The organism is Acidithiobacillus sp. (assembly GCF_049965315.1).
Classification (GTDB): domain Bacteria; phylum Pseudomonadota; class Gammaproteobacteria; order Acidithiobacillales; family Acidithiobacillaceae; genus Acidithiobacillus_B.
The window spans coordinates 1-56670 of record NZ_JBMFWL010000002.1 but is presented as its reverse complement, the minus strand read 5'-3'; the positions used below and the strand labels follow the sequence as shown (position 1 = coordinate 56670).

Here is a 56670-nt window from a genome sequence, read left to right as displayed (position 1 = left end):
AGTTCAACCTGGTCTATGATCGCGGCACCCTCTTCGGCCTGCAGTCGGGGGGGCGCACCGAAAGCATCCTCATGTCGCTGCCGCCCTTGGCCGAGTGGCTGTATGACTGGCAGGGCGAGCCCGGCAGCCCGGAGGCCGAGCTGCGCGAGCGCTTCCTGACCCCCAGGGATTGGCTATGATCTACAAGATGCTGCGCCGTGGACTTTTTTTGCTGGACCCGGAGACGGCCCACCATTGGACCATTGCCGGCCTCGGAGCCCTGGGGCACATGCCGGCCACCCGCGCCCGTTTGGCGGCGCGCTATACCCTGGAAGATCCGCGCCTGGCGCAGGAGATCTGGGGGCTGCGTTTCGCCAACCCCCTGGGCCTCGCCGCGGGTTTCGACAAAAATGCCGAGGCGCTGCCGGCCTTGCCGGCCTTGGGCTTTGGTTTTGTGGAGATCGGCACGGTGACGCCGCGCCCCCAGCCCGGCAATCCGCGCCCGCGGATCTTTCGCTTTCCCGAGCGGGAGGCGGTCATCAACCGCATGGGCTTCCCGGGGCAGGGGATGGCGGCGGTGGCCGCCCGCCTCGCCGCCCTCGGCGCGCACCCCGTACCCATCGGCATCAACCTGGGCAAGAACAAGGATACGCCGGCGGGGCAGGCCGCCGCCGATTATGTGGCCGTGGTGGAGGGCCTGCAGCCCTGGGCCGATTATTTCGCCATCAACGTGAGTTCCCCCAATACGCCGGGCCTGCGGGACTTGCAGGCGCTGGACGCCCTGCAACCCCTGCTGGCTGCCGTACAGGCGGCCAATCTGCGGGTGGCTAGGGAGGCGGGACGGCGCTGTCCGCCGGTACTTCTCAAGATTGCTCCGGATCTCGCCGATGCCGACCTCATGGCCATCGCCGGCCTGGCGAACGGAGAACAGCCGCTGGTGGACGGTTTCATCGCCACCAATACCACCATTTCCCGGGAGGATTTCCTGGAGGGGGCGGGGATCAGCGGCGGCCTCTCGGGCCCGCCCTTGCGCGGGCGGGCTACCGCCGTGATTCGCCTCCTCCATCAGGCGACGGCGGGGAAGGTGCCCATCATCGGGGTGGGCGGCGTTTTTTCCGCCGCTGATGCCTGGGAGAAGATCAGCGCCGGCGCGAGCCTCCTGGAGCTGTATACGGCGTTGATTTTTCGCGGTCCGGGCGTAGTCGACGCCATCCTCAAGGGCCTCCTGGCGCGCATGGAAGAGGCCGGCATCGCCAACCTGGCCGCTTTGCGCGGCAAAAATTCCTGATGCCTTTCCCGGGTCCAGGCGGCCTTGCGGCGCTTATGGATGGGGCTTGATCAGATCGCCCCGTCAGGGGGGAATGGCTTGGGCAGCCGCCCCGGGGTGCCGGGCCCTTAAGGTTATGTTAATATTTTCATTGCAATATAAACTGCCGCGTGGCGCCGATGCGAGGAAAGAAGGGGAGATGACGCATCCACAGCACAAGGCACGGCAGGATACGGCGGCAGGGAAGAGGACGTGGCGCTGTCTGCGTGTCTGTTTGCTGGGCGGTGCCCTGTTGTTGCCATCTCCTCCCGTCCTGGCGGCGGATCTCACCCTTGGGGATGCCCTGCAGCGGGCCTTGGCCAACCAGGCCCTGGTGCAGCAGGCGGAGCGCGTGGTGGCGGAGAAGGCGGCCCTGCACCGGGCCGCCCATGCCGACCTGCTGCCCAGCCTGTCTCTGGCCGCAGGCAGCATCTGGACGCAGAGCCGTAACGGCCAGCCCCTCTTCGTGGCCGCCAACAGCCCCCGAGAGGTCATCGGTCAGATTCAGCTCAACATTCCCCTCTATGCGCCCCAGGCCTATGCCTTGCAGGCCCTGGCCCACAATCAACTGGCCGTGGCCCGCTACCAGGCGCGTCAGGCGCGCCTGCTGGTGGCGGCGCAGGTCACGGCGGCCTACTATCGACTGGCCTTGTGGGAAAACGAGAGATCCGTCTGGCGCGAGGCCCTGGGTGCGGCCCGGGAACTCCTCAGCGCCACCCAAAAAAGTTATCAGGCCGGAACCCGCTCCCGTCTGGACCTGACCCAGGCCCGCCTGACCCTGGCCGGCGTCCAGGCCGGACTGGACCAGGCTACCCCGGAGGCCGCGGCAGCCCGCCGCGTTCTGGCCCTGCAGACGGATTACCCCCCTAGCGAACTGCCGGCGTTGCTGCCCATCAGCCCGCCGGCGGAAGGCTTGCCCGAGGAAACCGCGTTGACCACTCAGGCGGCCCAGGCGCAGCCCCTCCTGCAGGTGGCGGAAGGGGAGATTCAAGCCGCCCGCACCCTGCTGCGCTATCATCAGGCCGCCCGGTTGCCTGTCGTCGGGGTGATGGGCGCCTATGGCGTGGATACGGCGACGGTACCGCAGTCCCGCGACTTGGGCTGGCAAGGGGCCTTGACCCTGCAGATGCCCATCTTCGGCTTTGGCCGCAATCGGGACCGCATCGCCGCCGCCCAGGAGCACCTGGCGGCCATGGAGGCGGGTAAGCGGGCGTTGCTCCTGCAGGTCCAAAGCCGCATTGCCGCCGATTACGGGGCGGCCCAGGCCGCCGACAACGCCCTGCGCAATGACCGGACCATGGCGCAAGAGGCCCAGGCGGTATATGAAATGACCCGCAAGGGGTATCTCGCCGGGGCGCTCAGTGCCCTGGCCTTGCAGCAGGCCGAAAACAACTGGGTGCAGGCACGGCTCAAGCTGGCGGGTGCGGCTATCCGGGCCCGCCTGGCGCGGGCGCAACTGGCCCTGGACAGCGGGGTTTTGCCGAAATCCGAGGAGCAGTCATGAACAAGGCGTTTCCCAGGCCCGCGCTGGTGCCGGTCCTTCTCTTCCTGTGCGCCTGCCTGTGCAGCGCGGCCCCTGCCTTTGCCCTGCCGGTACAGGTGGTGGCGGTGCAATCGACCCCTTGGACTCGGGAGGTCCGCGTGCTGGGAACGGTGGAGAGCATCGGCGACGTGACCCTGGCTGCTCCGGTGACGGGCCGGGTCCTGGGGCCTTTCCTTCCGTCCGGCAATGTGGCGGCGGGCGCCGTAGTGGCGCGTATCGCCCCTCCTGGCCTCCAGGCCGGCATCCTCGCCGCCCAGGCCCGGGTGGCCTATGCCCGTACCCAATGGGAGCGGACCCAAAAGCTCTTTCGGGATGGGGTGATGGCACAGCAGGACGTGGACCGGGCCGGTCTGGCGCTGGCCGAGGCGCGGTCAGCCCTGCGGGCGCTGGAGGCCCAGTCCGGCGACCAAGTGCTGACGGCGCCCTTCGCGGGCACCTTGCGCTACCTGGTGCCCCCCGGCGCGGTGGTCAATGTCGGCAGTCCCGTCGCCCGCCTGGCCGGACGCGGCGAGCCCTGGGCGCGGGCCTATGTGACGCCTGCCCAGACCCAGGGGTTGCGGGTGGGGGCAAGGGTGGTGATCACGGCGCAAGGCTGGCATGGACAAGGAAAGCTTCGCTCCATCGGGCAAAGTGCCCGTCACCTCGGTCTGGTTTCCATCTACATCACCCTGCCCCCTGACAGTCCCCTCCTGCCCGGGGAATGGCTGCAACTCCTGCTGCCAGCGGCGGGGGGTACTGCCTTCCAGGTGCCCACTGCGGCGGTGGTCATGCGCGGTGCCCGCAGCGAAGTCTTTGTGATCCGCGGAGGGCAGGCGGTGGCGGTGCCGATAGCGGTGGTGGCGAGCCGGGGTGGCGATACCTGGGTGCAGGGGGCGCTCCGGGCTGGTGAAATGGTGGTGGTCACCGGCAGCAGCCGGATGGCCTCGGGTACGCCCGTGGAAACGACGTCCATGGAAACGCGCCCATGAACCGAAAAACGGCCCTTGGCGGAGGAGTTTGTTGCTCCGGCGGCCCTTGCCCGTTGTTCTACGGCTCATCCCGCTGGCGCTTGGAAACTCGCCCTGCGGGCTCAAACAGTTGGCCTGCGGGGCGCGAGTTTTCGCCAAGAACAGCGACGGCGCGGGCCGAAGTCGCGGCAAAACTCCTCCGCCAAGGGCCGAATCCAAGGAGGAAGGACCTGCAATGAAACGCTATCTCACCTTTCTCTGGGAGAATCGTTTCTCCGTGATCCTGACCGGCCTGCTCGTCCTGGGGGCCGGGTGGTTCGCGTTGCGGGCCATGCCCGAGAGCGTCTTTCCCAACGTGGATTTCCCCAAGGTCGCGGTTTTGGTCAATGCCGGCAACCTGCCGGTCAAGTTCATGGAGATCGAGGTGACGCGGCCCCTGGAGGAGGCCGCCAAGGGAGAGCCAGGGGTGCGCCTGGTGCGCTCCCAGACCGGCAATGGTCTGACCAAGCTGCACGTCTACTTCGACCCCAATGTGAACCCGGAAACGGCCTACCTCATGCTCCAGGCCCGTCTCGCCCACATCCCCCTGCCGCCGGGCGCCCGGATGAGCGTTCGCCTCATGGCGCCCAACATCTATCCCTTTGCCGAATACGCCCTGGTCTCCGACCGGATGGACAGCTCGGCCATGATGCCCACCTTCGCCTTCCAGATCCGCCCGGCCCTTCTTTCCCTGCCCGGCGTCTATCAGGTGAATGAAACCGGCCGGGGCTGGCCGGAGGTGCACATCGCCCTGGACCCCCTGCGTCTGGCGCAGTACCACCTGGATGCCCAACAGGTGGTGGGTGCCCTGCGCGCCGCCCAGGGACCATTTTTCTCCGGGGTGCTGGACGTCTTTCATCAGCAATTCATCGTCGCCACCACCCCGCGGCCCGTCGATACGGCCCGCTTGGCCGAGCTGACCCTGCCCCTGGGGCCGGCCAACGCCCAGGGCGAGCGCACGCCCCTGCCGCTGGGGGCCTTGGGGGAGGTGAGCATCGGCCCGCCTCCCTTGCTGCGGGATGCGGCGGTGTCTGGCTACCAACACGCCATGGTGATCGACGTGATGGCCCAGGCCGGCGCCAACGAGGTGGCGGTGGCCGGTGCCGTGCATAGCCGCATCGCGGAATTGCAGGCCCATCTGCCGGCCGGCGTCAAACTGGTCCCCATCTATGACCTGAGCCATCTCATCAGCACCAGCCTCAGGGATGTCTGGATCGCCCTGGGACTGGGCAGCCTCATCGCCTGGCTGGTGGTGCTCGCCTTTCTCGGCCGTCTGGACGGCGCCCTGGCTGTCCTGGTGGTGGTGCCCTTGTCCATAGCCGCCACCTTTCTCATCCTGCACACCCTGGGCTATAGCCTCAACATCATGACCCTGGGCGGCCTGACGGCGGCCATCGGCGCCCTGGTTGACCATGCCATCGTGGTGGTGGAGCGCGGGCTCCATGGCCTGCACGGCGACATCGAAGCCCGACGGCGGATGGCCCTGCGCCGGGCCGGCGAGATCCTGCCCCTCATGACGCTGGCCACACTGACCTCCTGCCTCATCTTCCTGCCGCTGGTCTTCCTCTCGGGCACGCTGGGCCTGTTGTTCCGCCACATGGCCCTGGCCATCGTCATCGCCCTGGTCACCTCTCAAGTAATGGCGCTCTTCGTCACGCCGGTGCTGGCAATCTGGCTGGCCGGACGGCAACGCCGGACCCGCCGCATCCGCGGAGAGAAATGGCTCCGCGATCATTACAGCCGGTCCTTGCTCTACGGCATGCGCCGACCGTGGCTGGCCCTGCCCGTCATCGTGGTGCTGGGCGCCGTGGGGTGGTTCGCCGTGAGCATCCTGCCTACCGCCTTTCTGCCGCGTTGGGACGAAGGCATCATCTCCGTGCCCTTCCGCACCCCCGTCGGCAGCAGCGTGACGGAAACCACCCGCGTCGGCCGCGACCTCATGCGCGTGGCCCTGGCCAACCCCAACGTCGAGCGGGTATCCCTGATGGTGGGCCGGGGCCTGCTCAATCCCTACTCCACCCCCAATAAGGGGGCCATCTCCGTCGTCCTCAAAGAAAACCGCAAGGAAAGCACCGAGGCCGTCATGGGCGTCCTGCTCCGGGAATTCCGGCAGACGGCGCCCAATCTGCTGGCCGTGCAGACCACCCAGGTGATGGTCAACCGCCTGGGCGATCTTTCCGGCGCCCATGCCCCCCTGGAGGTCTTCCTCTTTGGCTCCGACTCCACCATGCTCCGCGAGGAGGGGGGACGGCTGGCCGCCGCCCTGCGCCAGAGCCATGCCTTCCGGGCCGTAGTCTTCAAATCGCCTTCCGCCGGTCCCGAGGTCGAAGTCACCCCCTCGCCCCTGGCGGCGATCTACGGCATCACCCCGCCGGTGCTCGCCGATCAGATCAAGGCGCGCTTCTGGGGCCGGCAGGCCGGCTTTCTGCTCCATGGCGAGCAGATCCTGCCCATCCGCGTCAGCCTTGCCGGGCAAGCCGTTACCCCTGCCGGCATGGAAACGCTGCCCATCCGCCTGCCCGACGGAACCTATAGTCCCTTGTCGAGCATCGCCCATGTCCACGTGCAAGGGGCGGTGCCCTACGTGACCCACCAGAATCTCGTCCCCTATGCCTATGTCTGGCTGCAGCCGAAGGCGGATGAAGGCCTCGCCGCCGCCGCCCAGCAGGCCCGCAGCGTAGTCGCGGCCATGCACTTCCCGCCCAATGTCACCACCGTGCTGGGCGGCTATTATCGGCAGCAGGCGCAGAGCTTCCAGCAGATGGCCCTGATCCTCGCCGGCGCCCTGGCCCTGCTGCTGGTGCTCCTCGGCTTCCAGTTCACCAGCCAGCGGGCGGCTGCGTCCGCCCTGATCGCCATCGCCCTGGCCGCGCCGGGGGCCCTCCTGGCCCTGCTGCTCCTGGGCATCGACCTGGACAGCACCGCCTTCCTGGGGGTCTTGCTGGTCTTCGCCATCGCCGTCAACAACGTCATCCTCATCTTCGCCCGGGCCCGCCAGCTCGGCGGCGCCCGCCCGCGCCCGGCCATGGTCGCCCTGGCCGCCCGCAGCCGTCTGCGCCCCATCCTCATGACCATGCTCGCCGACGTTTTGGGTTTCCTGCCCCTGATCGTCGGGGTAGGGCGGGGCACGGACCTCCTCAAGCCCCTGGCCGTGGCCGTCATGGGCGGTCTGCTGCTCTCGGTGTTCATGTCCCTGTGGCTGGCGCCGGTGATCTATAGTGCGTGGGCGGGAAAGAAGGCGGTAGAGGGAGAGGCCGTCCCGGTCCCCGACGCCTGATCGCTTGCTGGGGGGGCTTCCCGCCAGGGCGGAGCTTGGCGCAATATATAACAGTGCCAGCGAGAGGTTCTGGTGCCAAGGAGGGGGCGTGAACAGGATAAAAACTTTATGGGTCATAGGATTGCTGCTCGTGCAAAGCGTCTGGCTTTCGCCCGCCGGGGCGAACGAGCTTCCGGCGGGGGTGCTGCGGGCGGGCACTTTGGCCAATCAGAAGCTCGTTCGTGACACCATGGTGGGCGTCGTCGTGCAAGTTTCCCTCCGGGGTTGCGACAAGCCCACGGCGTTTCGTCCCTATGTGCTGGCAATGCCGACGGGGCCGGTCGGCTCCCGGCATTGGGTGGAAGAGTGGGTCGTTTCCGGTTGCAACCGGGAGTACCCGTTGACCATCGATTTCAGCGAGGACGGCTTGGATGCGGCCAATTGGGCCATACGGCCGGGCCGCTGAACAGGCGCAGGCGACGGCCACGAACCCCATAGCCCGGCCGCCCATGGCCGGCTCTCGAGGTATTTCCACTCACATGGTGCACTTTCTGGTGGAGGGATGCGGAGTGCCAGCAAATGCCATTGAGGTGGTGATTGGCAGATTTGCTGGCAACAAGCAACTGCGCGTCAAATCGCCCCTAAGACGCCGGTTATCGTCAAGCAATATGTATCGCGGGAACGGCTTTCCCCCTAAGCACGGGGAATCCCGGCGGTGAGCCGGGACGGCATGGATCAAGAAACGATAATGGATGCAACAATACGAATTACTCCGGCAAACGCTGCGGACATCCCCGCGCTTTGTGCCTTGCTCGACCTCTTGTTTTCCCAGGAAGCAGATTTCAGGAGTGATCGCGAAGCGCAAAGTCGGGGCTTGGCGCGCATCATCGGCAGCCCGGAAGTGGGGCTTATCATGGTGGCCCGTCAAGGCCGCCACCTTGTGGGTATGGTGAATCTTCTCTACACCGTATCCACCGCGCTTGGCGCCCGCGTAGCATTGCTGGAAGATATGGTGGTCGCCCCCGGTGCGCGTGGCTCCGGCGTGGGGTCGCGGCTCCTTGAGCAAGCCATTCAATGCGCGCGGTTGAAGGGGTGCAGGCGCATTACTTTGCTCACCGACCGCGCCAATGAGCCGGCGCAACGCTTTTATCAAAGACACGGCTTTGGTTTTTCCGCCATGATTCCTCTCCGCCTTTCACTGGGTGAATAGCGCGCCATGAAGCAGAGCCCCCAACCCCGGTGGCGGTGTTGGCCGAAACGGGCCAGCGGGGATGGCGTTTTTGGGCACCCCGGGGCCATCCGGGGCGGGAGGGCCTTTCCCTAGCGCGGGAATGAATCTTGCCTATATTTTCTTTGGGCTTGCACTCTTTGGTGATCACGCTATGACTAAAGAATGCCCCAGGAAACGGCAGGCATAAAAGCATCGTCCACATCAGGTCAGGAGGAGTCTTCCATGAAGCGTATCATCACCACCATCACCACCGTCGTCGGCCTCTTGCTGGCCGGCTCCGCTTTTGCGGCCACGGCTGGCGAAGCCGGGCAGGCCATTGCCGCCGCCAAGGCGGCCATGGCCAAAACGGCCGCGGTCCATTATCAGTGGACGGCTACGCCCAAGTTTTTGAAGGAGGCCGAGGCGGCAGAGCAGGCCGGCAAATATGACGAGGCCGTCGCCAAGGCCAAGCATGCGGAGGAGTTGGCCCAATTGGCCTATGCCCAGGGCGAGGAGCAGGCCAAAAAAGTGGGGGTGAAGCTCACCGATCAGGGCGTGCAATTGAACTGAGGCGCGGCTGGTCAGGATCCGGCCGCGCCGGATGGACGGGCAGGATCGCAACCTCGCTGCGGGCCAGGAGGTCCGTGGCGAGTCGCGTCTTGCTCGCATTGTCGCTGGTGAAATGGAAGTGGACGCGGGCACCGGGGGGCAGCGCCGGGGCCTCCGTCGGCAGCGGTCCCAACTGCAGACGCCGCCATAATTGCCGGGCGACGCCGTCATTGCCGTCCACAATGGCCACGCCAGCGCCCAAGGCTGCTTGAATATGGGCGTCGATCCAGCAGTAGTGGGTGCAGCCCAGGACCACCGCCCGGGGTGTTTCCCGCAGTTGGGGGAGGAGATATCGTTCCAGGTACGCCCGGACGCTGCTGTCCAGTGGCGATCCTTGGGATTCGACGATTTCCATGAGCCCCGGGCAGGCGATGGCCTGCACCCGCTCGCTGGCTCCCGGCAGGCGGGAGAGCAGGGCGCGCAATTTCCCTCCGCTCACCGTCAGTTGGGTGGCGAGGAGGAGGATGCCGCCCTCCGGGTGGGCATCCAAGGCCTTTTTCACCGCCGGTTCGATGCCGATGATGGGGACCTGGGCGCGCTCCCGCAAAGGTGCTACGGCGGCGCTGGTGGCGCTGTTGCAGGCCAGAACCACCGCATCGGCACCGGCGGCGATGAACCAGTCATAGGCATAGCGGGTAAGGCGCAGGACCGCGTCGGGGTCCTTGTCTCCATAGGGGGCGTTGGCGGTATCGCCGTAAAAGAGATATTCGGCATCGGGCAGGCGGCGCAGGCAGGCCAGGAGGGTGCTGAGGCCGCCAATACCGGAGTCGAAGATGCCGATGCGCATCAGCCTCCTCCTTGCCTGGCCGCCGCCAGCAGGGCCGCGCCGCGCATGCCGGCCTGGTCGTCGCCGTTGCCGCGCCGGAGGTCCACCGTGCCGCGCAGGACCGGGATGAGGTCGGCTTCCAGCCGCTCCTGGAGGACCGGGGCAAAGCAATCCCAGGCGGCGCTCATGCCGCCGCCGAGGCGGAGCACGGAGACGTCCAGCACCTTGAGCAGGTGCGCCAGGGCCTGGCCCAGGGTATTCCCGGCCAGAGCGAAGGCCGCCCGGGCATCGGCGTTGCCTTCCCGGGCCAGTTGGGCGATGACCGGCAGGGCCGGTGCATGGCCGGTGCGCTCGGTATAGCTGAGTCTGACCCCGGTGGCCGAGGCGTACTGCTCCAGGCAGCCCTGGTTGCCGCAGCCGCAACGCCGCCCCCCCGGCACGACAATGAGGTGCCCCACTTCCATGGCGGCGCCATGGGCGCCCCGCCAGGGCTGGCCGTGGAGGATGAAGCCCCCGCCGACCCCGGTGCCCAGCCCCACATAGAGGAGGTGTTCCAGACCCGGCTGACGGCCGCGTTCCCGCACGAATTCGCCGAAGGCCGCGGCATTGGCATCGTTCTCCACCAGGACGGGCAGGCCGCAGCGCTCCTGCAGGGCCGCGCCCAGGGCCAGATGGTGCAAGCCCGGCAGATTCGGTGATTGCAGGAGGGTGCCGTCACCCTGGATAAAACCGGGAAAGGCGATTCCCACGCCCCAGAGTTGCGGGTGCCGCTGCCTTATCTGGGCAATGGCGGCGGTCAGGATGTCGAGTACGGCGCTCTCGGCGGCGGCGCTGCTTTCGGCGCGCAGGCAGCGCTCGCGCAGGTGGGCCTCCACGCGCAGGGTGTCCACGCAGTCCCCTCCACGGAATATCCCGAGGCGCAGATTGGTGCCGCCTACATCCATTCCCAGGATCAGTCCGCCTTCAGGCATGGACTTTGGCCTCCATGCGGATGCGCAGGGGATAGGATTTGCCCGCAGGCACGCGCCAGCGCAGTTCCAAGGCCAGGGCCTGCATGATCTTTTCAAAGCCCGCTTCGGACTGGGACACCGTCAGATGGGGTGCGGCCTGCCACTGGACGGGCGGGTCGAAATGAAAATGCAGCTCGCCACCCAGGACTTCGTCCTGCAGGGTGATCTCCCGGGCTTCCCCCTGGTGGGCGCTGCCGAAACCGCCGAGGAGCCTGCCGTCGGCGAAGATCCGTCCGGCCGGCCCGTCACAGCAGGGCATGGCGAGGTGGAGGCGGGTGGTGAAGGTCTGCTGCCCCTCGCCCTGGGCAGCGCTGAGGCCATAGTCGACGATGAGTCGCTGTCCCTCCAGGGTGTAGGTCTTGGTGACCGTGCAGCCTGCCGCGGCGCCGGTGAAGCGGGGCCACTCGCTGGCTGCCGCCTCCGCGTATTCCACGGCGGTCGTGTCCACCCAGTCGAGAAAGCTCTGGCAGGGGCTGGTATCGGGGACGAGGTCCGCCAGGCTGATGGTGCTCTTATAGCTGACGCGGTCATGGGCCGAGGCGATGCCGCTGCCGTTGTGCTCGCTGCCGGTGGCGCCATTGCGGATCTTGTCGTAGTAGGACTCGTCGCGCCGCGCCAGGGTATCGCCCAGGTTGTGGTGCAAGGCATACAGATCCCATTCCACCACGGCTGCCGTGGGGGCGGGGCGGATGATGAGCTGCATGAAGCCATTGTGATAAAAGAGCTCCGGGGCGCCATCGAGATCGACATCCAACTCCTGCACGGCAGGCCGCGGCTGCACTTCGTCGAGCATGGCCTCCAGACGGACAATGGCGTTGTAGACGGCGCGGCGCAGATGGGGCAGGTAGATGCCGCCAAAGAGGCCATGCCAGTAGGCATCGTTGGCCTGGGCCTCATGGAGCGCCTGGCGCATGTCGCCGCTCTGCTGTTTTTTGGCCAGACCATGAAAACGCTGGGAGAGCAGCATCATGCGCTTGTGCATCCAGTTGGATTCGGGGTAGCGGGTGAGAAAATTCTTCCAGATGCCGCCGCGAATCAGCGGCTTGCGCTCGGCAAAACGGCCCGCCGCCTTTTCCTGCTCGACGAGGCCGGCATAGGCGCGTGCCGCCCCTGCGGGCAGGGTCCATTCGTTCATTTCGCTGTAGGACACCGTAGGCAGATAGATGACCCCCTGGGGGCGATGGCCGCGCAGGTAGTCCTGGTAGCGCAGCGGCTCGATGCACGGCGAGGCGAGCACCTGGCGCAGAAACTGCTCCAGCCAGCCCTTTTCGTAGACCCAGGCATAGGTTTCTGGCCAGACCCCGAATTTTTCGATGTCATCGAAATAGATGGCCGCGCCCCCGGGGTGGGTCTGGGCCAAGCCCTCCAGGTAGGCGACGGCGGCGGCGGCCTCGGAAAAGGGCAGGCGATAGCGCAGCGCTTCGGAGATGGGGAAGACGTCGATGACCTGGCCGTTTTCTTCCGTGCGATGGAAGCAGTTGAGCTGGCTGGCGTCGGCGCCGGCGCAGAGAAAGTGATAATCGTCCACCATGACATAGCGGATGCCCGCCTCCACCAGGGCCGGTACGACCGAGGGGTCCCAGACCCGTTCCGTGAGCCAGGCGCCCAGGGGGCGTTGCCCTAGCTGTTTTTCCATGCGTTCGGACATGGCATGGATCTGCTCCACCCGGTCCACATGGGGGATGGCAGCCAGGACCGGCTCGGTGTCCCCGGCGCCCACCAGTTCGGCCTGTCCGCGGGTCACCATCGCCTGGAGCAGGGCCAGGGTGACGGCGTGGTGTTCGGCCAGATAACCCAGCAGCCAGCCGCTGATATGAATGGCAAAGGGAAACTCGGGGATGCGGTGCAGCGTTTCGAGGAAGGGGTGGTAGCAGCGGGCTACGGCATCATCAATGACATGGGGGAAATTGCCGACCGGCTGGTGGGCGTGAACACCAAGGAGCAGCTGGGTACAGGGGGGCATTCGCTTTCCTTATGGGGTGGTGCGGCGCATGGTGCCGGCGGCTGCTGCCGGTGCACCGCCTTGGCTGATGGGAGTGTCGAGGGTGCGGGGCGCCGGCATGCCGATCAATCCGTAGAGCTTGCGCAAGTTGGCCCGATACAGTTCATCGAAGTCGCGCACGGCTGCGGCGGGATTGTAATCGCCAAACCACCAGAACCAGTCGGAGCCTTCGCAGACTCCGAGCTGGCGGAGGATGAGTTCCTGCTGCGCCGGATCAAAGCGGGTAAGCCGCTGATCCACCGCCTGCTTGGCAGCGCAGAGGAGGTCCCAGGCGCGGTTCTTGGCGCTATCGCCGATCCAGGTGCTGAAATTGCCGTAGACCCAGCTTCCCGCCACCAGATGCGGGAGGGTTTCGGGCTGGGCATCATGGTGGGCCAGGTAATCGGAAAAAGTGCAGAGTTGGATATGGGGGTGGTTGGAAAGCACCTTGTAGAGTTCCGAGAGGAAGTAATAGCCATTGTAGGGGTAGTATTCCCAAGCGTTTTCGCCATCAAGAATGATGCTCACCACCGGGGTGCCCTGTCCTTCCGTGCGTCGCCAGATCTCCTCCAGGCGATGGACGAAATCCCCCACGGCATCGTGGCCAAACCATTTCTGGTAATCAAAGCCGATGGCATCCGAAAGCGCATCATCGCGAAAGAAGAGAGCAGGACCGCCGCTGGGGAGGCGGTAGGCACGGTAGAGATACTGCCAGCGTTCCCGGGCCGGCTCGTCATCGGCGGCGGTGCGCAGGCTATGGGCCAGGACGCCTTCTCCGGTGGCGGTCCAGCCGATGCCGGCCTCGCCCAGCACCTGGACAAAGGCCTCGGAAACGCCGCCCTCGGCAGGCCATTGCCCCCCGGCGGCGAGGCCAAAGCGCTGTTGATGGGCCGCCAGCGCACGGTCCACGTGCCAGCGCGCCCGCACCGCCCCGCCGGGATAACCCTTGCTTTGGGGCAGGGGGCAGTCGGGCAGGCTCTCGCGCGCCGCGCCAAAGTCCATGAGCAGGGGGCCGATGGGATGATCGTAGGGGGTGGTGGACAGCTCGATGCGCCCGGCCTCGGCCAGCCGCCGATAACGGGGGATGAGATTGTGGATGAGATCGCCCAGCAGGCGCAGAAGCTGCTGGCGGTCTTCCCGGGTAAAGCCCCGCCCCTTGGCCAGCATGGCCTGGATGAAGGGGCTGCCGCGACGCACGGTCTCGCCCGTCCAGGCGAGGTGATACCACATGACCAGATCCGCCAGGTACTGGACGGATAGGTAATCCGCCATCTCCTGGACGTCAATCTGGATATGCTGGTACAGGTCATAGAGGCGGCGGTAATCCGGGAAGGGATTGAGCATGTGTTCCTGATCGAGGCGGAAGCATTGATGCAGGAGGCTGTGGCGGGCTGCGGGGGTGAGGGTTTTGAGGTCATCGGCCGCCAGCGCCGCCAGCAGGCCATCGCGGAACTGGCCGCTGCGGAATTGTTCGCCGTAGTCTTCCAACTGCTCGATGAGGGTGGGTACAAAATTGAAGACGGCCCGTGCCAGGGGGTTCTCCTCCAGATGCGCCACCATGTCGGCGTAGTCCTTGCACGCATGCAAATAGGTCCAGGGCAGGATGTAGTGGCCATCGGCGCCCCGGTAATCGGGCTGGTGCATGTGCCAGCAGAAGATGACGTGGAGGGCGCGGGCGGGCTGCATGGCTAGCGCACGAAATGCAACTGCTGGCCCAGCAGTTCGGGGGTGATGAGGGTGACGCCGTGGGGCGTGCGATGAAAGCGCCGGGCATCCTCCGCCGGGTCTTCCCCCACCACCAGCCCCGCGGGGATGATGCTGCCCTTGTCCACGACCACCTTGCGCAAGCGCGCCCCCTCCCCCATGCGCACGTTGGGCAGGATCACCGAATCCTCCACCAGGGTGTCGCCGTCGTTGACGCGCACGTTGGAAAAGAGGAGGGAACGGCGCACCGTCGCGCCGCTGACGATGCAGCCGCCGGAGACGATGCTGTCGAGGGCGACGCCCCGGCGGCCGTCATCGTCAAAGACGAATTTGGCTGGCGGGAGTTGTTCCTGGAAGGTCCAGATGGGCCAGCGGCTATCGTAGAGGTCGAGGTCCGGGGTGACGTGGACGAGGTCGATATTGGCCGCCCAATAGGCGTCCACGGTCCCTACATCGCGCCAGTAGCAGCGCGATGAGCTTTCGGAACTGGTGATGCAGCTATTGCGGAAGCGGTGGGCCATGACGCGGTAACGGGGCACCATGTAGGGGATCAGATCCTTGCCGAAGTCGTGGCTGGAGTTCTTGCTGTCGGCGTCGCGGATCAACTGCTCGTAGAGGAATTCGGTGTTGAAGACATAGATGCCCATGCTCGCCAGGGCGCGCTCGGGGTTGCCCGGGCTGGGGGTGGGATCCTGGGGTTTTTCCGTAAAGGCCGTCACCCGGTCTTCGTGGTTGACGGTCATCACGCCAAAGGCCTTGGCCTCTTCGAGGGGCACTTCCAGGCAGGCCACGGTCATGTCCGCCTGGCTCTGCACATGCTCCGCCAGCATTTGGCCGTAGTCCATCTTGTAGATATGATCGCCGGCGAGGATCACCACATAGCGCGGTTTGTGGGCGCGGAGGATGTCGATGTTCTGGAAGATGGCATCGGCGGTGCCCTGGTACCAGCCGGTATTCATGCGCTGCTGGGCGGGGAGGAGTTCGACGAACTCGCTGAATTCACCCCGCAAGAATCCCCAGCCGAGCTGCACATGACGGATGAGGCTGTGGGCCTTGTACTGGGTGAGGATGCCGATGCGGCGAATCCCGGAATTGAGGCAGTTGGAAAGGCAAAAATCAATGATGCGGAACTTGCCGCCAAAGGGTACGGCGGGTTTGGCCCGCCAGTCGGTGAGCGCCCCCAGACGGCTGCCCCGCCCTCCGGCCAGTACCAGCGCCAGGGTATTTTTGGTGAGGTTGCTGACAAAGCGCGGTGAGTTGGATACCCCGCTGTTTCCCTCGGTCGCCATGAACTGTCTCCTTGCGTGCTATCCTTGTGACTGCAGTATAGTGAAAAACGGCGTCGTCGAGATTCCTCCACTGCCGGGCCCTTGCTGCGTGGCTCTTGCCGTCGGGGCATGATCTGGGCTAGAAATGATAGTCGAATATCGGTTTTGAACTGGCAGTTTTAAAGTAGCTGAACTGCGGCCCCCGTAGCAAGTCGCAGAAGGACCCTATCCGTCGACAAAGGACTCCCACGTATGCCCAACCAAGACATCACCGCCATCCTTGCTGCCCGACATCATGATCCCTTTGCCTGGCTGGGCCAGCACGAGGAGGGGGGGCAGGCCGTGCAGCGGGTCTTTCTGCCAGGGACGCAGGCGGCCTGGATCGAGACCCCGACGGGCTGGGAGGCGATGCAGCGCGTGCATGACGACGGCCTCTTCGTCCATCAGGGCGGCCCCCTGCCCATCCCCTATCGCCTGCGCTGGCAGGACGCGCGGGGCAGCCATGAGCGCCACGATCCCTATGTGTTCTGGCCGGTGCTTGGCGATCTGGAGGTCTATCTCTTTGGGGAAGGACGGCTCTACGAGGCCTACCGCCACCTGGGTGCCCATCTGCGCCGGCAGCAGGAGGTGGACGGCGTCCTCTTCGCCGTCTGGGCCCCCAATGCCGAGCGGGTCAGCGTGGTTGGGGATTTCAACGGCTGGGACGGCCGCGCCCACCCCATGCGCGTGCGCGGCGGCAGCGGGCTCTGGGAACTCTTTCTCCCGGATCTGGGGGCCGGCGAGCTATACAAGTTCGAGATCCGCCACCGCGACTCCGGGGCCGTCTTCGTCAAGACCGACCCCTACGCCAGCGCCTTCCAGCTCCGCCCCAGCACCGCCGCGCAAGTCGTGGACAGCCGGTACCAGTGGCAGGATGGCCCGTGGATGCAGGAGCGCCCGCAGCGGGACTGGCAGCATGCCCCCATCAACTGCTACGAGGTCCATCTCGGTTCCTGGCAGCGCGGCGCCGATGGTGCCTTCCTCAATTACCGCGAGCTGGCCGCCCGGCTCATTCCCTACTGTCAGGACATGGGCTACACCCATCTGGAGCTCATGCCCGTCATGGAGCACCCCCTGGACGAATCCTGGGGCTATCAGGTGAGCGGTTACTTCGCTCCCACCAGCCGCCATGGCACGCCCGACGACTTCCGCGCCTTCGTCGACGCCTGCCACCAGGCCGGGCTCGGCGTCCTCCTCGACTGGGTTCCCGGCCACTTCCCCAAGGACGACTGGGGGCTGGCCCGCTTCGACGGCACCCCCCTCTACGAACATGCCGACCCCCGCGAAGGCGAGCACGAGGACTGGGGCACCTACATCTTCAACTACGGGCGCAACGAAGTGCGCGGCTTTCTCCTCGCCAACGCCTGTTACTGGGCCGACTGTTTCCACGTCGACGGCCTGCGGGTGGATGCCGTCGCTTCCCTCATCTACCGCGACTACTCGCGCAAGGCCGGCGAGTGGATCCCCAACCAGTACGGCGGCCGTGAAAACCTCGAAGCCATCTCCTTCCTCCGCGAGATGAACATCATCCTCAACGAGCGCCAGCCCGGCATCCTCACCATCGCCGAAGAGTCCACCGCCTGGCCCATGGTCTCCCGGCCCACCTACGTGGGCGGGCTCGGCTTCTCCATGAAGTGGAACATGGGCTGGATGAACGACACCCTCGCCTATCTCCGGGAAGACCCCATCCACCGCCGCTATCATCACAATGAACTCACCTTCAGTCAGCTCTACGCCTACACCGAGAACTTCGTCCTGCCCCTGTCCCATGACGAGGTCGTGCATGGCAAGGGCTCCCTGCTGGACAAGATGCCCGGCGACACCTGGCAGCGCTTTGCCAACCTGCGCCTGCTCTTCAGCTACCAGTGCGCCCACCCCGGCAAGAAACTCAACTTCATGGGCAACGAATTCGGCCAGGGCCGCGAGTGGGACTGCGGCCGGGGCCTCGATTGGTGGCTGCTGGAACGCGACTGGCATCAGGGCATCCAGCGCCTTGCCCGGGATCTCGCCCGCTGCTACCGTACCCTTTCGCCGCTGCACGATCAGGATTTTCAAGGGGAAGGCTTCGCCTGGATCGACTGCCACGATGCCGAGCAATCGGTGCTGAGTTTTTTGCGTCGGGACCGGCAGGGCGATTTTGTGGTGGCCCTGTTCAACTTCACCCCGGTACCGCGGGAGCACTACCGCATCGGCGTCCCCCAGGCCGGTACCTATCGCGAGGTCCTCAACAGCGATGCCCCCGCCTATCACGGTTCCGGCGTCGGCAATGGACCCCAAGCCGCCCAGGACAGACCCTGGATGGGCCTGCCCTATTCCCTGGAACTGACCTTGCCGCCCCTGGCGGCGCTTTTTCTGACGCGGGCTTGATTGCGGCGCTTGGCCAAAACGGATAGAGGAGCAGATTGTCATGACATTACATCTTCCCCACTGGTTCGGTGACCGGGATCATCGCCTGAGCCGGCATGCCGAGGCCCAGCGGGCCGTGGCGCAGGGAATGGACCTGGAGCTGCGCAAACTCGGCGATGGCCTGGACGTGGACATGGCCTGGCTGGCCACCTTGCGCGCGGCCGTGGCGGGTTTGCAGGGCAAGGGTGCGGGGGCGGAGCAGTCCCGGGTGTGGCGCGATACGGTAGCTACCTGGGATGGGCGCATGGCGCAGGCCGAAGCCGGCGGCAAGGAGTCCCTGGAGGACTATCTCGCCACCCTGGCGGCGCGTCTCGACCACGAGACCGAAGTGCTTGTGGACAAACGCCAGCGTCTGATCGCCCTGCGTTCCGGTCTGCGCGCGTTACGGTCTATACTGAACGAGGAAATCGCCCTGGCGCAACCGCAAGGGGAGTCTCTGGCCGAAACCACCGCCTTTCTGGCCGCGCGCTTCGGGACACCCTGGGCGGCGGGCTGCAATACCGGCTTGGCGGCCATCGTCGCGGCCCTGGCCGAGCATTTCGGCGGCGATCATGCCCGGGCGAGGAGCACGGTCAGTCTCCTCGCCGAGGCCGGATATCTGCGCCATCAACGCCAGGTCCACGGGGCAACCTTGACCTTTCTCCCCGGGGAGAGCGAGTTGAGCGAGGCGGACCCCTGCCTGCGGGAGCCCACCTTTGACCAGGATGGCCAGCAGGATTCGGGGATGTGGGTTTTTGGCCAGGAAGCGGTGCCGAGCAGGGATCAGTAGGGCCTGCCGGAGCGAAAAACACCCGCGCCGGCGGCCCTGTTCAGGCTCATTGGTCCCAGTGCAGTATCCTTGACGAAGGGGGCGCCCATGCTTTTCGTGTTTCTGGTGATCGCCCTGGCCTGCGCGGTGCTGGAACTTTTTACGGGCACCTTTTATCTGGCGGCGGTGGCGGTGGCTGCCTTGCTCACGGCCATTGGCGGTCTGTGGCTGCCGCCGGACTTACTGCACTGGCTCTTTTTTGCCCTCTGCATCGTATTGCTGCCGGCGGGGATGCTGCTGCGTCACCGCCTGGCCGCAAACACCCGGGAACTGGCCGATTTTGATGTGGGCCAAGCGGTGACCATTGTGTCCGGTCCGGGACCGGATGAACACTTCCTGGTGACCTATCGCGGTTCGGAATGGTCCGCGGTGGTGGACGAGGGGCCCTTGCCTTGCCCCGGCAGTAGCGCCGTCATCCTCAAGAAAACCGATAATCTCCTGCATCTGCGGGTGAACCCCCAAGAGTCCCCTACCCTGGAGTCGCCATGTCCTCGTTCATAGTCATTCTGCTGGTCCTCATTGGTGGTTTTGCCATTCTGCGCACGGCGATCCGCGTCGTTCCCCAACAGCGGGCCTGGATCGTCGAGCGCCTGGGCAAGTTTGACCGGGTCCTGTCGCCGGGCCTGAATTTCATCATTCCTTTCGTCGATCGGGTGGCCTATCGCTTTGACATGCGCGAGATCCCCACGGAAGTGCCGGCCCAGGTCTGCATCTCCCTGGACAATACCACCCTGACCGTGGACGGCATCCTCTATTTGCAGATTACCGATGCGGTGAAGGCCGCCTACGGCTCCAGCAATCCGTTCACGGCCGTCATGCAGCTTTCCCAGACCACCATGCGTTCGGAGATCGGCAAGCTGCACCTGGATCAGGCCCTGTCCTCGCGACAGATGCTCAATGCCGCGGTCGCCAATGCGGTGGACGAGGCGGCGGTCAATTGGGGCGTCAAGGTGCTCCGTTACGAGATCAAGGATATCACCCCGCCCCAGGAGATCCTGCATGCCATGGAACTCCAGATTACCGCGGAGCGGGAAAAGCGCGCCCTGATTTTTCAATCCGAAGGCCAGCGGCAGCAGCAGATCAATACCTCCGAAGGCCAGCGCCAACTGGAGATCAACGTGGCTGACGGGCGGCGGCAGGCGGAGATTTTACGTGCCCAGGGCGAGGCCCAGGCCATCGAACTGGTGGCCAACGCCACCGCCACCGCCATTCGCGTCGTCGGCGCAGCGGCCAACGAACCGGGCGGGATCGAGGCCCTGCAGATGCAGTTGGCCAAGGATTTCATTGAAAAATGGGGCAATCTCGCCAAGGCCGGAACCACCCTGGTGATTCCGGCCGATCTGGGCAATATCGGTGCCGTGGTGGGGACGGCCCTGGAGATGGTCAAGAAAAGCGGCGGGCGCGCCTGAGCGTTGCTGCATCTTGATGGTGGTTGGCGGGGATGCTTTTTGCTCCGGCGGCCCGCGCCTGTTGTTCTACGGCTCATCCCGCTGGCGGTTGAAAACTCGCCCTGCGGGCTCAAACAGTTCGCCTGCCGGGCGCGGGATTTCGCCTAGAACAACGACGGCTTGGGCCGAAGTCGCGGCAAAACATCCCCGCCAACCACCATATCCCGCTTACGTTTCTGGCCAGGCTGCCGCGTCCAGCCATACCGTGGCCCCCACGCCCACCCGCGCGGCGGGGATATCCTCTCCCCGCCGCCAGGCCGCCAGGGCGTCGCGTTTGCCGCTGCCGGTGGCGAGGAAGAAAAGCTCGCGGCTCCGCCGGAGGCGCCAGGCGCTGAGGGAAACCCGCTCGGCGGGGGCCTTGGGGGCGTTGTGGACGGCGAGCACCGCGGGCGTTGCCGGATCCAGGCCCCAGGGCTGGCCGGGGAAGAGGCTGGCCGTATGGCCGTCCTCGCCGATCCCCAGGAGGACGAGGTCGAAGCGCTGCGGGGGAAGGATGGCCGCGTAGGCCGCGGCGGCCGCCTCCGCCCCCGTTTCGGCGGGAATGTCATGGATCTGGGCGCGGGGGATGGGCACCTGTTGCAGCCAGACGCTTGCCGCCATGCGGCTGTTGCGCTGGGGGGCTTGGGGCGGGAGACAGCGCTCGTCGCCATGGTAGATGTGCCAGGCGTCCCAGCGCCCTCCCCGGGAAGCGAGGGCGGCGTAGACCCGCTGCGGCGTATTGCCGCCCGCCAGGACCAGGTGAAAGGCCCCGCGCGCGGCGATGGCCGCGTCGGCCATGCGGGCAATGGCGCGGGCGAGGTGCCGGGCAAGGGCCTCGGCATCGGGGTGGATATGCCAGGATGGCGCCCCGCGGATCGCTTCAGTGCTCATCGCTGCTGTCCTGGAAAGCGCAACATGCCGAACCGGGGTTAGAGGCCGACATGGCCCACCAGGGTCCCTACCCCGGTGGTGACCAGCATGGAGATGGCGCCCCAGAAAGTCACCCGCAGGGCACCGATCCCCGGGGCTGCGCCTCCCGCCCGGGCCGCCAGGGCGCCGAGCAGGGCCAGCAGGATGATGGCGCTGCCGAAGATGCCGGGGAGGATCCAGACCGGCGGCGTGAAAGCCGCCGCCGCCAGGGGCACGATGGCGCCGGTGGCAAAGGCGGCGGCGGAGGCCAGGGCGGCCTGGATGGGCCGCGCCGCCGCCATTTCCGTCAAGCCCAGTTCATCCCGTGCATGGGCGCCCAGGGCGTCGTGGGCCATGAGCTGCTCTGCCACCCGTTCGGCCAGGGCCGCTTCCAGGCCGCGCTGTTCGTAAATGCCCGCCAGCTCGCGTAGTTCGGAATGGGGATTTTTCGCCAGTTCGCGCTTTTCGGCTTCGAGATCGGCGCGCTGGGTATCGGCCTGGGAACTCACGGAGACGTATTCGCCGGCGGCCATGGACAGGGCGCCGGCGATGAGTCCGGCCACACCGGCCAGCAGGATCTGATGATGGTCGGCCTGGCCTGCCGCCACGCCGGTAAGGAGGCTGGCCGTGGACAGGATGCCATCGTTGGCCCCCAGAACGCTGGCCCGCAGCCAGCCGATATTTTCATGCTTATGATGCTCGTGGTGGATGGCGGTCATGGATTCCCTTGCCCTTGTTTCCAGGCAAGAAGCATATACCGGTTGATGCCAAGAGAGAAAACTATAACATGGAACCATGGTGGTCTGCGCAGGAAGATCGGGGCACCGTGCGACAATGGGGCAAGAGGCTAGGGAGGAGGAGAGATGTTCAGTTTGGAAGAACTGGTGGGCAATACGCCGCTGTGCCGCTTGCAACGGATCGCCCCGAAAAAGACGGTGCAGATTCTCGCCAAGCTGGAGGGCAACAACCCCGGCGGCTCGGTGAAGGATCGCCCCGCCCTGAACATGATTCGTCGTGGCCTGGAGCGGGGCACCCTGCGCCCCGGCATGCGCCTGGTGGAGCCCACCAGCGGTAATACCGGCATCGCCCTGGCCATGGTGGCGGCCATGCAGGGGCTCAGGATGACCCTGACCATGCCCGAGAACATGAGTATGGAGCGGCGCCAGGTGATGCGCGCCTATGGCGCCGATCTGGTCCTGACCTCCGAAAAAACCGGCATGGAGGGGGCCATCGACCAGGCGCGGCAGATGGTGGCGGCCGGAGAAGGAATCATGCTCGACCAGTTTTCCAATCCCGACAACCCCGAGGCCCATTATCTCGGCACCGGCCCCGAGATCTGGCGCGATACCCGGGGAACGGTGACGCATTTCGTGTCGGCCATGGGGACCACGGGCACCATCATGGGTACGGCGCGCTATCTGCGTGAGGTGCAGCCGGCCATCGGGATCATCGGGGTGCAGCCGACGGAAGGGGCGCGGATCCCCGGTATCCGCCGCTGGCCCCAGGAGTACCTGCCGCGGATTTACCATCCGCAAGAAGTGGATCGCATCATCGACGTATCCCAGGACGAGGCAGAGGAAATGACCCGTCGTCTGGCGCGGGAGGAGGGTATCCTGGCCGGGATCTCCTCGGGCGGCGCGGTGGCGGCGGCCCGGCGTCTGGCGACCACCCTGGAAAGGGGGGTCATCGTGGTCATCATTTGCGATCGGGGGGAACGCTATCTCTCTACGGGTGTTTTTCCGGCCTAGCCGAATCCGCGCCGCGGTGCGAAAGGGCATCCCTTTCCATCCTTGGCCGCCCCGCCTGCGGGTGGCCTTGCCGGTCCTTCTCGGCCTGCTTTTCGCCCTGCCCGCCGGCGCCACGGACCTGGAGATTCAGGCGACGGAGATCGCGGGGGCGAACTGGTCGCTGCGCAACGTCCATCTGACGGCCAAGCCCGCCGGGCCGGGATTTTCCGTGGAATTGGATACGGGCCGGCTGCAGCTTTCCCGCCAGCGGGCATGGACGGGCGCCGCCCTGCGCTGTGCCCGTCTGGATAGCCGTTCCGGTTGGTCCTGCGCGTCAGGACGGCTCGCCCTGCAGGGCAGCCCCTGGGGACCTCTCGGCGGGCGGTTTTCGGCGGCGGTGCTGCAGGTCGGCGGAAACGCCTCGGCCCGGCTCAGGATGCAGGGGCAGAGGCCGGGCTGGCTGAATCTGGATTGGCGCGCCGTGGCGGGCCGCTGGACCGCCCGGGCGCAGGGGGATCTTCAGGTGGCGCCGCTCCTCGCCGGCGCCGGTTTCCTGCCCAAGGGCTGGCAGGCGCAGGGCCAGAGTACGCTGACGGCCCGGGCGGCGGGCCCGCGCTGGACCCGGGCCGACCGCTTTGCCCTGCATCTGCAGGGGCAGGGCCTGGGCTTCAGCAACGCTGCCGGCCTGCGGGCGGCTGAGGGTGTGCAACTGGAGATGGGGGCCGCAGGCAGCAGGGGCAAGACCTGGTCCGGTACTGCGCAATTGCGCTGGCGCAAGGGGGCCGTCTTGTGGAGTCCCTGGTACTGGAGCGCCCCGGCCGCGCAGCCCGTCAGCAGCCGCTTGCGCTGGCGCCTAGGGGCAAGGGATCTGCACCTGACGGCCTGGCAGATCATCTGGCCAGGGCTGGGGAGCGCCCGCGCTACGGCCCGCATTCCGCGCAGGAGTGGCATGGCGCGGTGGCAGGTGGAGCACGCAGACCTGGCAGTGGGGCCCTTTTACGCCACCTGGGTCAAGCCCCTGACCGCTGCGGGCGGCCTGGCCGCTGACTTGCAGGCCCAGGGCAGGTTGCGCTTTTCCCTGGACTGGCAGGGCGGCCTGCGGGCCATAAGCTGGCAGCTTACGGATGGCGGCTTGGGGGATACGCAAAAACGCATCGCCATCCAGGGCCTGGCATCGCAGGGGCGCTGGGCGGCCCAAGGGCCGGCGGCGCAGGCTAGTCTGGCGTGGCATGCCGCCGAACTTTATCGTCTCCCCGTGGGGTCGGTGGATGGCCGTTTCCGCCTGACCGGGAAGGGCTTTTCCCTGCTCCAGCCGGTGCAGATCGCCCTGCTGGGCGGATCGCTGCGGGTGCAGCAACTGGACGGGAGCTGGAGCGGGCCCCAGGCGGGCTTCCGCCTGGCCGGCGCCTTGCAGAATGCCGACTTGACCGCCCTTGCCACCGCTTTCCATTGGCCGCCTTTCACCGGCAGGGTGGCGGCCGTCATCCCCGAATTGCGCTACGCCCAGGGGAGTCTGGAGACCAGCGGCCTGCTCTCGGCGCAGGTCTTTGGCGGCAATGTCCTGGTGCAGGATCTGCGCATCCGCAATCTCCTGGGCGCCGTTCCCATCCTCACCGCCGATGTCCAAATGCGCGGTCTGCAACTGAAGCCCCTGACGCAGGCCTTTCACTTTGGCTTCATCAGCGGCGTTCTCGATGGCGACGTCCACGACCTGCGCCTGTTGAACTGGCGGCCGGACGCCTTTTCCGCCCGCTTTTATACGGTGCGCAGTCCCGACGTGGCGCAGCAGATCAGTCAGGCCGCCGTGCAAAACCTCACCCGGCTGGGGGGCGGCAACGGGGTGTCCGGTTTTTTTCAAACCTTGTTCCTGCGGATGTTCAAGACCTTCCACTACGCCCGTCTGGGTATGGGCATCACTCTCCACGACAATGTCGCCGAACTTTCCGGAGTGGGCCGTGAGAATAAGGGCTTTGTCATTTTACAGGGGGAAGGGCTGCCACGGGTCGATGTGGTAGGGTACAATCGGCGCGTCGGCTGGTCGGAGCTTCTGGCTCGCTTGGCGACGGCCATGCACTCCGGGGCTCAGGTAAAGACAGGGGAATAAGCGATGAACATTGCAAGAACGATGAACGGACGGCATGGCCGAGCCTTGCTCGGCTTGATCCTGGCCCTGGCTCTGAGCGCCTGTGTGACGGTGAATATCTACTTCCCCGCCGCCGCCGCCCAGAAACTGGCCGACAAGGTGGTGGAACAAGTATATCAGGCGGAGGCCAGGAAGCCGGCGGTGGCGGCGCCGGGGATTTCCACGGCCCCGGCGGTATCGGCGCCCACGCGCTCCGCCGTGGGTCCGCTGAGCATGCTCTCCTCTCCCTGGCATCTGGCCGGATATGTGCTGAATCTCGGATTCAGCAGCGTGAGCGGACAGGCCAGCGCAGCGGCCAACCTGGATGCGAGCAGCCCGGAAGTGGTGGCGGCCAAGGATCGTCTGGAAGACTTCGTGCCGCAGATCCGCCCGTACCTGCAAAGCGGTGCCGTAGGTTTCACCGCCGCCGGCCTGGTGGCCGTCCGTGACCTGAATGCCGTGCCGCTGGCCCAGCGGGCCCAGGTCAGCGCCCTGGTGGCTACCAACAATACCCTGCTGCAGAACCTCTATCAGGCCATCGCCAATGCCAACGGTCACCCGGAGTGGGAGGCGCAGATCCAGGCGACCTTCGCCCAGGCCTGGATCAACAAGGCGCCTCCGGGCAGATGGTTTCAGAACAGTGCCGGGCAATGGCAGCAGAAATAAGCACGCCATCCTTGCGCAACACCCTGGTTTTCGACATTGAAACCATCCCCGACGTGGCCGGCGGACGGCGTATCTACGGCTTGAGCGATGGCGACGATCAGGGCGTGGCCGAACTGCTGCAGCATCAGCGTCGGATCGAGACCCTGGGTGCTTCGGAATTCATGCGCCCCCATCTGCATCGGGTCATTGCCATTTCCGCCCTGTGGTGGCATGGCGAGCAGGTCAAGCTCAGCAGCTTTGGCGCAGTGGAGGACGATGAACCGCGCCTGGTGGCGGCCTTTTTCCAGTTCATCGAGCGCCACGCGCCGCAACTGGTTTCCTGGAATGGCGCCGCCTTCGACCTCCCCGTCCTGCATTATCGCGCCCTGCTCCATGGCATCCCCGCCGCCCGCTACTGGGAGCAAGGCCAGAATGACCAGAGCTACCGCTGGAACAACTACTTGAGCCGTTACCACGAGCGTCATCTGGATCTCATGGATGTCCTCTCGGGTTTCCAGGGCCGCAATGTGGTGCGCTTGCAGGAAATGGCCCTCCTGCTCGGCTTGCCGGGCAAGCTGGGCATGTCGGGTGGGGAGGTCTGGACGCGCTATCAGGCCGGCGAGATGGCCGCCATCCGCCAGTATTGCGAAGTGGATGTATTGAATACGGCCCTGATCCATCTGCGTTTTGAACTCACCCGCGGCCACCTCGATGCGGCTGCTTATGGGACCCGGCAAGGGCAATTGCGCAGCCATCTCCTCAGCCGTGGCGAACCCCACCTCGCCGAATTCCTTACCCTCTGGCCCGAGGATCTTCCCCATGTCCAAGGGTAAAGCGATACGCAATGCCGCTCCCGAGCGGATGGAGATCAGCGCGCTGGACGCCGAGGGCTTTGGTGTGGCGCGGGTGGAGGGCAAGGTCGTCTTTGTGGACGGGGCCCTGGCCGGCGAGCGCGTCTGGGCCCGCCGCACGGAACACAGCAGTCGTTTCGACCGGGCCGAAGTGCTTGCCGTGGAGCGAGCGTCGGCGCAACGGGTGACGCCGCCGTGCCCGCACTTCGGCCTCTGTGGCGGCTGTACCCTGCAGCACCTGGAGCCCAGCGCCCAGGTCGCGGTCAAACAGCGCCAGATGGAAGAAAACCTGTGGCGCATCGGCAAGGTGCGGCCGGAGCGCATCCTGCCGCCCATCTTCGGTCCCAGTCTGGGCTATCGCAGCAAGGCGCGGCTGTCGGTGCGGGTGCCCAAGAGCCGCGGCGCCTTGGTGGGTTTCCGCGAACGGCGCAGCAGTTACGTAGCGGATATGGGCTATTGCCTCACCCTCGATCCCCGCGTGGCCCACCTGCTCCTCCCCTTGCGCGCCTTGGTGGCGAAGCTCGGCGAGCCCCAGGGGATTCCGCAGATTGAAGTGGCCTCCAGTCCCGAAGTGGTGGCCCTGGTCGTCCGTCATTTGCTGCCCTTGAGCAGTCAGGATGTCGCGCTGCTGCGGGAGTTTGCGCAACAGCATGGCGTGCAGCTATGGTTGCAGTCCGGCGGCCCTGCCACCATTCACTGCGTCTGGCCGCCGGAGCCGGCGCCCCTGCGTTACCGGCTCCCGGAGTTCGATGTCAGCCTGCGTTTCGACCCGCTGGTCTTTACCCAGGTCAACCAGCCGGTGAACCAGATCCTGGTGCGTCGGGCCATGGCCCTGCTTCAGCCCCGGGCCGGGGAGCGGATCCTCGATCTTTTTTGCGGTCTGGGGAATTTTACCCTGCCCATCGCCCGCCTGGGCGCAGAGGTCCTGGGGGTGGAAGGCGATGCGCGTCTGGTGGCCCTGGCCGGTGAAAACGCCGAAAACAATGGTCTACAGGCATTGGCCCGTTTTGCCGTGGCCGATCTTACCCGCATCGGCCCGGAGGACCTGAGCGCTTGGGGCGCCGTGGACAAGATGCTCATCGATCCGCCCCGGAGCGGTGCCATGGAGGTCCTCAAGGCCTTGGGAGAGGTGCATCCCGAGCGCATGGTCTATGTATCCTGCAACCCCGCCACCCTCGCCCGGGATGCGGAGTATCTCGTCCACGTGCGCGGTTATCGGCTGGTTGCCGCCGGCGTGGTCAACATGTTTCCCCATACCGCCCATGTGGAATCCATTGCTCTCTTCCAGCGCTGATCCCCAAGGCCAGTGGCTGTGGGTGGATGTGTCCCGGCAGCAACTGGGGATCATGGCGGGTTGGGAAGCGGCGCAGACCTTTCCCATCTCCACGGCGGCCAATGGCCTGGGGGAAAGCCGGGGGAGCGGCTGCACGCCGCGCGGCTGGCATACGGTGCGGGCGCGGATTGGCGAGGGGTTGCCCGGCAATGCGATCTTGCGGGGGCGGCGCTGGACGGGGGAGTGCTACACGCCGGCCCTGGCCGCCGGGCAGCCGGCCCGCGACTGGATCCTGGGGCGTATTCTCTGGCTTTCCGGCCTGGAGCCGGGGCGCAACCGGGGCGGGCGGGTGGATACCTTTCGTCGGTATATCTATATCCACGGTACCGCCGACGCAAGCCATCTCGGCGAGCCGGTTTCCGCCGGCTGCGTGCGCCTGTCCAGCGATGATATGCTGACGCTGTTTTCCCAGGTTGCTGTCGGCGTGCCGGTTTTTATTGATGATGAACCGCCGCAATCCTTTCTTTCTCCAGGGAGGTCGTGAATGGCCTGGATACGTTTTCCCCGCTTTACGCAGGCCGTCAATGTATTTAATCCCAAGCTATTCGACAATCTCTCCCTGGCTGCCTTCCTCGCCTGGGTCGGGTTGGGTTCCGACGCCCTATCCTCATCGGCCTATGGTCCGCCGGAGATTTACTACGCCTTGAAAGGGCATGAATATCTCTCGGTAGTCCTGGCCATTGGTATTCCTGTTTCCGTGTTTATCATCGCTGCCGGATACAAGCAGGTCATTGCGCTGTTCCCCGGCGGCGGCGGTGGTTATCACACCGCGTCGACCTTGCTCGGGCGCAAGGCCGGGTTGGTGAGCGGTTCTGCCCTGATTGTCGATTATATCCTTACCGCCGCCATTTCCGTGGCGTCCGGCACCGAGGCCTTGCTGAGCATCCTTCCCGCTTATTGGTATCAGGAACGCATTTATCTCGATGTCGTGATATTGCTTTTCCTGGTCTTTATCAACCTGCGCGGCATGAAGGAGTCCATCAAGGTCCTGCTGCCCGTTTTCATGGGTTTCATCCTCACCCATATCCTCGTCCTGGGCTGGGGGCTGATGAGCCATGTGAGCGATGTGCCGCAAATCGTGGACCATACCGTTGCCGGAGCAAGGCATGACAGCTTGCAGTACGGCTGGCTTTTCATCATCGCCCTGATATTCCGCGCCTTCAGCCTCGGCGGCGGAACCTACACCGGTCTGGAGGCGGTGGCCAACGGCGTCCACATCATGCGCGAACCGCGGGTGCAAACGGGCCAGCGGGCCATGACCTATCTCGCCGTTTCGCTCTCGCTGGTGGCGGGCAGCCTGATCTTTCTCTACCTCATGTATGATGTCCACGGGCATGAAGGGCAGACCCTGAATGCGGTTTTGTATAATGCCATCACCCATGGCTGGCACCTGGATGGCATCGATTATGGACAGTATGCGGTATTGATCACCCTCCTTACCGAAGGGCTTCTGCTGTATATCGCGGCCAATACCGGCATCATCACCGCACCCATCATCATGGCCAATATGGCGGTGGATCGCTGGCTGCCCGAGCGTTTTTCCTACCTTTCCGACCGCTTCGTCTCGCGTAATGGCATCTTGTTGATCGGCGCGGCATCCATAGCAATACTGCTGGCGACGGGAGGCCATGTGGGTGTCCTGGTCGTGCTCTACAGCATCAACGTCTTCATCACCTTTACGCTGACCATGGCGGGGCTGATGCACCATTGGTCGGGCAGCCGCGCGACGGAATCCAGGTGGCTGATAAAACTGGCCGTGAGTGTGGCAGGTTTTATCGTTTCCGCCAGCATTCTGGCCATTACCATTTTCGAGAAATTTGATCAGGGCGGCTGGTTTACCTTGTTGGTGACCGGGATCGTCATCGTTCTTAGTTATCGTATCTATCGGCATTACAAATCGTTGAGCAAAATCACCGAAGACCTGGATGAAACGATGATGGATGTCGTGCCCGAGGGGCTGGAACCGGGCGCTCCCTTACCGATGGATCCGCGCGGCGCTACGGCGGTATTTTTCGTCAGCCGCTTCGACGGTCTGGGCCTGCACACCCTCCTGACCGCCCATCGGATGGTCGGCGGCTTCGTCAAGAATTACGTCTTTCTGCTCGCCGGCATTGTCGGCCAGGGCGAATTCAAGGGCGTCAAGGCCATTGAAGAACTGAAAGTGTATGTCGAGGCGGAGGCCGCTCAATATGTGGCTTTCTGTCAGAGCGAGGGCATGGCCGCCACCTGGTTTGCCACTTATGCGACGGATCGCATCCAGGCCATGGAAGAACTGGCCAAGGTGGCCATCCGTTATTTCCCGCAAAGCATCTTTTTCGCGGGCCGTATTATCGACACCCCCTACCAGACCCCTTTCTGGGGCCTGCTCCACGACGAGGTGAGTTTCATTATCCAGGACCGTCTGCAGCATGATGGCTTCAGCATGATGATCATTCCCGTCCATGTGCGCGGGATCCCCAGCCAACCGCCGCGTATCGCCCTGCCCATTTCCATGCCGGAGAATCTCGTCCTGATCCAGGGGGACGATAAGGGTGAAGAGGTGCGGGGGAATGAGAAAGCGGCGGTGCAACCCTCATGAAACCGCCGGTCCTCCCCCGCGGGCCTTTGCTGGTGGACTTGGCCGGGCCGGTCCTGACGGCGGAAGAGCGGGAGCGGCTCCTGCATCCGGCCGTGGGGGGGGTGATCCTCTTTGCCCGCAACTGTCTGGATGCGGCCCAGGTGCGGGCCTTGTGCGCCGATCTGCACGCCCTGCGCCAACCCTCCCTGCTCATCGCCATCGATCAGGAAGGGGGGCGTGTCCAGCGCCTGACCGCAGGGGTGACGCGTTTTCCTCCCCAGGCCAGCCTCGGCCGTCTGTGGGACCAGGCGGGGATGCTCCCCGCCGTGACCATGGCGCGGGACTGGGGGCGTCTGCTGGGAGCGGAGTTGCGCGGCCTGGGGATCGATCTGGATTTCACGCCCTGCGTGGACCTCGACTGGGGGGTCTCGGCGGTCATCGGCGACCGCGCCCTGCATCGGGATCCGCAGGTGGTGGCCACCCTGGCGGAGGCGCTCTGGCAGGGCTTGGCGACGACGGGCCTGCGGGGCGTGGCCAAGCATTTCCCCGGCCACGGGGCGGTGGCGGCGGATTCCCACATGGTCCTGCCGGTGGACCGGCGTTCCTGGGCGGAATTGGCCGCCGCGGACCTCTACCCCTTTGCAGCGCTCATCGCGGCGGGTATTCCCGGCATCATGCCCGCCCATTGCCTCTATCCCGATGTGGATGATCAGCCGGCGGGTTTTTCCCGGCGTTGGCTACAGGATATCCTGCGTGAACAAATGGGCTTTGCCGGGGCAATCATCAGCGATGACCTGAGCATGGGCGGCGCCCATGGCCTGGGCGATGTCCCCGCGCGGGCGGCGGCGGCCCTGGCGGCGGGTTGCGACCTGCTCCTGATTTGTAATGATCCCGCTGCGGCGGATCAGGCCATGGCCGCCCTTGCTCCCCGGTCCTGGGCAGATCGCGCGCAACGCCTGGCGGGGCTGGCGGGTGCCGACCCTGGGGCGGGGCTAGCTGCGGAGGAGGCCGCCGCCCTGGCGAGGCGCATTGCGGGTCTGCATGCCTCCCTGTCCTGATGGGCATTGCCTGCCGGCGGGCTCGCTTGCTGCGGCCGCAAGACGGTTTTTTTGAATGCACGCCGTTTTAACCCCTTGTTTTTCCCGCCTCGCGTATTAGAATACGCCCTCACCTTTATCTCCTTGCTCGAACAAATGGTGTTCGGGCTCCACCGTGAACCGTAAGGAGCGCATTTTGCGTCATTATGAAATAGTATTTTTGGTCCATCCGGATCAAAGCGAGCAGGTCCCCCAGATGGTCGAGCGCTATCGCGGCATGATCGAAGGGGACGGCGGTCATATCCATCGTCTGGAAGACTGGGGCCGCCGCCAGTTGGCCTACCCCATCAAGAAGGCGCACAAGGCCCATTACGTCCTGATGAATATCGAATGCACCGGTGCCGCCCTGGCCGAACTCGAAGATGCCTTCCGCTTCAGCGATGCCGTTCTTCGCCACCTGGTGCTGGCCCGCGCCGAGGCCGTCACCACTCCTTCACCCCTGGCCCGTGACGAAAACGAGCGCCGCGAGCGCAGCGATGACGTGGTGACCGAGACGGAAAGTGAAACCAACCCCAGCGACATGCTGGTAGCCGAATAAGGCCGGAGGCAGGACATGGCATTCAATCGAGACAAGGACAGGGATCGGGACAGCGATGGCGACAAGCGCGGCGGCGGTGGCAGTTTCTTTCGCCGCCGGAAGTTTTGCCGCTTCCGTGCCGAGGGCGTCAAGGAAATCGACTACAAGGACCTGAAAACATTGCAGGGTTATGTGGGCGAAACCGGCAAGATCGTCCCCAGCCGCATTACCGGCACCAGCGCCCTCTATCAGCGGCAACTGGCTACGGCCATCAAGCGCGCGCGCTTTCTGGCCTTGCTGGCCTACGTCGTGCGCTGAGGGCGATACGGCCCCGTGGCAGGGCGAGGGGATGCAGCGGCTTTGCAATGGTTCCTGCGGGGGCGTTGGCAAGCCAGCCTGACGCTGGCGATGACGTTTACCCTGGCGGCCTTGCTGCCGGTTCTGGCCGGACCGCTGCTCCTGCTTTGCGCCAGCCTGGTGGCGCTGGTGGTCACCCAGGCGGGGCGGCGCGAGAGTCTGGAGGTGCTGGCCATCGCCGGCGTGGCGACGGCGCTCTTCACCCTGGATCCCTCCTATGCCCTGGCCTTCGGCCTTGCCGCCTGGTTGCCGGGGCGATTGCTGGGAGAGGGCCTGCTGCGCCGTCAGGACTGGTCGGGGGTGGCCTGGGCCGCCCTGCTGCTGGCCCTGGGGACTCTGGCCTTGACCTTATGGGTCATTCCCGGAGCGCAGGGGGAGGCCTTCTGGCAGGCGCAGGTGGCGCGGGCCACGGCCTCCGTGGTGAAGGATCTGGGGCCGGTACAGCGGCAGATGCTGGGGGAACTGGCGCGGCTGATGCCCGCCTTGCTGGCATCGGCCATGGGGCTGTTCTGGGTGCTGGCCGCCCTGCTGGCCAGCCGCTGGCGCGATCGGCTGCTCGCTCATTCCCAGCCCGAGCGCTCGTTTCGTGATTGGACGGTGCCTGGACCGGTGCTCTGGCTCTTTTCGGCGGCCGTCCTGTCGACCTGGGCGGTCCACGGTCCGCTGCTCTGGCTGGCGCAGAATCTCGTGTTGCTCCTGGGGAGTTTTTATTTGCTCCAGGGCCTGAGTCTCATCCATCTGTGGTTTGCCGCCCGGGCATGGCCGCGGGCGGCCCTGGTGGCTTTTTATGTGGTGCTGGTGCTGCTGTCGCAGGTTCTCCTGCTGACCAGTTTTCTAGGCTTGCTGGACCGGATTTTCCATTTGCGCGAACGCATCTCGGCGCGTCGTTCCTAATGGGTGATGCTTTGATTTTTGGGAGGATGGATTGATGAAAGTGATCTTGCTGGAACGCATTAACAAGTTGGGGCGGCTGGGCGATGTGGTGGAGGTGCGGCCCGGTTATGGACGGAATTTCCTGGTTCCCCAGGGCAAGGCGGTAGTGGCTACGAACGCCAGTCTGGAGGCCTTCCAGGCGCGCAAGGCGGCCCTGGAACAGGCCGAGTTGGCGCGCTTGCAGGCGGCCCAGGCCCGTGCCGCCGCCCTTGCCGATCTGGTGGTCAAGATCGCCATTCAGGCGGGCGAGGACGGACGCCTCTTCGGTTCGGTGGGCTTGCATGACATCAGCGCCGCGTTGCTGGCCCTGGGTCAGGAAGTGGCCCATGGCGAGATCCGTTTGGCCGAAGGTCCCATCAAGCGGGTCGGCGAGTATCCCGTACGGCTGCATTTGCATCCGGAAGTCGAGCTGGAGGTGATGGTGCACGTCAGCCGCGCGTGATGCCGTACCCTGGCAGCCGGTCGGCTGGGCATGGATAGGGCGGAGGCCTTGGGGGGAGGCGGCGTCAAGGCCCCGCCCCATGCGGCGGAGGCGGAGCAGTCGGTGCTGGGCGCCGTGCTCATCGATCCCGGCAGTTGGGATCAGATCGCCGAGATCGTCACGGAATCGGCGTTTTACGAGCGCCGTCATCGGCTGATCTTCGCGGCCATCTCCGCCATGATGGGGGAAGGTCGGCCCGTTGACGCCATCACCATTTCCCAATACCTGCAGGATCGCGAACAGCTCGCCGATGCGGGCGGTTTGCAATATCTGATCCTGCTGGCCAATGAAACACCCTCGGCGGCCAATGTGGGGGCCTATGCGCAGATCGTCCGCGACCGGGCGATGCTGCGCGACCTGATCCAGGTGGGACGGGAAATCGCCGAGTTGGCCTATCATCCCGAGGGGCGCGACGCGCAGGCCTTGCTGGATGAGGCGGAGGGCAAGGTGTTTCGCCTGGCCGAAGGCCAGCAGCGCGGCAGCGAAGGCTTTACCCAGTTGAAAACGGCCCTGCCCCAGGTGATCGACCGCATCGAGCGCATCGCCCGTGAAAAGAAAGGCATTACCGGCCTTTCCACGGGTTTTGCCGATCTCGACGAAAAGACCTCGGGCCTGCATCCGGGGCAACTCATCATCATCGCCGGCCGCCCGAGCATGGGCAAGACCTCCTTCGCCATGAATATCGCCGAGCATGTGGCCTGTATCGAAAAGGCGCCGGTGGCGGTGTTCAGCATGGAGATGCCCACGGAGGAGATCGTCCTCCGCGCCCTTTCTTCCCGGGGCCGCGTGGATCAGCACCGGTTGCGCAATGGCACCCTCGGCAATGACGACTGGCCGCGCATCGCCCATGCGGTGGGCGAGTTGAGCACGGCGCCCCTCTTTGTGGATGACTCGGCGGCGTTGACGCCGGTGGAGTTGCGCTCGCGGGCGCGACGCCTCAAGCGCGATCACGGCCTGGCCCTGGTGATCGTGGACTACCTGCAGCTCATGCAAGTGCCGGGCCGGGCCGATAACCGGGTGGCCGAGATCTCGGAAATCAGCCGCTCCCTCAAGGCCCTGTCCAAGGAGTTGAGCATTCCGGTCGTCGCCCTCTCCCAACTCAATCGCGGGCTGGAAAACCGGACCGAAAAGCGGCCGCAGATGGCGGATCTGCGCGAGTCCGGGGCCATCGAACAGGATGCGGACCTCATTCTTTTCCTTTACCGTGATGAGGTTTATTTCAAGGACAAGGAGGAGGTCAAGGGCATTGCCGAAGTGATCATCGGCAAGCAGCGCAATGGCCCCATCGGCTCGGTACGCATGAGCTTTTTTGGAGAATATACCCGCTTTGAAAACTATGCCCCGCCCATGGACCACTTTGCTTCCTGATCGCGCGCCGGGCAGGCCGTCATGAGCCGCCCCATCGTTGCGCAGATTTCGGCCGGTGCCCTGCACCATAATGTGGGGGTGGTAAGGGCGCGGGCCCCGGGTTGCCGGATCATGGCCGTGGTCAAGGCCGATGCCTACGGCCATGGGGCGGCCCTCTGCGCGCCGGTGCTGGGCGCCGCGGGGGTGGACGCCTTTGCCGTGGCCTCCCTGGAAGAGGCGCAGCAGCTCCGTGCCCTGGGCCTGGAGCAGCCCATCGTCCTCCTCGAAGGTCCCTTTGCGGCGGAGGAGCTGGAGCTGGCGCTGGCCTTGCAACTGACCCTCGTCGTGCATGACTGGCGGCAGTTGCAGTGGCTCGAAGCGCGCGCCGGGGCGGCGCCCGCGCTTTTTTTCCTCAAGGTGGACAGCGGGATGCACCGCCTGGGTTTTGACCCTTCCGCCTTGACGGAGATCTATGCCCGCCTGCGCGCCTTTCCGGCCTGGCGCGTGCTGGGCCTGATGAGCCACCTGGCACGCCCCGATACCCCGGCAGATCCCTATAATCAACGCCAGATCAACGCCTTCGCCGCCGCGGTGGAAGGTGCCGATGACCGTCTGGAGGGGCAGCACTCCCTGGTCAATTCCGCCGCGCTCCTGGCCCTGCCGGGGCCCCATTACACCTGGGTGCGCCCCGGCCTCATGCTCTACGGGCTCTCGCCCTTTTCCGGGCGGGACGGCGCGGATCTGGGCCTGCAGCCGGTCTTGTCCTGGCGCAGCAAGCTGATCGCCGTCCATGACCTCGTCGCCGGAGATTGGCTGGGCTATGGCGCGGCGTGGCAGGCGGCTGGCCCGCGGCGGGTGGGGGTGGTGGCGGCGGGTTACGGGGATGGGTACCCGCGGGGAGCGGGGACGGGAACACCGGTGCAGGTGGCTGGTCAGCCGACGGTGACCCTCGGGCGGGTGAGCATGGACATGCTTTTTGTGGACCTGACGGACCTGCGCGCCGGCGTGGGCGACCCGGTGGTGCTCATGGGACGCGCCGGACCCAGCGTGGAAAGCCTGGCCGAGCGGCTGGACACCATTCCCTATGAACTGAGCTGCCGCATCCAGGCGCGCGTGCCCCGGGAACGGGTGCCGTGACCCGCGCCAAATCCATTTACGTTTGCCAGGATTGCGGCGGCGTCAGCAACAAATGGCTGGGCCGCTGCCCCGACTGCGGCGCCTGGAACAGCCTGGTGGAGCAACGGGCGGAAAAGGGCGTCGCCAAGGCCTCTACGGCCTATGCCACCGCCAGCCCTCCCCAATGGCTCCACGAGGTGCCCCTGGAAGACGCCGGGCGCATGGCCACCGGCCTGGGAGAGTTGGATCGGGTGCTGGGCGGCGGACAGGTGACCGGAGCGGCCATCCTGCTGGGGGGCGATCCCGGCATCGGCAAATCCACCCTGCTCCTGCAAGCCGCTCATTACATGGCCCAGGCCTGTTCGGTGCTCTATGTGACGGGGGAGGAGTCGGCGGCCCAGGTGGCCCTGCGCGGCCAGCGCCTCGGCCTCGGTTCGAGCCATATCCGGGTGGTGGCGGAAAATCACCTGGAGGCCATCGAGGCACTGCTCAGCCGGGAGAGTCCCGCCGTGGTGGTGGTGGATTCCATCCAGACGGTCTATACGGATACCCTGCAGTCGGCCCCCGGCTCGGTGTCCCAGGTGCGCGAATGCGCGGCCCGCCTGGTGCGCCACGCCAAGGCCAATGCGAGCACCGTCTGGCTGGTGGGCCACGTCACCAAGGAGGGGGCCATCGCCGGCCCCCGCGTCCTGGAGCACATGGTGGATACGGTCCTGTATTTCGAGGGGGAGGCGGGGAGCCCCTATCGCATCGTGCGCGCCATCAAAAACCGCTTTGGTGCGGCCAACGAACTGGGGGTCTTCCAGATGCAGGAGGCAGGGCTTACGGAAGTGGCCAACCCCTCGCAACTTTTCCTTTCCCAGCACGAGGGACCGGTGCCGGGCAGTGTGGTCCTGGCCACCCAGGAAGGGACGCGGCCCTTGCTGGTGGAGGTGCAGGCCCTGGTTACTCCCAGCCCCTTGGCGAACCCGCGCCGGGTGGCCATCGGCCTGGACCCCAATCGCCTTTCCCTGCTGCTGGCCATACTCCATCGCCACGGCGGCAGCGCCTTTTTCGACCAGGACGTCTTCGTCAATATTGCCGGCGGGGTGCGGGTGAACGAGCCGGCGGCGGACCTGGCCGTGGCCCTGGCCTTGCTCAGCAGCTTCCGCAACCGGCCGGTGAGCGGGCGGCGGGTGGTCTTCGGCGAGTTGGGCTTGGCCGGCGAGGTGCGCGCCGTGGCCGGCAGCGCCGCGCGCTTGCGCGAGGCCGTCAAGCTCGGTTTCCACGGCGCGATCCTGCCCCGCGCCGGGGTGGAGCCGGCGCCGCGGGGCTTCACCCTGGCCCCGGCGGCCCGCCTGGGGGATGCCATTGCGGCGGCCTTCGAGATCTAGGGACGTCGCCCCCGGTGGCCCGCTATGCCATAATGGACACAAAATGGAGGTCTGCCCATGCGTTCGTTGTCCTTGCCCCGTCCCGATTACCTGGCTCGCCGCCGTCGCCTCATGGCGCAAATGGGGCAGGAAGGAGTCGCCATCATCCCGACGGCTATGGTCAAGGAGCGTAACGGCGATGTGCAATATCCCTTTCGCGCCGATAGCGATTTTGCCTACCTGACCGGTTTCACCGAGCCCGAGGCGCTCCTGGTGCTGGCGCCCGGCCACCCCGACGGGGAGCAGATTCTCTTCTGTCGACCCGCGGACCCGCAACGGGAAGTCTGGGAAGGCCGGCGTGCCGGCCTGGAGGGCGCACGGCAGCAATGCGGGGTGGACCGGGTGCTGGGCATCCACGAGGTGGACGAGATCCTGCCGCAACTGCTGGAGGATCGGGAGATCTTGTTTTATCCCATGGGCCGGCAGGCAGACTTCGATGCCCGGGTCCTGCATTGGCGCAACCTGGCCAAGGCCAAGATCCGCCAGGGCATCCGCTATCCCCGGGAAGTGGTGGACGGCAGCGAGCTGATCCACGAGATGCGCCTGTTCAAGGATGCCGCCGAGGCCGAGATCCTGCGCGCGGCGGTGGGGATCAGCGGCGCCGGCCATCGCCATGCCATGCGCTCCTGCCGTCCCGGGCTTACGGAGTATCAACTGGCAGCGGAGATCGAATACGTCTTTCACCGTCTCGGGGCGCCTTCTCCTTCCTACCCCAGCATTGTGGGTGGCGGCGTCAACGCCTGCATCCTGCATTACACGGAAAATGACGACGAGCTGCGGGATGGCGATCTGGTACTCATCGATGCGGGGGCGGAAGTGGGAGGCTATGCCGGCGACATCACCCGCACCCTCCCGGTCAACGGCCGCTTCAGCCCCGCCCAGCGGGAGATCTACGAACTGGTCCTGGCCAGTCAGGAGGCCGCCATGGCCGCCCTTTCCGTAGGCCGCGCGGTGACGGATTATCACGACGCCGCCGTGCGGGTCCTCGCCCAAGGGCTCATCGACCTGGGCATCCTGGGGGGGGGGCTGGATGAGGTCCTCGAAACGGCGGCCTACAAGCCCTTTTACATGCACCGTACCGGTCACTGGCTGGGCATGGATGTGCATGACGTTGGACACTACCGGGTCAACCGGAAGGAGTGGCGCACCCTGGCCGCCGGGATGGTGCTCACGGTGGAGCCGGGCCTCTATTTCGCGCCCGACAATCCGGCGATCCCGGAGCGCTGGCGCGGCATCGGCATTCGCATCGAGGATGACGTCCTGATCGGTGCGGATGGCCCCGAAATCCTTTCCGCCGATGTGCCCAAGAGCATTGCCGCCGTAGAAGCGGCCATGGCCATCGGACATTGATAGCGCAGCTCATGTCACAGGGAGCGATGCATGCCCGCCAGTAATTTTTTTCTCGAGGTCAATCCCAAAATCCCCCGCAAGCTGGCCCGTCTCGTGGATCTCTCCGAAGACCTCTGGTATAGCTGGGACCGCCAGACCCGCAGCCTCTTTGCCCGCCTGGACCCCGCCCTGTGGCGGGCCACGGGTCACAATCCCAAGCTCTTCCTGCGCCTGGTGGATGAAAGCCGCCTGCAGGCCGCCGCCCAGGACCGCGTGTTCATCGATGTCTATCATCGCGTCCTGTCGGCCCGCGACACCTATCTCCTGGAGCCGCAAACGCAGGGTCCGGCGGGCGAGTTCGCCGCCGATGACCTCATCGGCTATTTTTGCGCCGAATACGGTCTGCATGAGAGCTTCCCCATTTATTCCGGCGGGCTGGGCATTCTCGCCGGCGATCACTGCAAGGCCGCCAGCGATTTGTCCTTGCCCTTCGTGAGCGTGGGTATTCTCTACCGCCAGGGTTATTTCTCCCAGCGCATCGACGCCCAGGGCAACCAGCAGGCCGATTATACGGATGCCCGCTTTGAGGACCTGCCCGTGCGTCCGGTGCTGCGCCATGATGGCGGCGAGGTGCTCATCAGCCTCGACTGCTTTCCCGGCCGCGTCGTCAAGGCCAAGCTCTGGGTGGCGGAGGTCGGGCGGATCCGCCTGTATTTGCTGGATACGAACATCGCGGAAAACACGGAGCAGGACCGCTATATTACCCATCGCCTCTATGGCGGCGATCTGCAAACGCGCATTCAGCAGGAGATCGTCCTCGGCGTCGGCGGAGTGCGCGCCCTGCGGGCGGTGGGGCTGGCGCCCAGCGTTTGGCATATCAATGAAGGCCATGCGGCCTTTCTGGTGCTGGAGCGGATCCGCGAGCTGGTTGGCCAGGGGCTGGATTTTTACGCCGCCGTGGAGGCCGTCGCCGCCTCCACGGTCTTTACCACCCACACCCCGGTGCCCGCAGGGCACGATATTTTCCCCGCCGACATGGTGCGGGAATATTTTGGGATGATGATTGCCGAGTGCGGGGTGGATGCCCCGGCGTTTCTCGAACTGGGCGCGCACCCCGGCGAGGGTTTCAGCATGACGGCGCTGGCGGTACGGGGATCGCGCTGGCAAAACGGCGTCAGCCGCATTCACGGGGGCGTGGCGGCGCGGATGCTGGCGCCCCTGTGGCCGGAGGTGCCACCGGAGGAAAATCCCGTCGGCTATGTGACCAATGGGGTGCATATCCCCAGCTTCCTCGCTGCCGAGTGGGTGGATACCCTGGATCGCCTCCTGGGTGGACAATGGCGCAATCAGCTTTCGCAGATTCCCTTCTGGGAGCGGGTGGCGCAGATCCCCGATCACCTTTTCTGGAGCATTCGCCAGACCCTGAAGAGCCAGATGCTGGCGACGGTGCGCCAGCATCTGACCGAACAGCATCTGCGCAACGGCATGGGTGAGGCGCGCCTGGACCGGGTGTTGCGGCATCTCGACCCCATTGACCCCAATGTGCTGGTGGTGGGCTTCGCCCGGCGCTTTGCCACTTACAAACGCGCCACCCTGCTCTTTGACGATGTGGAGCGTTTGCGGCAACTGGCTACCCACAGCGAACGCCCCATCGTTTTCCTCTTTGCCGGCAAGGCCCATCCTGCCGATAGCCCCGGCCAGGACCTGGTGCGCAGCATCGCCCGTTTCGCCAATGATCCCCAGTTCCTGGGGCATATCCATATCATCGAGAACTACGACCTGGCCCTGGCCCGTCATCTGGTCAGCGGCGTCGATGTCTGGCTCAACAACCCGGAATACCCCCTGGAAGCCAGCGGCACCTCCGGAGAAAAGGCCGGTGCCAATGGCGTCATCAACCTGAGCGTCCTGGATGGCTGGTGGGGAGAGGGTTTCAACGGTTACAACGGCTGGGGCATCAAGCCCCATCCCGACGACGCCGGCGGCAACAGCCGTCATGACGAAGCCAACGAACTCTACACCATTCTGGAACAGGAGGTGGCCCCGCTCTATTACGACCGGGGCAGCTACGGCTATGCCCCCGGCTGGGTGAAGATGTCCAAGGCCTCCATGAAAAGCATCATTCCCCGCTTTAATGCCGAGCGCATGGTGACCGACTATGTCAGCGATGCCTATCGGCCGGCGGCCAGCAATGGGCGGCGTTTTGCGGCGGACAGCTTTGTCGCGGCCCAGGTGCTGGCGGTGTGGAAGAGCCGCATCCGCGAGTTATGGCCCAATGTGCGCCTGCTCACCCTGGAGGGGCGGCGCGAGCGCCTGCAGCTCGGCCAGGGCATGGAGCTGCATCTGGATGTGGATCTGGGCGGCCTGAACCCCGCCGATGTGGTGGTGGAACTGCTTCTGGAGCGTGACTATGAAGCCCTGCAACGCAGCCCGGACAGTTATCGCTTCCTCCCGGCGGGGCAAAACGATCAGGGGCAGGAGCATTTTGTGCTGGCCCTAACCCCGGATCTCTGCGGCAGTTTGCGCTATCAGATCCGGACCTTTCCTTATCACACGCTGCTGACGCACCCCTATGAAATGGGTCTCATGCGCTGGCTGTAAGCCCCGGGCTACCCTTATAAACGGCTGGCGGCGGGCTGGCGGGGCTGGAGGAAACGCAGTTCCGCCTCCTTGACGCCGAAGTCCAGCGCCTTGCTGACGCTGCCCATGAGGATGTCGGCGGCCATGTGGTAGCGGGGATTCATGGTATCCCAGACGACACCGTGAATGACCCGGCCCGAGCGCAACACGATGGCCACCGGTTCACCGCAGCGGTTGCCGCCGTTTTTGCGGAAGAAGAGATCCTGGGAAAGGGCGATCTGATCCGGGCGATTGGGGCCGCAGGCGGCAATATCCGGATCGCTGTTGGTCTGGTCGGGGACGGCGTTATAGGCCGTGACCCGCTGCAGATACAAGACCTCATGCTGAATGAGCAGTGCCCCGTCATCCTTGCCGACGGAGACATCGGCCACCGTCGCGGCGGCGCCATCGCCCCCCCACTGGGGGTCATTGGCGCTGGCCTCCACTTGGTGCAGCAGATGCAGGGGTAGATCCGGCTGCGCAAAATTCGTGCTGTTGGGCAACACGAGGGTAAACAAGGCCAATGCCAGCCCTGCAGAAAGTTGTTGAAACATATATGGCCTCCTCACTGAGCAATTGGTCATACGGACCGGATTCCGGGTCGGCCTAGCGGAATCCATGCTCAAAAAATGAATAGGAACAATATTTTACATAAAAACCCGAAAAAATCAACGGGATATGAAACATGATCATAAACAATAGGTTGTGGATGCATCCAAAGGCTCCGTCTTGTCCTGGGGAGGGGGTTCCCCGTTGCCCCGCTGGCAGCCGGGGCGGGAAACTCCTTTCCCGAAAGCGCCGCCGCGGTTTTTCGCCGCGCCCTTGGCCCTGCGCCGGGGATGGGGTATGGTGAACAGGGCATGGGGATTGACGGGAGGGGACGATGGAGCAAGAAGCTGGCTTGGGGCAACGTGAGCAGACGCGGGCGGAGGAGTGGATCAATAGCCTTCTGCATGGAGCAGGCGCCGTCCTGGCGCTGTTGGTATTCATTCTCTGGCTGGTCGGCGCGGGGCTGCACAGCGGCCGGCTGGCGATAGCCAGCGTAAGCATTTTCGTGCTTACGGTGGTGCTGCTTTATCTCGCCTCCACCATTTATCACCTCCTGCCGCCGGGGCGCGTCAAGGCGATTTTTCAACTGGTGGATCGTTCCGCCATTTATCTGCTCATCGCCGGCACCTATACGCCGGTGACCCTCATGGTCCTCCATGATCCCTGGGGCTGGACGCTTTTTGGCCTGGAATGGGGCCTCGCGGCCTTGGGCATCGTCCTGCTGGCCGTGGGGGGAACGCGCGGCCAGTCGGTTTCTCTGTGGCTGTATCTCCTCATGGGCTGGTTGGTCGTCTTTGCCGCAGTCCCCCTCTACGAGGCCGCCCCGGGCTGGTTTTTGTGGTGGCTGGCGGCGGGCGGCATCGCTTACTCGGTCGGCGTGCTTTTTTTTCTGCTGGATCGCTGGAAATATTTCCATTCCATCTGGCATGTTTTCGTCATTGCCGGAACGGCCTTGCAGTTCTGGGCGATTCTGCAATATGCGGCTTAATGGCGTTGCATCATCGACTAGCGTTTTGTTGTTTTTTTGGCTATGCTGTACATGCTCGTTACCAACCCAACAAAGGAGCCTGCTATGAGCAAGTTGTCCACCGCTTTGAAAGTAACCGCCCTGATCCTGCCCCTGGGCCTCGCTGGCTGCGCCACGACCTCTGACCTCAACAAGGTCGCCGCCAAGGCTGATGCCGCACAGTCCACCGCCAACGAAGCACTGGCCAAGGCCAACGCTGCCCAGAACACCGGCAATGAGGCCCTGAGCAAAGCCAGCGCTGCCCAGAGCACCGCTGACCAGGCCATGAGCACCGCGAACGCTGCCAACCAGAAGGCCGAAGAAGCCAATGCGAAGGTAGAGCGCATGTTCAAAAAGGCCATGATGAAGTAATCCGGCCTTTGGCACCAAAAACCCCGTTGGGTGACCAACGGGGTTTTTTTATCCCTGCGCCTGGGCGCGACCCCAGTTCCGGGAGGGAGATTCAGCGCTCCGTCATCGTCTCACCCAGCGCAACGGGACCCTTCTCCGGGCTTGCATCCAGGAATGGTGTCCCACAGCGGATTCCCAGGGTTCTTTCGATGCGCCTAGCCTCGGCCGCAGCGACCGTTTTGCTGAGATAGGGCCCAGCCCGGAGGGTGATGGCGCCACCGGCACGGCTGCTGGCGGCGGATACGGGCGGCTGCATCTGCGCCAGCAGGCCGATTACCTTTTGGGCATTGCCGGGATCGCGGAAGCGGGCGACGGGGAGATACCAGGATCCGGCGGCGGCCTTGCTGCTCACTGACGCCGCTGGCCCTTCCGCCGTCTCGTCAGCGGCGTCCACGGGCGGCTGAATGGCTTCCGCCTGGGTCGGTATTTGTTGCTCCGGGACCGTCAGTGCCGTGGGGATGCCCCGGCCGGCCCGGGCAATTTGCAGGAGGCGCTGCCAGGGAACGGGCGTGCCGGGCGGCAGTTGGCGGGCGATCCATTCGCCGAGATCCCGTTCCAGATGGGCGTCTGGATCCCCATCGATGACCCGAAATGCCTGGAGATAGTAGACCCCCTGGCGATGGCCGAGGAGCCAGGGCTGGTTGACGATGCGTACGCTGGTCCCCACCGGGATGTCGGCAAAGAGCCGGCTGATGTCCTCGGGATAGAGGCGGATGCAGCCATGGCTCACCCGCATGCCGACGCCCCAGGGCTTGTTGCTGCCGTGGATGAGATAGCCGGGGAGGGTGAGGCGCAGGGCGTATTGGCCCAGGGGGTTGTCGGGCCCGGCGGGCACCACGTCCGGCAACGGATCGCCGTTGCTGGCGTGTTCTTCCCGGATGCTCGCCGGGGGGGTCCAACTGGGGTCCTTGACCTTTCCCGTCACGCTGGCCTGGCCCACGGGGGTGCGCCAGCCTTCGCGACCGATGCCGATGGGGTAGGTGACCACTTCCGGGGGGACGCCCGGACGGGCCGGGGGATAGTAAAAGAGGCGCATGGCCGCGACATTGATGACGATACCCTGCCGGGGCGCGTCGGGCAGGACGTACTCGGTGGGGAGCAGGATGCGGGTGCCCCCCTTGGGCAGCCAGGGATCAACCCCCGGGTTGGCGGTGGTGATCTGCTCATAACCGAGATCATGGCGGCGGCCGATGTCCAGGAGGGTTTCCTCCTGGTTGGCCGTAACCGTGGCCAGGCCGCCAACGATGTTGTCCCCCTCCGGAGGAAGGGGGTAGGTGGCGGACCACGCCCAGAGGGGCGCCAGCCCGCCCGCCAGCAAGGCCCAACGGGCCAGGAAATACCGCATAAACGCTCCCTTCTCAAGCACACTCCGTCTGCGCGGAGAATAAGTAAAACGCCTTACTATAACGTAAAACCCGGTTTTCATCCTGCATGGGGGCTATTTCGGCCAGATCATAGGCGCCGATGCACGGAACGCCGGGGAAAAATTCCTGCCAGAGGGCGTGGTCCCGATCGCTACCGGAAAAAAATGCCGCATCCCTGCCCACGGAGGAAGACACCCAGGCAAAATCCGGTGCCGGCTGGCCTGCCCGGGCGGCGCCAAGGGCCATGCGGGTATCCCGTTGGGCGACCTGGGGATCGCGCAGGGCAAAGAAGGCGCGGGCATCGGCGGCCAGGCAGCGTTCCAGCCAGAGCCCGCTGCGATTGAGGTCGGTGGCGCGAATATTGATCCATTGGGGCGGTACTGCCGAGGATTGCCCGGGCCGCAGTTCGCCCACCAGCAGGCGCTCCAGGGGCAGGCGGGCCTCCTCCCGGATGCTGAAGGGCAGGCTTTGGGCCAGCAGGGGAAGGGCCGAATAGCGCTCCAGCCGCAGCAGCAGGTTGCCTTCCTGCAGGCTCACCGCCAAGGGGGCATTGAGTGGACGCATGCCGGGCGAATAGGCCACTTGTAGGCAGGTTGCACCCTCCACCAGGGCCTCGCAGGGCCCCGGGACGGGCTGGGCGTTTTGCCAGAAGCGGGTGCCGCGACCGCTGAGGAAGCCCATGCGCGGCACACGTTGCAGCCAGGCGTCGCGGCATTGTTCCAGGCGGGCCATGCTCAGGATGGTCTGGCCTTGAACCTGGGCCGTAACCGGCGAAAGGCCCAAAGGCGGTGCCAGGAGCAGGACGGCACAGGCGTTTTCCCCAAGGGCGTAGCCCTCCTCGGTGATCACGCCGGGGACCGTGGCCACCAGGAGGCGCAGACAGGAGAGCTGACGCATGACCTGGCGGATGGCATCGGGGGCAATCCGGGCGAGGCTGGGGCTGAAGAGACAGAGGGTGGCACTGACCGGTTGCCCCGCCAGTTTGGCCAAGGCTTGCGCCAAGGCGCGGCGGAGGAGCTCCTGGGGTGCCTGGGGGCCGATGGCCAAGCCGGTGCCGACGGGTCTTAGGGGTGCTCGGCCCACTGCTGCTTTTCCGGCCATGCACAGCAGGAGTATAGGGGGCAGCGGCCGCAGCGGGGGCGGCGGGCCGTGCAGGTGTAGCGGCCGTGGAGGATGAGCAGGTGATGGGCATCCTGCCGGAAGGCCTCGGGCACCACGCGCATCAGGGTCTTTTCGACGGCCAAGGGGGTTTTGCCAGGGGCGATCCCGGTGCGATTGGCTACCCGAAAGATGTGGGTATCGACGGCGATGGTGGGTGCGCCAAAAATGGTGTTCATCACGACGTTGGCCGTTTTCCGCCCGACCCCCGGAAGGGCTTCCAGGGCTGCGCGGTCGCTGGGCACCTCGCCGCCATGGCGGGTGACGAGCAATTGGGCCAGGGCATGGAGATGCCTGGCCTTGTTGTTGAAGAGCCCCAGATGGCGAATGTGGGTTTTGATGCCTGCTTCCCCGAGACGTACCATGGCGGCGGGTGTCGGGGCGGCGGCAAAGAGGGATGGGGTGGCCAGATTGACGGCGCGATCGGTACTTTGCGCCGAGAGCAGCACGGCAACGAGCAACTCAAAGGAATTGCGGTAGTGCAGTTCCGTTTTGGGCTCGGGAATGGCCGTCCGGAGGGCGGTGAAGCAGGCGGCGATGCGTTGACTATCCATGCAGCGAAAACGCCCCGGCGGCGGCCAAAGCCAAAGGTATGGCAAAGGAAGGACGGGCGGTTGTGACGCCTGCGCCCTCTTCCGCCGGACCCTTACACGTGGCGATAGCGGCCGATTTCCGGAGATTCTGGTCGGGGATGGGAGGTGGCGACGGCATCGGCCTCGGCAATCCAGCCCTCATGCAGATGTTCCAGGGTGTGCAGGGCGTCATGGCTCAACCTGGGCATGACGCTGCCCTTGATGAATTCACCCAGGTCCAGAAGGCGGGTCGCCCAGATATAGTCATGGAGGTGGAAGTTGTGATCGGCGTGCTGCCCAAAGAGGTCCCCTTTGAAAAGCGGGCCCTTGCTGGCCAGCAGGTCGGGGTCTTTCATGACCAGGTCTTTGGTCCACTGATACCAGAGTTCGTAATATTTCTCCTGGGCATCCAGACTCCAGTCGTGCGCCTCGAAGAAGGCGTAGACCGAAACGCGATTGGCTTTACCGGAAAAGGGAAAATGTCCTGCCATAACTCCTCCTGAAGGTGGGTATCGCTTGCTAAGGATGGGTTGCGCCCGATGATTGTAACCGTTCATGGGCGCAGCGCAACGCTAAAGCTTTTTTACAGGGGATAACGATCGCCGATGACCGGCAGATGCACCTGAAGCCCGCGTCCCTCCAGGACCCGGGCAATACCCTGACGGCCGTTGTCCTCGCCATGCACCAGGAAGGTCTGCTCCGGTTGTTGCGCACCGTACCAGGCGAGGAGTTCGTCGTGATCGGCATGGGCGGAAAAGCCGCCGATGGTATGGATCTGGGCATTGACGCTGATCTCCTCCCCAAAGAGGCGCACTTTCTTGGCGCCGTCGATGATGCGCCGGGCCAGCGTCCCCTGGGCGGCGTAGCCGACGAAGATGACGCTGCTGTCGCTCCGCCAGAGGTTGTGCTTCAGGTGATGGGTGACCCGCCCGCCGGTGGCCATGCCCGATCCGGCCATGATGACGGCGCCGCCCTTGATCTGGTTGATGCCCATGGATTCGCTGGTTTCCCGGGTGAAATGCAGGTTACGCAGGGCAAAGGGGTCGCGGCCGCTGGCGAAGTCCTGGCGGGTTTCGGCATTGAAGCATTCGGGATGGCGGCGGAAGATCTCCGTGGCGGAGATGGCCATGGGCGAGTCGAGGAAGACGGGAAGATTGGCCGGGAGCTCGCGCTTTTCCGTCAGTTCCCGCAGGTAGTAGAGGAGGTCCTGGGCACGCTCCAGGGCGAAGGTGGGGATGATGGCATTCCCGTCGCGCTCCAGGGTGGCGAGGATGGCGTCGCGGAGTTCCTCGACGGAGGGCCCAACGGCCTTGTGCAGGCGGTCGCCGTAGGTGGTTTCCATGACCACCACATCCGCCGCGGGGGCGGGGGTGGCGGCGTTGATGATGGGCTTGCCGCGGTTGCCCAGATCTCCGGAATAGAGGATGCGCTTGCTCTTCCCGCCCTCCCGGGCCTCCACGAGGATCCAGGCGGAGCCGAGGATATGCCCGGCGTCGCCAAAGGTTGCCGTGATCCCGGGGGCGACAGTCAGCGCTTCGCCATAGCTCGCCAGCCGCCCGAAACGGTCCATGCTGTCCAGAACGTCGGTGATTTCGTAGAGGGGCGCTTCGGGTTCCTCGCCGCGACGCTGGCGGTAGCGCGCCGCGCGGCGCGCTTCTTCGGCGGCCAGTCCGGCGGCGTCAAGGAGGACCAGGCGGGTGAGTTCGCGGGTGGCGGCGGTGGTGATGATCTCTCCCCGAAAGCCGCGTTTGACCAGCAGCGGGATGCGCCCGCAATGGTCGAGATGGGCATGGGTGAGGAGGAGAACGTCGATCTCGCCCGGATCAAAGCCGAATTCGGCCCGGTTTTCCTCGTCGATATTGTGCTCGCCCTGAAACATGCCGCAATCGACCAGTATCTTTTTCCCCGCTGCGGCGAGGAAGTGGCAGGATCCGGTTACACCGCCGGCCGCGCCATAAAATCCCATTTCCATGCGTTCTCCTTTGAATTATTGCAGCATCTGCTGATAAATTTCCAGATAGGCCCGGGCGGCCCTTTCCCAACTGAAGTCCAGCGCCATGGCGTTGTCCTGCAAATACCGCCAGGCGGCGGGCTGGCGAAAATGGTTTTCCGCCCGCAGGATGGCGGCCAGCAGTGCGTCGCGATCCACGGGGACGAACACGAATCCGTTGGGTGGCGGTCCGCCAAAATGTTCCGCATCCACCACCGTATCGGCCAGTCCGCCGGTCCGGCGAACGATGGGCAGGGTGCCATAACGCAGGCTGTACATCTGGTTGAGGCCGCAGGGCTCGAAGCGGGAGGGCATGAGGAAGGCATCGGCCCCCGCCTCGATGCGGTGGGCAAGGCCCTCATCGAAGGCGATGCGCACCGCCATCTGCCCCCGCTGTCCCGCGGCGAGACGCCGGAAGTTTTCCTCGAAGGGTTGTTCGCCGCTGCCGAGAAGGACGAATTGCACCCCCCGGCGCAGCAGATCCGGCAGGATATCCAGGACCAGATCCACGCCCTTTTGGGTCACCAGCCGGCTGATCATGGCGAGAAGAAAGGTTTCGGGCGCGGGATAAAGGCCCATCTCCATTTGCAGTTGCGCCTTGCAGAGGGCTTTGCCGCTCTTGTCCTCGCGCTGGAAGCGGGCGGGCAGATGGGGATCGCTGCCGGGATCCCAGCTCCGGGTGTCGATGCCATTGAGGATGCCGAAAAGGTCCCGGCGGCGGGCGCGCAACACCCCGTCCAGACCCATCCCCAGTTCCGGCTCCTGGATCTCCCGGGCATAGGTGGGGCTGACGGTGCTGAGCCGGTCGCTATAGATCAAGGCCGTCTTCATGAAAGAGAAGGTGCCGTAGAATTCGGTCCCCTGCCAATGAAAGCCGTCGGGCGGCAGATGCAGGCGCTCCAGGGCGCCGGGATCAAAGCGCCCCTGGTAGGCGAGGTTGTGGATGGTGAAAAGCACTGCGGGCCGCGGCGCCCCAACGCGGGCCTCCAGATGCAGCAGATAAGGAATGAGGCCCGTCTGCCAGTCGTTGGCGTGGACGATGTCGGGCCGCCAGTCCAGGGCGGGTACGCGGCCTTGGGCGATCTCCACGGCGACGCGGCTGAGCAGGGCAAAGCGCTGGTCGTTGTCGGGCCAGTCCACCCCGCTGGGGTCCTGATAAGGCCCGCCCGGCCGCTCATAATAGGGAGGGTAGCGCAAAAAAAGGATCTGGGGCCGGTCTTCCGGGGACCATAGCTCGACGGTTTCACCGGTGAAGGGCACCGTCAGGCCTGCCCGCCACTGCAGATGGCCGCTCCCGGCAAAGGGCCGGTAAGCGGGCACCAGGACGCGGATGTCCACGCCCAGGCCGGCAATGGCGGCGGGCAGCGCGCTGCCCACATCGGCCAGGCCTCCGGTCTTGGAGTAGGGTGCCATTTCCGAAAGCGCGAAAAGAATGCGCAACATGTTTGCGGTCACCGCGTGGGCCAGGGTGCTGCCAATGTAACATAAAGGCCGGCGGCGGTCAGTGCTTGCCCACGCCCCTTGCTTGCGCCGCTGCATCGCCCTGGGCTACTGTTTTCCCTTGGGCGTCCATTACCGGGCGATCCGTTGGATGATGCCAAGGAGCAATGCGGATGGAGTTATGCGAGCGGTTTAAGGAATTTCGGGAGCGGGGCCGCTGTGTGGTCTATTTCCCCAACGTGCATGAGGGGGAGGACCCCGATGCCTACGGCATTTTCCTGTCGCTCATGCGCCTACAGATGGGGCTGATGGTGCTGGCACCGGATACGGAGGCGCGCTTTGAGCCGGTCTATCGCGACGCCTTGAAGTACCACCTGCAAACCATTCGCCACAGCCGGCTCTTCACCAGCTTCGTGCCCATCAAGACCCGGGTATATTTTGTGGAGACCGCCGCCGTGAGCGATGCCTTCTACCCCTGCGCGGATTTCTGCATCCCCGGCGGCACCCTGCGCGGGGGTGCGGTGGATCTGGCCACGCCCATTGCCGCTCGTTGCCCGCTGATCCTCGGGCCGCGGATGCCCGACGATGAATGGCGCAACGGGCTGCTGGACGCGGGCGGGGCGGTGTGGGCCCGGGACCAGGAGGAGACGGTGCGGCTCGCCAAGGCCTGGCTGGACGATCCCCGGGCGGCCCGGGCGGCGGCGGAAAAGGCCTATGACTGGTGGCAGGGCAGATCCGCCTAGGCAACTCCATGGAGGGCGCAAAGCAAAGGGGGTGTCCCGGGACACCCCCTTTGCGTGCTGCGGAGGAGGGATGCCTAGCCCTTCAGCGCGCGCAGGAAGGTGGACAGGAAGCGCACGGCAAAGCGCAGTACGTACTGGGTGTCCTTGGCGAAGACGATCTTGATCAGGCCAAAGATCCCGCCGCCCTTGTTGCCCTCGCCGCGCATCTCCCGCTGGGTCTGCTCCAGGGCCTGGGTGGCCTTATGCACCCCGGCGGCGAAGGCCTCATCGGAGGGGATCATGGGCCCGACGCTGGCCATGATCAGGTTGACCTTGCGCAGCAGGCCGGATTTCTGGACGGCGCCGAGGAGGGTGAAGAGCTCGGGCAGCATGTCGATGAGGTGCGCTTCCTCCAAACCGCGCATCAGTTCCTTGACGCGGGCGACAAAAGTGGGGGCGTTGCCCTGCAAGACGGCCTGGGCGACGTGGACCACTTCCATCCACTCGGTCACTCCCTCGCTGATGGCAAAAACGGCGCGCTTGACGGTGCCGTCGTTCCAGAGCTCGCTGGCCATGTCGGTGGCGGTGCCGAAGGCAATGGCCACGTCGCCGCGGGGATTGAGGAGGGCACCGATATCGATCCCTTTCTCCGCCAGGGCCGCGGCGGCCACCTGCATCTTCTGGCTGACCGATTCGGCGAGGTCCAGCAGGCCGCTCACCCGCTCGGCGAGGTTGTCGGCATTGCCCTGGGCCAGGGCCTTGGCGCGCAGGGCGATCTTCAGCCACTGGTCGGCGGCATCCTGCAGGTCATCGAGCTTGTCGGCCAGGTTGGCCTCGCCAATCATGTCGCGGGCGACATCGAGGCCCTGCTTGCCGGCGGCGAGAAAGAAACGCAGGGTCTCGCCATAGCCGGCGAGGTGTTCGATCTGCTCCACCAGGCCTTCCACGCGCTCCGCCAGACTTGCGTTCTCTCCCTGGGCCAGGGCCTTGACGCGAATGGCAATGCGCATCCAGCGGCTGCCGCCGGCGCCGATGGTGGCCAGGGCGGAGCCCAGTTGGCCGTTGTCCAGCACTTCCGGGACGGTGTCGCGCAAGGTGCCGATGGCAATGTTCATCTGCCCGCCGAGGATCTCCGCCATTTCTACGAGGCCGCTGAGGCGGGCGTGCAGGTTGGGAGCGTCACCCTGCAGGAGCTTCTGGACCCGCTTGGCCAGCTTCAGCCATTCATCGGCCATTTCCTGGATCTCGTCGAGACGGTCGGGGAGGTCCATCTGGGCCACGAGGTTGCCCACGACGCCGACGCCTTCCTTGGCGCTGTTGAGCCAGAAGGCGAGGTTCTCGCGGGCGGCGTGAACCTTCTGGATCATGTCATCGGGAGTTTCGCCGATGAGGGGGCACTTCATTTCTGCGGAGAGGGCGTTGACGGAGGCGAAAAAGCCGTTTTTGTGCAGGTTGCCCAGCAGTTGCAGGACTTCTCCGAGGCTTTCGTCGAGATGGGCCGCCTGGGCGTCCTGCAATACGCTGCGCAGGCGTGCGGCGCCGGCTTCGACGGAGTCGACCTTGAGAAAGGCCAGCAGGGCCTCGGCGGTGCCGCGCAGACTTTCCAGTTGCGGCTTGAGGCGCTCCAGGAGCTGGTCGGCATCGACTGCCTCGGGGATTTCGCTCAGGATATCCCGGAGGAGTTGCAAAAGGTTTTCCGCTTGCAGCGCGGCGTCTCCCACCTTGCCCAGTCCTTCCCATTGCCGCTCATTCAGGGTCCCGCTTTGCTCCGTTGCTGCTGCTTCCATTGCCTTGGCCATGACGCACTGATCTCCCGCAGAAATAAATGTTGCGATAAATACTTTTAATTACGATGGATTTGTTTCCGAGTGTTGCCTTATTTAACACAAAAAACGGCACTTTCCTACCCATACCCTTCTGTCCTAAGATGAAACCCATAAACACCAGGGCGGTCATAATGATGCTTTATGGCAATAAGCGGGAAAGTTACCGGCAGGTATTCGTGGATAGCTGGGAAGCCTATCGGCAAGGGCGGCCTCTGGCGGGCGTGATGGCCCTCATCGTGCCGGTCATCCTTCGGCATCCCGAATATCAGGCCTTGCTGGCCAGCCCGGACGCCGTTCTCGATCGGGATTTTCCCCCCGAGGCAGGACAGGGCAACCCTTTCATGCACATGGCCCTGCATGTGAGTCTGGAGGAGTTTCTGGCCCTGGACCAGCCGGCGGGCATCGCCGCGCTCTATGCCCGGGGCCGGGAGAAAATCGAGGCACATGCGCTGCAGCATGTTTTTGTCGAATGTCTCGGGGAGGCCATCTGGCAGGCGCAACGCAATGTTGCGGCCCCGGATTTTGCGGCCATGCTGCATTGCGTGGAGCGCCGGCTCGCCCTGGCAAGGCGGGACGAGGACGTTGGGAAGCGCCCGTGAATCGGCCTGTTACCCACGATTATTGATTTTCATGGACGGAGTGGCGAATTGATGAGCAAGAACATGCAGAACCGTCCGACGGGCGCGGAACAGATACACTGGCGTCTGGAGGATCTCTATGCCGGCCTGGACGATCCCCGCCTGGCGGAGGATATGGACTGGGCGGCGGGCGAGGCGGCGTCCTTTGCCCGCGATTACCGGCCGGGGCTGGCGCATTTGAGTGCCGCTGCCCTGGGCAGGGCCATGGAGCGCCTGGAGGCCATCCGTCAGCGCCTGGGGCGGGTGGGGAGCTATCGCTACCTCAGCTACGTGACCCATTCCGACCAGTCCGCCTACGGCGCGGCCCTGCAGGCCTATGAAGAGGCCGCCACGGCCATCCAGAACCAGTTGGTCTTTTTTGACATTGCCTGGAACCAGCTTCCCGACACCCGCGCCGAGGACTTGCTGGCGGCGCCGGAACTGGCCCACTGGCAGCATCTATTGCGGCACTGGCGGGTATATCGCGACCATCTGCGCAGCGAAAGCGAAGAGCAGATCCTGGCCGAAAAACGGGTGACGGGGCGCGCCCTCTGGGAGCGCCTTTTCGACGAGACTTTTACCGAGATGCGCTTTCCCCTGCGCGGGCGGGCGTTGAGCGAGCAGGAGGTGCTGACGCTCCTGTCCAATCCCGACCGCGAGTTGCGCCACGATGCCGCCGAGGCCATGAGCAAAGGCCTGGAGGGCCGCCTGCATACCCTGACCACCTGTTTCAATGCCGTCCTCGGCGACAAGGCCATCGATGACCGGCTGCGCCGCTATCCCCATTGGCTGGCGGAGCGCAACCTGGGCAATGAGATCTCCGATGCGATGGTGGCGGCCCTGGAGGGGGCCGTGGTGGGGCGTTATCCCCTGGTGGCCCGCTACTACCGGCTCAAGGGGCGCCTGCTGGGCATTTCGCCATTGCTGGATTATGACCGCTACGCGCCGCTTCCGGGCGGAGAGGGGCATTATTCCTGGGCCGATTGTCAGCGCATCGTGCTGCAGGCCTTCACCGATTTTTCCCCGGAAATGGGCGCCATCGGTCAGCAGTTCTTTGCCCGCGGCTGGATCGACGCCGCCCTGGCCCCGGGCAAGCGCGGCGGGGCCTTTGCCCATCCGGTCACGCCCGATGTCCATCCTTACCTCATGGTTAACTATACCGGTACGGTGCGCGACGTGATGACCGTGGCCCACGAGCTCGGGCATGGGATCCATCAGTTCCTGGCGCGCGAACAGGGTTATCTCAATGCCGATACCCCCCTGACCACCGCCGAGACGGCCTCGGTCTTCGGCGAGATGCTGACCTTCGAGCGCCTGATGGGGGAGGAGGCCGACCCGCGCAACCGCCTGGCCCTGCTCTGCGGCAAGATCGAGGACACCTTTGCCACGGTCTTTCGCCAGATGGCCATGCACCGCTTCGAGGCGGCCATGCACCAGGCGCGGCGCCAGGAGGGCGAGCTCAGCAAGGAGCGTTTGGCGGAATTATGGATGCAGACCCAGCGCGAGCAGTTTGGCGACAGCGTCCAGTTGCGCGAGGGCTATCGCTGGTGGTGGAGCTATATCCCTCACTTCATCAGTTCGCCGGGCTATGTCTATGCCTATGCCTTCGGCGAATTGCTGACCCTGGCCCTCATTCAGCGCTACCGCAGCGATCCCCAGGGTTTTGTGCCGCGTTACACCGCGATGCTGCGCCTGGGCGGTGCGCGCGCGCCGGCGGAAGTGGTGGGCGTGACGGGGGTGGATCTGGAGGCGCCGGAGATCTGGGAAAAGGCCCTGGATTACCTGCAGGGGATGGTGGACGAGGCGGAGCGCCTCGCGGGGGCACTCCAATGAGCATGCGCAGCGAAAAAGACAGCCTGGGAACGGTGGAAGTGGACGGAGCCGCCCTCTGGGGCGCCCAGACCCAGCGTTCGCTGCAGTTTTTCGCCATTGGCGAGGAGCGCATGCCTCTGTCCGTGCTCCATGCCTTGGCGCGCATCAAGGGCGCCGCTGCGCTGGTGAATGGGGCGTTGGGTCTGCTGGATGCGGAACGGGTGGGGTTGATTGCCCAGGCGGCGGGTGAGGTGCTGGGGGGACGCTGGGACGACCAGTTCCCCTTGCGCGTCTGGCAGACGGGCAGCGGCACCCAGAGCAACATGAACGTCAACGAGGTCATTGCCAACCGGGCCAACGAACTGGCGGGCCAAGCCCGGGGGAGCAAGGCGCCCGTCCATCCCAATGACCATGTCAACCTGGGCCAATCCTCCAACGACGTCTTTCCCTCGGCCATGCATGTGGCGGCGGCGCTGGCCCTGCATCAGCGCCTCCTGCCGGCTTTGGCCCATCTGGAGGATGCCCTGGGAGCGAAGGAGGCGGCCTTCGCCGGACGGATCAAGATCGGCCGCACCCATCTCATGGACGCCGTGCCCCTGACCCTGGGACAGGAGTTTTCCGGCTATCGCGCCCAGTTGCGGCAGGGCATGGCGGCCCTGGAGCAGGCCCTGCCGGGGCTGTACGAACTGGCCCTGGGGGGGACGGCGGTGGGCACCGGGCTCAATACCCACCCCGCCTTTGCCGCCGCCGTCTGCGCGCGGCTCCACGAGGAACTGGGTCTGCCCTTCCGTCCCGCCGCCAATCCCTTTGCGGCACTGGCCGGGCACGAGGCCATGCTCCGGGCCAGCAGCGCCCTGCGCCTCCTCGCCATGGCGCTGATGAAGATCGCCAATGACATCCGCTGGATGGGTTCCGGCCCGCGCTGCGGTCTGGGGGAACTGGTTCTGCCGGAGAACGAGCCGGGTTCCTCCATCATGCCTGGCAAGGTCAATCCCACCCAGGCCGAGGCCCTCACCATGGTCTGCGTGCAGGTCTTCGGCAACGATGCCAGCATCGCCTTCGCCGCCTCCCAGGGCCAGTTTGAGCTCAACGTCTACAAGCCCGTCATTGCCTATAATTTTCTCCAGGCGACGGCGCTGTTGGCCGATGCCAGCCGCTCCTTTGCCGACCATTGCGTGGCCGGCCTCGCCGCCCGCCCCGCGCAACTGGACGCGCATCTGCAGCAATCCCTCATGCTGGTCACGGCCCTCACCCCCCGCATCGGCTACGAACGTGCCGCCGAGGTGGCCCGCCATGCCCATGCGCGGCAGCTCACGCTGCGGGAGGCGGCGGCGGCGTTGGGGTATTTGTCGGCGGAGGATTTCGATAGCGCGGTGCGGCCCGAGCAGATGTTGGCCCCGCGGGGAGGCGGGGAGTAGGTCCTGTCTTTTCCTTGGCCCCCGGAGACCTGCATCCGCCTCCGCCCGCCGGCGACGGGGATTTGCCGCGACTTCGGTCCGCGCCGTCGTTGTTCTTGGCGAAAGCCCGCGCCCGGCAGGCGAACTGTCTGAGCCCGC

50 protein-coding genes (1 of these 50 only partly in view) are annotated in these 56670 nt (G+C 65.3%); 35 read left to right on the top strand and 15 right to left on the bottom strand.

Annotated elements, in window-relative coordinates; translation table 11 throughout:
- The 8 genes from hemF to ACP5MM_RS01015 form a co-directional block, all read left to right on the top strand.
- A protein-coding gene (gene hemF / locus ACP5MM_RS01050; protein ID WP_427930700.1) for an oxygen-dependent coproporphyrinogen oxidase crosses the window boundary here: on the top strand, positions 1-179 show its final stretch. 709 nt of this gene lie to the left of the window's left edge; only the last 179 of its 888 coding nucleotides appear in the window; its start codon lies beyond the left edge, outside the window; it ends in the stop codon at positions 177-179.
- On the top strand, positions 176-1267 hold the full coding sequence (locus tag ACP5MM_RS01045) for a quinone-dependent dihydroorotate dehydrogenase (RefSeq protein ID WP_427933966.1): 1092 nt from the start codon (positions 176-178) through the stop codon (positions 1265-1267). The genes hemF and ACP5MM_RS01045 overlap by 4 nt, the downstream gene beginning before the upstream one ends.
- A gap of 178 nt (positions 1268-1445) precedes the next feature.
- Positions 1446-2789, top strand: coding sequence for a TolC family protein (locus ACP5MM_RS01040; protein ID WP_427930702.1), 1344 nt, complete (start codon positions 1446-1448; stop codon positions 2787-2789).
- A complete protein-coding gene (locus tag ACP5MM_RS01035) occupies positions 2786-3796 on the top strand; it encodes an efflux RND transporter periplasmic adaptor subunit (RefSeq protein WP_427930703.1) in 1011 nt (336 codons plus the stop codon). The genes ACP5MM_RS01040 and ACP5MM_RS01035 overlap by 4 nt, the downstream gene beginning before the upstream one ends.
- A 214-nt stretch (positions 3797-4010) precedes the next feature.
- Positions 4011-7091, top strand: coding sequence for an efflux RND transporter permease subunit (locus ACP5MM_RS01030; protein ID WP_427933965.1), 3081 nt, complete (start codon positions 4011-4013; stop codon positions 7089-7091).
- An 88-nt stretch (positions 7092-7179) separates the two neighbouring features.
- A complete protein-coding gene (locus ACP5MM_RS01025) occupies positions 7180-7536 on the top strand; it encodes a hypothetical protein (protein ID WP_427930705.1) in 357 nt (118 codons plus the stop codon).
- 264 nt (positions 7537-7800) lie between these two features.
- Positions 7801-8280, top strand: a complete 480-nt coding sequence (locus ACP5MM_RS01020) for a GNAT family N-acetyltransferase (RefSeq protein ID WP_427930706.1) — start codon at positions 7801-7803, stop codon at positions 8278-8280.
- 243 nt (positions 8281-8523) lie between these two features.
- Positions 8524-8850 (top strand): hypothetical protein, encoded by a 327-nt coding sequence (locus tag ACP5MM_RS01015; protein WP_427930707.1) that lies wholly within the window; start codon positions 8524-8526, stop codon positions 8848-8850.
- Here ACP5MM_RS01015 and murI read toward each other — a convergent pair.
- From murI to glgC, 5 genes are read right to left on the bottom strand one after another with little or no spacing between them, the layout of a single operon-like run.
- Entirely contained in the window at positions 8822-9676 is an 855-nt protein-coding gene (gene murI / locus ACP5MM_RS01010; RefSeq protein ID WP_427930708.1) for a glutamate racemase, read from the bottom strand. The genes ACP5MM_RS01015 and murI overlap by 29 nt on opposite strands.
- On the bottom strand, positions 9676-10626 hold the full coding sequence (locus ACP5MM_RS01005) for an ROK family protein (protein WP_427933964.1): 951 nt from the start codon (positions 10624-10626) through the stop codon (positions 9676-9678). Before ACP5MM_RS01005 ends, murI begins: the two co-directional genes overlap by 1 nt.
- Positions 10619-12628: an alpha-amylase/4-alpha-glucanotransferase domain-containing protein gene (locus tag ACP5MM_RS01000; protein ID WP_427930710.1), complete on the bottom strand. Its 2010-nt coding sequence runs from the start codon at positions 12626-12628 to the stop codon at positions 10619-10621. The genes ACP5MM_RS01005 and ACP5MM_RS01000 overlap by 8 nt, the downstream gene beginning before the upstream one ends.
- Positions 12629-12637: 9 nt before the next feature.
- Complete coding sequence (locus ACP5MM_RS00995; protein ID WP_427930711.1) at positions 12638-14332, bottom strand: glycoside hydrolase; 1695 nt, start codon at positions 14330-14332, stop codon at positions 12638-12640.
- Between the two features lie 2 nt (positions 14333-14334).
- Positions 14335-15639, bottom strand: a complete 1305-nt coding sequence (gene glgC, locus ACP5MM_RS00990) for a glucose-1-phosphate adenylyltransferase (protein WP_427930712.1) — start codon at positions 15637-15639, stop codon at positions 14335-14337.
- A gap of 231 nt (positions 15640-15870) precedes the next feature.
- On the opposite strand from glgC, the gene glgB reads away from it, so the two are divergent.
- The 4 genes from glgB (at position 15871) to ACP5MM_RS00970 (ending at position 20280) form a co-directional block, all read left to right on the top strand.
- Positions 15871-18024, top strand: coding sequence for a 1,4-alpha-glucan branching protein GlgB (gene glgB / locus ACP5MM_RS00985; RefSeq protein ID WP_427930713.1), 2154 nt, complete (start codon positions 15871-15873; stop codon positions 18022-18024).
- Positions 18025-18064: 40 nt separating this feature from the next.
- Positions 18065-18832 carry a hypothetical protein gene (locus ACP5MM_RS00980; RefSeq protein ID WP_427933963.1) on the top strand — a complete coding sequence of 256 codons (768 nt, stop codon included), beginning with the start codon at positions 18065-18067 and terminating at the stop codon, positions 18830-18832.
- An 87-nt stretch (positions 18833-18919) separates the two neighbouring features.
- Positions 18920-19372, top strand: coding sequence for an NfeD family protein (locus tag ACP5MM_RS00975; protein ID WP_427930715.1), 453 nt, complete (start codon positions 18920-18922; stop codon positions 19370-19372).
- Complete coding sequence (locus ACP5MM_RS00970; protein WP_427930716.1) at positions 19357-20280, top strand: SPFH domain-containing protein; 924 nt, start codon at positions 19357-19359, stop codon at positions 20278-20280. The genes ACP5MM_RS00975 and ACP5MM_RS00970 overlap by 16 nt, the downstream gene beginning before the upstream one ends.
- Positions 20281-20487: 207 nt before the next feature.
- On the opposite strand, the gene pgl is transcribed toward ACP5MM_RS00970, so the two are convergent.
- Both pgl and ACP5MM_RS00960 read right to left on the bottom strand, forming a co-directional pair.
- Positions 20488-21189, bottom strand: coding sequence for a 6-phosphogluconolactonase (pgl, locus tag ACP5MM_RS00965; protein ID WP_427930717.1), 702 nt, complete (start codon positions 21187-21189; stop codon positions 20488-20490).
- Between the two features lie 38 nt (positions 21190-21227).
- A complete protein-coding gene (locus tag ACP5MM_RS00960; RefSeq protein ID WP_427930718.1) occupies positions 21228-21926 on the bottom strand; it encodes a VIT1/CCC1 transporter family protein in 699 nt (232 codons plus the stop codon).
- A gap of 144 nt (positions 21927-22070) precedes the next feature.
- On the opposite strand from ACP5MM_RS00960, the gene cysM reads away from it, so the two are divergent.
- The 17 genes from cysM (at position 22071) to glgP (ending at position 41629) form a co-directional block, all read left to right on the top strand.
- The gene (cysM, locus tag ACP5MM_RS00955) at positions 22071-22955 is read left to right on the top strand and encodes a cysteine synthase CysM (RefSeq protein ID WP_427930719.1); all 885 of its coding nucleotides are present in this window, start codon (positions 22071-22073) and stop codon (positions 22953-22955) included.
- Between the two features lie 16 nt (positions 22956-22971).
- Entirely contained in the window at positions 22972-25038 is a 2067-nt protein-coding gene (locus ACP5MM_RS00950) for a hypothetical protein (protein ID WP_427933962.1), read from the top strand.
- Between the two features lie 3 nt (positions 25039-25041).
- Positions 25042-25722 carry a YdbL family protein gene (locus ACP5MM_RS00945; protein WP_427930721.1) on the top strand — a complete coding sequence of 227 codons (681 nt, stop codon included), beginning with the start codon at positions 25042-25044 and terminating at the stop codon, positions 25720-25722.
- Positions 25707-26534, top strand: coding sequence for a 3'-5' exonuclease (locus tag ACP5MM_RS00940; protein WP_427933961.1), 828 nt, complete (start codon positions 25707-25709; stop codon positions 26532-26534). Before ACP5MM_RS00945 ends, ACP5MM_RS00940 begins: the two co-directional genes overlap by 16 nt.
- Entirely contained in the window at positions 26521-27846 is a 1326-nt protein-coding gene (gene rlmD, locus ACP5MM_RS00935) for a 23S rRNA (uracil(1939)-C(5))-methyltransferase RlmD (protein ID WP_427930723.1), read from the top strand. The genes ACP5MM_RS00940 and rlmD overlap by 14 nt, the downstream gene beginning before the upstream one ends.
- The gene (locus ACP5MM_RS00930; protein ID WP_427930724.1) at positions 27827-28369 is read left to right on the top strand and encodes a L,D-transpeptidase family protein; all 543 of its coding nucleotides are present in this window, start codon (positions 27827-27829) and stop codon (positions 28367-28369) included. The genes rlmD and ACP5MM_RS00930 overlap by 20 nt, the downstream gene beginning before the upstream one ends.
- Positions 28370-30463: an APC family permease gene (locus tag ACP5MM_RS00925; protein ID WP_427930725.1), complete on the top strand. Its 2094-nt coding sequence runs from the start codon at positions 28370-28372 to the stop codon at positions 30461-30463.
- Entirely contained in the window at positions 30460-31500 is a 1041-nt protein-coding gene (nagZ, locus tag ACP5MM_RS00920; protein WP_427933960.1) for a beta-N-acetylhexosaminidase, read from the top strand. The genes ACP5MM_RS00925 and nagZ overlap by 4 nt, the downstream gene beginning before the upstream one ends.
- 175 nt (positions 31501-31675) lie before the next feature.
- A complete protein-coding gene (rpsF, locus tag ACP5MM_RS00915) occupies positions 31676-32077 on the top strand; it encodes a 30S ribosomal protein S6 (protein WP_427930727.1) in 402 nt (133 codons plus the stop codon).
- 15 nt (positions 32078-32092) lie between these two features.
- A complete protein-coding gene (gene rpsR / locus ACP5MM_RS00910) occupies positions 32093-32374 on the top strand; it encodes a 30S ribosomal protein S18 (protein ID WP_427930728.1) in 282 nt (93 codons plus the stop codon).
- A gap of 15 nt (positions 32375-32389) precedes the next feature.
- The gene (locus ACP5MM_RS00905; RefSeq protein ID WP_427930729.1) at positions 32390-33307 is read left to right on the top strand and encodes a DUF2232 domain-containing protein; all 918 of its coding nucleotides are present in this window, start codon (positions 32390-32392) and stop codon (positions 33305-33307) included.
- Positions 33308-33341: 34 nt separating this feature from the next.
- Positions 33342-33788, top strand: coding sequence for a 50S ribosomal protein L9 (gene rplI, locus ACP5MM_RS00900; RefSeq protein WP_427930730.1), 447 nt, complete (start codon positions 33342-33344; stop codon positions 33786-33788).
- Between the two features lie 30 nt (positions 33789-33818).
- The gene (gene dnaB / locus ACP5MM_RS00895) at positions 33819-35195 is read left to right on the top strand and encodes a replicative DNA helicase (RefSeq protein ID WP_427933959.1); all 1377 of its coding nucleotides are present in this window, start codon (positions 33819-33821) and stop codon (positions 35193-35195) included.
- A gap of 21 nt (positions 35196-35216) precedes the next feature.
- Positions 35217-36311 (top strand): alanine racemase, encoded by a 1095-nt coding sequence (gene alr / locus ACP5MM_RS00890; protein ID WP_427930732.1) that lies wholly within the window; start codon positions 35217-35219, stop codon positions 36309-36311.
- Entirely contained in the window at positions 36308-37663 is a 1356-nt protein-coding gene (radA, locus tag ACP5MM_RS00885) for a DNA repair protein RadA (protein WP_427933958.1), read from the top strand. The genes alr and radA overlap by 4 nt, the downstream gene beginning before the upstream one ends.
- A gap of 57 nt (positions 37664-37720) precedes the next feature.
- A complete protein-coding gene (pepP, locus tag ACP5MM_RS00880; RefSeq protein WP_427930734.1) occupies positions 37721-39052 on the top strand; it encodes a Xaa-Pro aminopeptidase in 1332 nt (443 codons plus the stop codon).
- 30 nt (positions 39053-39082) lie between these two features.
- On the top strand, positions 39083-41629 hold the full coding sequence (glgP, locus tag ACP5MM_RS00875) for an alpha-glucan family phosphorylase (protein WP_427933957.1): 2547 nt from the start codon (positions 39083-39085) through the stop codon (positions 41627-41629).
- Between the two features lie 14 nt (positions 41630-41643).
- Here glgP and ACP5MM_RS00870 read toward each other — a convergent pair whose 3' ends face one another.
- A complete protein-coding gene (locus ACP5MM_RS00870; protein WP_427930736.1) occupies positions 41644-42201 on the bottom strand; it encodes a hypothetical protein in 558 nt (185 codons plus the stop codon).
- A 329-nt stretch (positions 42202-42530) separates the two neighbouring features.
- Here ACP5MM_RS00870 and trhA point away from each other — a divergent pair, with 329 nt between their 5' ends.
- Entirely contained in the window at positions 42531-43184 is a 654-nt protein-coding gene (trhA, locus tag ACP5MM_RS00865; RefSeq protein WP_427930737.1) for a PAQR family membrane homeostasis protein TrhA, read from the top strand.
- An 84-nt stretch (positions 43185-43268) separates the two neighbouring features.
- Positions 43269-43574, top strand: coding sequence for an Lpp/OprI family alanine-zipper lipoprotein (locus ACP5MM_RS00860; RefSeq protein ID WP_427930738.1), 306 nt, complete (start codon positions 43269-43271; stop codon positions 43572-43574).
- A gap of 91 nt (positions 43575-43665) precedes the next feature.
- On the opposite strand, the gene ACP5MM_RS00855 is transcribed toward ACP5MM_RS00860, so the two are convergent.
- The 6 genes from ACP5MM_RS00855 to glgA all read right to left on the bottom strand — a co-directional run bounded on the left by ACP5MM_RS00855 (position 43666) and on the right by glgA (position 50140).
- A complete protein-coding gene (locus ACP5MM_RS00855) occupies positions 43666-44958 on the bottom strand; it encodes a L,D-transpeptidase family protein (protein WP_427930739.1) in 1293 nt (430 codons plus the stop codon).
- Between the two features lie 13 nt (positions 44959-44971).
- Positions 44972-46060 (bottom strand): histidine kinase, encoded by a 1089-nt coding sequence (locus ACP5MM_RS00850; protein ID WP_427933956.1) that lies wholly within the window; start codon positions 46058-46060, stop codon positions 44972-44974.
- The gene (gene nth, locus ACP5MM_RS00845) at positions 46042-46689 is read right to left on the bottom strand and encodes an endonuclease III (protein ID WP_427930742.1); all 648 of its coding nucleotides are present in this window, start codon (positions 46687-46689) and stop codon (positions 46042-46044) included. The genes ACP5MM_RS00850 and nth overlap by 19 nt, the downstream gene beginning before the upstream one ends.
- A gap of 92 nt (positions 46690-46781) precedes the next feature.
- Complete coding sequence (locus ACP5MM_RS00840; RefSeq protein WP_427933955.1) at positions 46782-47198, bottom strand: hypothetical protein; 417 nt, start codon at positions 47196-47198, stop codon at positions 46782-46784.
- Positions 47199-47290: 92 nt separating this feature from the next.
- Positions 47291-48679 (bottom strand): MBL fold metallo-hydrolase RNA specificity domain-containing protein, encoded by a 1389-nt coding sequence (locus ACP5MM_RS00835; protein WP_427930744.1) that lies wholly within the window; start codon positions 48677-48679, stop codon positions 47291-47293.
- A 15-nt stretch (positions 48680-48694) separates the two neighbouring features.
- Positions 48695-50140, bottom strand: a complete 1446-nt coding sequence (glgA, locus tag ACP5MM_RS00830; RefSeq protein WP_427930745.1) for a glycogen synthase GlgA — start codon at positions 50138-50140, stop codon at positions 48695-48697.
- Between the two features lie 170 nt (positions 50141-50310).
- Here glgA and ACP5MM_RS00825 point away from each other — a divergent pair, with 170 nt between their 5' ends.
- The gene (locus ACP5MM_RS00825) at positions 50311-50880 is read left to right on the top strand and encodes a 3-deoxy-D-manno-octulosonic acid transferase (protein ID WP_427930746.1); all 570 of its coding nucleotides are present in this window, start codon (positions 50311-50313) and stop codon (positions 50878-50880) included.
- Positions 50881-50954: 74 nt separating this feature from the next.
- Here the strand turns inward: ACP5MM_RS00825 and ACP5MM_RS00820 are convergent, their stop codons facing one another.
- Positions 50955-52658 (bottom strand): hypothetical protein, encoded by a 1704-nt coding sequence (locus ACP5MM_RS00820; RefSeq protein ID WP_427930747.1) that lies wholly within the window; start codon positions 52656-52658, stop codon positions 50955-50957.
- Positions 52659-52816: 158 nt separating this feature from the next.
- Between ACP5MM_RS00820 and ACP5MM_RS00815 the strand changes: the two genes are divergently transcribed.
- The 3 genes from ACP5MM_RS00815 to fumC are packed head-to-tail and all read left to right on the top strand — an operon-like array spanning position 52817 to position 56532.
- Positions 52817-53284 carry a DUF1841 family protein gene (locus ACP5MM_RS00815; protein WP_427930748.1) on the top strand — a complete coding sequence of 156 codons (468 nt, stop codon included), beginning with the start codon at positions 52817-52819 and terminating at the stop codon, positions 53282-53284.
- A 51-nt stretch (positions 53285-53335) separates the two neighbouring features.
- The gene (locus ACP5MM_RS00810; protein ID WP_427933954.1) at positions 53336-55135 is read left to right on the top strand and encodes a M3 family oligoendopeptidase; all 1800 of its coding nucleotides are present in this window, start codon (positions 53336-53338) and stop codon (positions 55133-55135) included.
- Positions 55132-56532, top strand: a complete 1401-nt coding sequence (gene fumC, locus ACP5MM_RS00805; RefSeq protein WP_427930750.1) for a class II fumarate hydratase — start codon at positions 55132-55134, stop codon at positions 56530-56532. The genes ACP5MM_RS00810 and fumC overlap by 4 nt, the downstream gene beginning before the upstream one ends.
- The last annotated feature ends 138 nt before the right edge of the window (positions 56533-56670 follow it).

What these genes read in the sequence shown, in the direction of transcription:
- ACP5MM_RS01045 (WP_427933966.1), top strand. Translation starts at nt 176, where the DNA reads ATGATCTACAAGATGCTGCGCCGTGGACTTTTTTTGCTGGACCCGGAG.
- ACP5MM_RS01040 (WP_427930702.1), top strand. Translation starts at nt 1,446, where the DNA reads ATGACGCATCCACAGCACAAGGCACGGCAGGATACGGCGGCAGGGAAG.
- ACP5MM_RS01035 (WP_427930703.1), top strand. Translation starts at nt 2,786, where the DNA reads ATGAACAAGGCGTTTCCCAGGCCCGCGCTGGTGCCGGTCCTTCTCTTC.
- ACP5MM_RS01030 (WP_427933965.1), top strand. Translation starts at nt 4,011, where the DNA reads ATGAAACGCTATCTCACCTTTCTCTGGGAGAATCGTTTCTCCGTGATC.
- ACP5MM_RS01020 (WP_427930706.1), top strand. Translation starts at nt 7,801, where the DNA reads ATGGATCAAGAAACGATAATGGATGCAACAATACGAATTACTCCGGCA.
- ACP5MM_RS01015 (WP_427930707.1), top strand. Translation starts at nt 8,524, where the DNA reads ATGAAGCGTATCATCACCACCATCACCACCGTCGTCGGCCTCTTGCTG.
- murI (WP_427930708.1), bottom strand. Translation starts at nt 9,676, where the DNA reads ATGCGCATCGGCATCTTCGACTCCGGTATTGGCGGCCTCAGCACCCTC.
- ACP5MM_RS01005 (WP_427933964.1), bottom strand. Translation starts at nt 10,626, where the DNA reads ATGCCTGAAGGCGGACTGATCCTGGGAATGGATGTAGGCGGCACCAAT.
- ACP5MM_RS01000 (WP_427930710.1), bottom strand. Translation starts at nt 12,628, where the DNA reads ATGCCCCCCTGTACCCAGCTGCTCCTTGGTGTTCACGCCCACCAGCCG.
- ACP5MM_RS00995 (WP_427930711.1), bottom strand. Translation starts at nt 14,332, where the DNA reads ATGCAGCCCGCCCGCGCCCTCCACGTCATCTTCTGCTGGCACATGCAC.
- glgC (WP_427930712.1), bottom strand. Translation starts at nt 15,639, where the DNA reads ATGGCGACCGAGGGAAACAGCGGGGTATCCAACTCACCGCGCTTTGTC.
- glgB (WP_427930713.1), top strand. Translation starts at nt 15,871, where the DNA reads ATGCCCAACCAAGACATCACCGCCATCCTTGCTGCCCGACATCATGAT.
- ACP5MM_RS00980 (WP_427933963.1), top strand. Translation starts at nt 18,065, where the DNA reads ATGACATTACATCTTCCCCACTGGTTCGGTGACCGGGATCATCGCCTG.
- ACP5MM_RS00975 (WP_427930715.1), top strand. Translation starts at nt 18,920, where the DNA reads ATGCTTTTCGTGTTTCTGGTGATCGCCCTGGCCTGCGCGGTGCTGGAA.
- ACP5MM_RS00970 (WP_427930716.1), top strand. Translation starts at nt 19,357, where the DNA reads ATGTCCTCGTTCATAGTCATTCTGCTGGTCCTCATTGGTGGTTTTGCC.
- pgl (WP_427930717.1), bottom strand. Translation starts at nt 21,189, where the DNA reads ATGAGCACTGAAGCGATCCGCGGGGCGCCATCCTGGCATATCCACCCC.
- ACP5MM_RS00960 (WP_427930718.1), bottom strand. Translation starts at nt 21,926, where the DNA reads ATGACCGCCATCCACCACGAGCATCATAAGCATGAAAATATCGGCTGG.
- cysM (WP_427930719.1), top strand. Translation starts at nt 22,071, where the DNA reads ATGTTCAGTTTGGAAGAACTGGTGGGCAATACGCCGCTGTGCCGCTTG.
- ACP5MM_RS00945 (WP_427930721.1), top strand. Translation starts at nt 25,042, where the DNA reads ATGAACATTGCAAGAACGATGAACGGACGGCATGGCCGAGCCTTGCTC.
- ACP5MM_RS00940 (WP_427933961.1), top strand. Translation starts at nt 25,707, where the DNA reads ATGGCAGCAGAAATAAGCACGCCATCCTTGCGCAACACCCTGGTTTTC.
- rlmD (WP_427930723.1), top strand. Translation starts at nt 26,521, where the DNA reads ATGTCCAAGGGTAAAGCGATACGCAATGCCGCTCCCGAGCGGATGGAG.
- ACP5MM_RS00925 (WP_427930725.1), top strand. Translation starts at nt 28,370, where the DNA reads ATGGCCTGGATACGTTTTCCCCGCTTTACGCAGGCCGTCAATGTATTT.
- nagZ (WP_427933960.1), top strand. Translation starts at nt 30,460, where the DNA reads ATGAAACCGCCGGTCCTCCCCCGCGGGCCTTTGCTGGTGGACTTGGCC.
- rpsR (WP_427930728.1), top strand. Translation starts at nt 32,093, where the DNA reads ATGGCATTCAATCGAGACAAGGACAGGGATCGGGACAGCGATGGCGAC.
- rplI (WP_427930730.1), top strand. Translation starts at nt 33,342, where the DNA reads ATGAAAGTGATCTTGCTGGAACGCATTAACAAGTTGGGGCGGCTGGGC.
- dnaB (WP_427933959.1), top strand. Translation starts at nt 33,819, where the DNA reads ATGGATAGGGCGGAGGCCTTGGGGGGAGGCGGCGTCAAGGCCCCGCCC.
- alr (WP_427930732.1), top strand. Translation starts at nt 35,217, where the DNA reads ATGAGCCGCCCCATCGTTGCGCAGATTTCGGCCGGTGCCCTGCACCAT.
- pepP (WP_427930734.1), top strand. Translation starts at nt 37,721, where the DNA reads ATGCGTTCGTTGTCCTTGCCCCGTCCCGATTACCTGGCTCGCCGCCGT.
- glgP (WP_427933957.1), top strand. Translation starts at nt 39,083, where the DNA reads ATGCCCGCCAGTAATTTTTTTCTCGAGGTCAATCCCAAAATCCCCCGC.
- ACP5MM_RS00870 (WP_427930736.1), bottom strand. Translation starts at nt 42,201, where the DNA reads ATGTTTCAACAACTTTCTGCAGGGCTGGCATTGGCCTTGTTTACCCTC.
- trhA (WP_427930737.1), top strand. Translation starts at nt 42,531, where the DNA reads ATGGAGCAAGAAGCTGGCTTGGGGCAACGTGAGCAGACGCGGGCGGAG.
- ACP5MM_RS00860 (WP_427930738.1), top strand. Translation starts at nt 43,269, where the DNA reads ATGAGCAAGTTGTCCACCGCTTTGAAAGTAACCGCCCTGATCCTGCCC.
- ACP5MM_RS00855 (WP_427930739.1), bottom strand. Translation starts at nt 44,958, where the DNA reads ATGCGGTATTTCCTGGCCCGTTGGGCCTTGCTGGCGGGCGGGCTGGCG.
- nth (WP_427930742.1), bottom strand. Translation starts at nt 46,689, where the DNA reads ATGGATAGTCAACGCATCGCCGCCTGCTTCACCGCCCTCCGGACGGCC.
- ACP5MM_RS00840 (WP_427933955.1), bottom strand. Translation starts at nt 47,198, where the DNA reads ATGGCAGGACATTTTCCCTTTTCCGGTAAAGCCAATCGCGTTTCGGTC.
- ACP5MM_RS00835 (WP_427930744.1), bottom strand. Translation starts at nt 48,679, where the DNA reads ATGGAAATGGGATTTTATGGCGCGGCCGGCGGTGTAACCGGATCCTGC.
- glgA (WP_427930745.1), bottom strand. Translation starts at nt 50,140, where the DNA reads ATGTTGCGCATTCTTTTCGCGCTTTCGGAAATGGCACCCTACTCCAAG.
- ACP5MM_RS00825 (WP_427930746.1), top strand. Translation starts at nt 50,311, where the DNA reads ATGGAGTTATGCGAGCGGTTTAAGGAATTTCGGGAGCGGGGCCGCTGT.
- ACP5MM_RS00820 (WP_427930747.1), bottom strand. Translation starts at nt 52,658, where the DNA reads ATGGCCAAGGCAATGGAAGCAGCAGCAACGGAGCAAAGCGGGACCCTG.
- ACP5MM_RS00815 (WP_427930748.1), top strand. Translation starts at nt 52,817, where the DNA reads ATGATGCTTTATGGCAATAAGCGGGAAAGTTACCGGCAGGTATTCGTG.
- ACP5MM_RS00810 (WP_427933954.1), top strand. Translation starts at nt 53,336, where the DNA reads ATGAGCAAGAACATGCAGAACCGTCCGACGGGCGCGGAACAGATACAC.
- fumC (WP_427930750.1), top strand. Translation starts at nt 55,132, where the DNA reads ATGAGCATGCGCAGCGAAAAAGACAGCCTGGGAACGGTGGAAGTGGAC.